Annotated in this window: 44 protein-coding genes and 1 pseudogene (2 of these 45 cut by a window edge); 26 read left to right on the top strand and 19 right to left on the bottom strand. The window is 50.0% G+C overall.

The window, feature by feature from the left end:
- From ppsA to B5M13_RS11575, 5 genes are all read left to right on the top strand, one after another.
- Positions 1-1,584, top strand: the 3' portion of a protein-coding gene (ppsA, locus tag B5M13_RS11595; protein ID WP_080055823.1) for a phosphoenolpyruvate synthase. It extends 1,044 nt beyond the left edge of the window; the window shows 1,584 of its 2,628 coding nt (coding positions 1,045-2,628); its start codon lies beyond the left edge, outside the window; it ends in the stop codon at positions 1,582-1,584.
- 276 nt (positions 1,585-1,860) lie between these two features.
- The gene (locus B5M13_RS11590) at positions 1,861-3,582 is read left to right on the top strand and encodes a CocE/NonD family hydrolase (RefSeq protein WP_245859956.1); all 1,722 of its coding nucleotides are present in this window, start codon (positions 1,861-1,863) and stop codon (positions 3,580-3,582) included.
- A 126-nt stretch (positions 3,583-3,708) separates the two neighbouring features.
- Positions 3,709-4,032 (top strand): ArsR/SmtB family transcription factor, encoded by a 324-nt coding sequence (locus B5M13_RS11585; protein ID WP_080055822.1) that lies wholly within the window; start codon positions 3,709-3,711, stop codon positions 4,030-4,032.
- A gap of 7 nt (positions 4,033-4,039) precedes the next feature.
- Entirely contained in the window at positions 4,040-4,519 is a 480-nt protein-coding gene (locus B5M13_RS11580; protein WP_080055821.1) for an SRPBCC domain-containing protein, read from the top strand.
- Between the two features lie 76 nt (positions 4,520-4,595).
- Positions 4,596-5,159: a DUF4256 domain-containing protein gene (locus tag B5M13_RS11575; RefSeq protein ID WP_080055820.1), complete on the top strand. Its 564-nt coding sequence runs from the start codon at positions 4,596-4,598 to the stop codon at positions 5,157-5,159.
- A 106-nt stretch (positions 5,160-5,265) separates the two neighbouring features.
- Here B5M13_RS11575 and B5M13_RS11570 read toward each other — a convergent pair whose 3' ends face one another.
- The gene (locus B5M13_RS11570) at positions 5,266-5,556 is read right to left on the bottom strand and encodes a hypothetical protein (RefSeq protein ID WP_080055819.1); all 291 of its coding nucleotides are present in this window, start codon (positions 5,554-5,556) and stop codon (positions 5,266-5,268) included.
- Between the two features lie 409 nt (positions 5,557-5,965).
- On the opposite strand from B5M13_RS11570, the gene B5M13_RS11565 reads away from it, so the two are divergent.
- Together B5M13_RS11565 and B5M13_RS11560 are read left to right on the top strand one after the other, a co-directional pair.
- Complete coding sequence (locus tag B5M13_RS11565) at positions 5,966-8,107, top strand: aceric acid hydrolase (protein ID WP_080055818.1); 2,142 nt, start codon at positions 5,966-5,968, stop codon at positions 8,105-8,107.
- A 77-nt stretch (positions 8,108-8,184) separates the two neighbouring features.
- On the top strand, positions 8,185-8,865 hold the full coding sequence (locus B5M13_RS11560; RefSeq protein ID WP_080055817.1) for a GNAT family N-acetyltransferase: 681 nt from the start codon (positions 8,185-8,187) through the stop codon (positions 8,863-8,865).
- 100 nt (positions 8,866-8,965) lie between these two features.
- Here B5M13_RS11560 and B5M13_RS11555 read toward each other — a convergent pair whose 3' ends face one another.
- Positions 8,966-10,048 carry an endonuclease/exonuclease/phosphatase family protein gene (locus B5M13_RS11555; protein ID WP_080055816.1) on the bottom strand — a complete coding sequence of 361 codons (1,083 nt, stop codon included), beginning with the start codon at positions 10,046-10,048 and terminating at the stop codon, positions 8,966-8,968.
- A 383-nt stretch (positions 10,049-10,431) separates the two neighbouring features.
- Between B5M13_RS11555 and B5M13_RS11550 the strand changes: the two genes are divergently transcribed.
- From B5M13_RS11550 to B5M13_RS11530, 5 genes are all read left to right on the top strand, one after another.
- Positions 10,432-13,503 (top strand): SusC/RagA family TonB-linked outer membrane protein, encoded by a 3,072-nt coding sequence (locus B5M13_RS11550; protein WP_080055815.1) that lies wholly within the window; start codon positions 10,432-10,434, stop codon positions 13,501-13,503.
- Between the two features lie 124 nt (positions 13,504-13,627).
- Positions 13,628-15,268 carry a RagB/SusD family nutrient uptake outer membrane protein gene (locus B5M13_RS11545; RefSeq protein WP_080055814.1) on the top strand — a complete coding sequence of 547 codons (1,641 nt, stop codon included), beginning with the start codon at positions 13,628-13,630 and terminating at the stop codon, positions 15,266-15,268.
- A gap of 695 nt (positions 15,269-15,963) precedes the next feature.
- Positions 15,964-18,708 (top strand): alpha-d-galacturonidase, encoded by a 2,745-nt coding sequence (locus tag B5M13_RS11540; protein WP_080055813.1) that lies wholly within the window; start codon positions 15,964-15,966, stop codon positions 18,706-18,708.
- Positions 18,709-18,923: 215 nt separating this feature from the next.
- Positions 18,924-19,106: a hypothetical protein gene (locus B5M13_RS11535; protein WP_080055812.1), complete on the top strand. Its 183-nt coding sequence runs from the start codon at positions 18,924-18,926 to the stop codon at positions 19,104-19,106.
- Between the two features lie 15 nt (positions 19,107-19,121).
- Positions 19,122-19,544 carry a hypothetical protein gene (locus B5M13_RS11530; RefSeq protein WP_080055811.1) on the top strand — a complete coding sequence of 141 codons (423 nt, stop codon included), beginning with the start codon at positions 19,122-19,124 and terminating at the stop codon, positions 19,542-19,544.
- Between the two features lie 170 nt (positions 19,545-19,714).
- Here B5M13_RS11530 and B5M13_RS11525 read toward each other — a convergent pair whose 3' ends face one another.
- On the bottom strand, positions 19,715-20,479 hold the full coding sequence (locus B5M13_RS11525; protein ID WP_080059888.1) for a DeoR/GlpR family DNA-binding transcription regulator: 765 nt from the start codon (positions 20,477-20,479) through the stop codon (positions 19,715-19,717).
- A gap of 310 nt (positions 20,480-20,789) precedes the next feature.
- On the opposite strand from B5M13_RS11525, the gene B5M13_RS11520 reads away from it, so the two are divergent.
- The 5 genes from B5M13_RS11520 to B5M13_RS11500 all read left to right on the top strand — a co-directional run bounded on the left by B5M13_RS11520 (position 20,790) and on the right by B5M13_RS11500 (position 31,528).
- Positions 20,790-22,202 carry a glycoside hydrolase family 140 protein gene (locus B5M13_RS11520; protein ID WP_218919491.1) on the top strand — a complete coding sequence of 471 codons (1,413 nt, stop codon included), beginning with the start codon at positions 20,790-20,792 and terminating at the stop codon, positions 22,200-22,202.
- Positions 22,199-23,101 carry a glycoside hydrolase family 43 protein gene (locus tag B5M13_RS11515; protein ID WP_080055810.1) on the top strand — a complete coding sequence of 301 codons (903 nt, stop codon included), beginning with the start codon at positions 22,199-22,201 and terminating at the stop codon, positions 23,099-23,101. The genes B5M13_RS11520 and B5M13_RS11515 overlap by 4 nt, the downstream gene beginning before the upstream one ends.
- Entirely contained in the window at positions 23,098-25,878 is a 2,781-nt protein-coding gene (locus tag B5M13_RS11510) for a glycoside hydrolase family 2 protein (RefSeq protein WP_155297236.1), read from the top strand. The genes B5M13_RS11515 and B5M13_RS11510 overlap by 4 nt, the downstream gene beginning before the upstream one ends.
- A 148-nt stretch (positions 25,879-26,026) precedes the next feature.
- Positions 26,027-28,528: an L-rhamnose mutarotase gene (locus B5M13_RS11505; protein ID WP_080055808.1), complete on the top strand. Its 2,502-nt coding sequence runs from the start codon at positions 26,027-26,029 to the stop codon at positions 28,526-28,528.
- A gap of 141 nt (positions 28,529-28,669) precedes the next feature.
- Entirely contained in the window at positions 28,670-31,528 is a 2,859-nt protein-coding gene (locus B5M13_RS11500; RefSeq protein ID WP_080055807.1) for a glycoside hydrolase family 95 protein, read from the top strand.
- Between the two features lie 175 nt (positions 31,529-31,703).
- Here B5M13_RS11500 and B5M13_RS11495 read toward each other — a convergent pair whose 3' ends face one another.
- Complete coding sequence (locus B5M13_RS11495; RefSeq protein WP_080055806.1) at positions 31,704-32,432, bottom strand: 3-keto-disaccharide hydrolase; 729 nt, start codon at positions 32,430-32,432, stop codon at positions 31,704-31,706.
- Between the two features lie 245 nt (positions 32,433-32,677).
- Here B5M13_RS11495 and B5M13_RS11490 point away from each other — a divergent pair, with 245 nt between their 5' ends.
- The gene (locus B5M13_RS11490) at positions 32,678-33,148 is read left to right on the top strand and encodes a DoxX family protein (RefSeq protein WP_080055805.1); all 471 of its coding nucleotides are present in this window, start codon (positions 32,678-32,680) and stop codon (positions 33,146-33,148) included.
- 166 nt (positions 33,149-33,314) lie between these two features.
- Here the strand turns inward: B5M13_RS11490 and B5M13_RS11485 are convergent, their stop codons facing one another.
- The 3 genes from B5M13_RS11485 to B5M13_RS11475 form a co-directional block, all read right to left on the bottom strand.
- The gene (locus B5M13_RS11485; RefSeq protein ID WP_080055804.1) at positions 33,315-35,090 is read right to left on the bottom strand and encodes a RagB/SusD family nutrient uptake outer membrane protein; all 1,776 of its coding nucleotides are present in this window, start codon (positions 35,088-35,090) and stop codon (positions 33,315-33,317) included.
- A 15-nt stretch (positions 35,091-35,105) separates the two neighbouring features.
- Complete coding sequence (locus B5M13_RS11480) at positions 35,106-38,330, bottom strand: SusC/RagA family TonB-linked outer membrane protein (protein ID WP_080055803.1); 3,225 nt, start codon at positions 38,328-38,330, stop codon at positions 35,106-35,108.
- A 199-nt stretch (positions 38,331-38,529) separates the two neighbouring features.
- The gene (locus B5M13_RS11475; protein WP_080055802.1) at positions 38,530-39,258 is read right to left on the bottom strand and encodes a DUF3826 domain-containing protein; all 729 of its coding nucleotides are present in this window, start codon (positions 39,256-39,258) and stop codon (positions 38,530-38,532) included.
- Positions 39,259-39,472: 214 nt separating this feature from the next.
- Between B5M13_RS11475 and B5M13_RS11470 the strand changes: the two genes are divergently transcribed.
- Both B5M13_RS11470 and B5M13_RS11465 read left to right on the top strand, forming a co-directional pair.
- On the top strand, positions 39,473-40,363 hold the full coding sequence (locus B5M13_RS11470; RefSeq protein ID WP_080055801.1) for an AraC family transcriptional regulator: 891 nt from the start codon (positions 39,473-39,475) through the stop codon (positions 40,361-40,363).
- Between the two features lie 26 nt (positions 40,364-40,389).
- Complete coding sequence (locus tag B5M13_RS11465) at positions 40,390-41,958, top strand: glycoside hydrolase family 43 protein (RefSeq protein ID WP_080055800.1); 1,569 nt, start codon at positions 40,390-40,392, stop codon at positions 41,956-41,958.
- 539 nt (positions 41,959-42,497) lie between these two features.
- On the opposite strand, the gene B5M13_RS11460 is transcribed toward B5M13_RS11465, so the two are convergent.
- The 5 genes from B5M13_RS11460 to B5M13_RS11440 all read right to left on the bottom strand — a co-directional run bounded on the left by B5M13_RS11460 (position 42,498) and on the right by B5M13_RS11440 (position 49,968).
- A complete protein-coding gene (locus B5M13_RS11460) occupies positions 42,498-43,433 on the bottom strand; it encodes a dihydrodipicolinate synthase family protein (RefSeq protein WP_080055799.1) in 936 nt (311 codons plus the stop codon).
- Positions 43,426-45,018: a sodium:solute symporter gene (locus B5M13_RS11455; RefSeq protein ID WP_080055798.1), complete on the bottom strand. Its 1,593-nt coding sequence runs from the start codon at positions 45,016-45,018 to the stop codon at positions 43,426-43,428. The genes B5M13_RS11460 and B5M13_RS11455 overlap by 8 nt, the downstream gene beginning before the upstream one ends.
- Before the next feature lie 79 nt (positions 45,019-45,097).
- Positions 45,098-46,666, bottom strand: coding sequence for an MGH1-like glycoside hydrolase domain-containing protein (locus B5M13_RS11450; RefSeq protein WP_080055797.1), 1,569 nt, complete (start codon positions 46,664-46,666; stop codon positions 45,098-45,100).
- A gap of 228 nt (positions 46,667-46,894) precedes the next feature.
- The gene (locus B5M13_RS11445; protein WP_155297235.1) at positions 46,895-48,361 is read right to left on the bottom strand and encodes a hypothetical protein; all 1,467 of its coding nucleotides are present in this window, start codon (positions 48,359-48,361) and stop codon (positions 46,895-46,897) included.
- Between the two features lie 482 nt (positions 48,362-48,843).
- Positions 48,844-49,968: a glycoside hydrolase family protein gene (locus B5M13_RS11440; RefSeq protein ID WP_080055796.1), complete on the bottom strand. Its 1,125-nt coding sequence runs from the start codon at positions 49,966-49,968 to the stop codon at positions 48,844-48,846.
- Positions 49,969-50,218: 250 nt separating this feature from the next.
- Here B5M13_RS11440 and B5M13_RS34725 point away from each other — a divergent pair.
- Positions 50,219-50,386, top strand: a pseudogene (locus B5M13_RS34725) (IS982 family transposase); the annotation flags it as partial.
- A 1-nt stretch (position 50,387) separates the two neighbouring features.
- Here B5M13_RS34725 and B5M13_RS11435 read toward each other — a convergent pair.
- Genes B5M13_RS11435 through B5M13_RS11405 form a run of 7 tightly spaced genes read right to left on the bottom strand, consistent with a single transcriptional unit; the run spans position 50,388 to position 54,308 of the window.
- Positions 50,388-50,840, bottom strand: a complete 453-nt coding sequence (locus B5M13_RS11435; RefSeq protein WP_080055795.1) for a YHS domain-containing (seleno)protein — start codon at positions 50,838-50,840, stop codon at positions 50,388-50,390.
- A complete protein-coding gene (locus B5M13_RS11430) occupies positions 50,837-51,745 on the bottom strand; it encodes an alpha/beta fold hydrolase (protein WP_080055794.1) in 909 nt (302 codons plus the stop codon). Before B5M13_RS11430 ends, B5M13_RS11435 begins: the two co-directional genes overlap by 4 nt.
- A 59-nt stretch (positions 51,746-51,804) precedes the next feature.
- A complete protein-coding gene (locus B5M13_RS11425; RefSeq protein ID WP_080055793.1) occupies positions 51,805-52,437 on the bottom strand; it encodes a LysE family translocator in 633 nt (210 codons plus the stop codon).
- A 35-nt stretch (positions 52,438-52,472) separates the two neighbouring features.
- On the bottom strand, positions 52,473-52,973 hold the full coding sequence (locus tag B5M13_RS11420; RefSeq protein ID WP_080055792.1) for a DinB family protein: 501 nt from the start codon (positions 52,971-52,973) through the stop codon (positions 52,473-52,475).
- A 29-nt stretch (positions 52,974-53,002) separates the two neighbouring features.
- Entirely contained in the window at positions 53,003-53,425 is a 423-nt protein-coding gene (locus tag B5M13_RS11415) for a DoxX family protein (protein ID WP_080055791.1), read from the bottom strand.
- A 31-nt stretch (positions 53,426-53,456) separates the two neighbouring features.
- The gene (locus B5M13_RS11410) at positions 53,457-53,933 is read right to left on the bottom strand and encodes a YHS domain-containing (seleno)protein (protein ID WP_080055790.1); all 477 of its coding nucleotides are present in this window, start codon (positions 53,931-53,933) and stop codon (positions 53,457-53,459) included.
- Between the two features lie 21 nt (positions 53,934-53,954).
- Positions 53,955-54,308, bottom strand: coding sequence for a hypothetical protein (locus B5M13_RS11405; protein WP_155297234.1), 354 nt, complete (start codon positions 54,306-54,308; stop codon positions 53,955-53,957).
- A gap of 121 nt (positions 54,309-54,429) precedes the next feature.
- Here B5M13_RS11405 and B5M13_RS11400 point away from each other — a divergent pair, with 121 nt between their 5' ends.
- The 5 genes from B5M13_RS11400 to B5M13_RS11380 all read left to right on the top strand — a co-directional run.
- The gene (locus tag B5M13_RS11400; RefSeq protein WP_080055788.1) at positions 54,430-55,167 is read left to right on the top strand and encodes a hypothetical protein; all 738 of its coding nucleotides are present in this window, start codon (positions 54,430-54,432) and stop codon (positions 55,165-55,167) included.
- Positions 55,154-56,299 carry an ATP-grasp domain-containing protein gene (locus tag B5M13_RS11395; protein WP_080055787.1) on the top strand — a complete coding sequence of 382 codons (1,146 nt, stop codon included), beginning with the start codon at positions 55,154-55,156 and terminating at the stop codon, positions 56,297-56,299. The genes B5M13_RS11400 and B5M13_RS11395 overlap by 14 nt, the downstream gene beginning before the upstream one ends.
- 48 nt (positions 56,300-56,347) lie before the next feature.
- Positions 56,348-56,854 carry a peptide-methionine (R)-S-oxide reductase MsrB gene (gene msrB / locus B5M13_RS11390; protein ID WP_080055786.1) on the top strand — a complete coding sequence of 169 codons (507 nt, stop codon included), beginning with the start codon at positions 56,348-56,350 and terminating at the stop codon, positions 56,852-56,854.
- Positions 56,855-56,870: 16 nt separating this feature from the next.
- The gene (gene msrA / locus B5M13_RS11385; protein ID WP_080055785.1) at positions 56,871-57,521 is read left to right on the top strand and encodes a peptide-methionine (S)-S-oxide reductase MsrA; all 651 of its coding nucleotides are present in this window, start codon (positions 56,871-56,873) and stop codon (positions 57,519-57,521) included.
- A gap of 90 nt (positions 57,522-57,611) precedes the next feature.
- On the top strand, positions 57,612-57,671 hold the 5' end (the start) of the coding sequence (locus B5M13_RS11380) for a hypothetical protein (protein WP_080055784.1). Its footprint extends 735 nt past the window's final position; 60 of the gene's 795 nt are visible here — the first part of the coding sequence; the start codon lies at positions 57,612-57,614; its stop codon lies beyond the right edge, outside the window.

The raw sequence follows: 57,671 nt of genomic DNA, 5'->3' as shown, positions 1-57,671 counted from the left end.
ATGTGGCAACTGACGGCGGGCCGACCGATGCCCACGGCGGGTGGACGGATTTTTGTGGATGTGGTCGATGATCTGGCATCGCCTGTCAAACGACACATGCTTGTCAATGTGCTGGGCAAATCGGACCCGCTCATCAGAGATGCATTTATGACCCTGCTGGAGCGTGGCGATTTCATCAAATCGGTGCCAGAGCAGCCGGAAGCGATTCTAGCCAAAAACCCTCCAGGCCCACCGCCAATCGATTACCAAACCCTGGCCGACTACGATCCGGCTATTGTTTCGGAATTGATCGGGCGCAGTGAATCAGCCATAGCGGAGCTAAAACAGGCTATTCAATCAAAGTCGGGCACAGACCTGCTCGATTTTATTCAGGAAACAACCCAACAGTCGAAACGAGGGGCGGCTGATTCGCAAAGTTTCGGCGTTATCATGACAGGCATGAACGCGGCCTCCTGGCTCAACGAACATATGGAGATGTGGTTGGGTGAAAAAGCCGTAGCCGACACTCTGACGCAATCAGTGCCGAACAACATTACGTCGGAAATGGGACTGGCCTTGCTGGATGTGGCCGATGCCATTCGCCCTTATCCTGACGTAATTGCCTATTTACAACGGGGTAACCTTGCGCAGGAACAAGACGATCATTTCCTGGATGAACTGGCTACGGTGGCCGGTGGACCAGAAGCCCGCAACGCCATCAACATTTTTCTGACCAGATACGGCATGCGCTGTGCCGGAGAAATCGACATTACGAGACCCCGATGGAGTGAGAAACCAGCCACGCTTATTCCGCTGATTCTAAGCAACATCAAAAACTTTGAACCGGGCGAAAGCAGTCGGCGGTTTGAGCGGGGGTTGCGGGAAGCGATGGCCAAAAAACAGGAGATTCTGGCCCGGCTGAAGGAATTACCGGATGGCGACGAGAAAGTGAACGAAACGAGCCGCATGATCGACCTGGTTCGTAACCTGGCCGGGTATCGGGAGTATCCTAAATACGGCATCGTCAGTCGGTATTTCATCTTTAAACAAGCACTGCTAAAGGAAGCCGGGCGACTCGTGCAGGCGGGCGTTCTTCACGAAAAAGAAGACTTGTTTTATCTCAAATTTGACGAACTCCGCGACGTCATCCGCACCCATACGCTGGACTATGACCTGATCAATCAGCGAAAAGACGACTACAAACGCTTTGAAAAACTAACACCTCCACGGGTGATGACATCCGACGGTGAAATCATTACGGGTCAGTACAAACGCGACAATCTCCCGGCTGACGCTATTGTGGGGCTACCCGTTTCGGCGGGCGTGATTGAGGGACGGGCGCGGGTCATTCTGAAGATGGAAGACACCGACCTGGAAGAAGGCGATATTCTCGTTACGCCCTTTACCGACCCGAGCTGGACCCCCCTGTTTGTCGCCATCAAAGGGCTGGTTACTGAAGTCGGTGGCCTGATGACCCACGGAGCCGTTATCGCCCGTGAGTATGGCTTACCCGCCGTTGTGGGCATCGATCAGGCGACGAAGCTGATCAAAGACGGGCAACGAATCCGGCTAAATGGAACCGATGGGTACATTGAAATCCTGTAAACCGGAGTATGCATGCGTTCTTTGTCATCCCGACGCAGGAGGGATCTTCGGATAATCCCATTGAATAACCAGCCCTGAAAATCCCTCCTGCCGCACCGGCGGACCGTTCGGGATGATAAAAAGACATTGATAAAACGTTTTTTTCATTTAATCTGCGCATGCAGCTTCTTATCCGAAAATATGTCCTTGTATCGTATCGTCGGCTGGTAACGGCTGATGATACGATACAACGAATCGTCAATCATGCGAATAATCCGTAAACGCCTTCTTTGCTTCTTGCTTCTATTTTTATCGTCCTTCATCAGTATTGCCCAACAAACAGTCAGTACAAAAGCCGATGATGCAACCAGCCCCTACGACATTCAGGATAGCGTATTGATTACTACCCAGGATGGAGCTAGTCTATCGGTAATGGTTGTCCGAAAGAAAGGCGTAACGCAGCCCCTGCCCGTCGTCCTGCAGTTTACGATTTATGTACGGGATAAAGGACGAGACATGAAGTCGTTGAAAGAGTCGGCCGACCGGGGGTATGTGGGTGTCATTGCCTATACACGCGGAAAACGGTTTAGTCCCAACGCCATTTATCCGTATGAACATGAAGCAACCGACACCTACGACGTGATCGACTGGATTAGCCGACAACCCTGGTGCAACGGCAGCGTCGGTATGTTTGGCGGCAGTTATAACGGTTTCTCCCAGTGGGCAGCCTGCAAAAAACTACACCCCGCCCTTAAAACCATCGTACCGTATGTAGCCAACCGGCCAGGCATGGGCCTACCGATGGAGAACAACGTATTCGTTAATCCTAACTACGAATGGTCGTTCTATGTAGGCAATAACAAATACCTCGATACCTTAGTCGGCAATGACCGGAAGCGGTTCCGAAAAATGATGTTCGACTGGTGGCAAAGTGGTGTGGCTTACAACAGGATGGATAGCCTCGACGGAACGCCCAACAAGTGGTTTCAGCGCTGGATCAGTCACCCCGACTTCGACCGCTATTGGCAGGCAATGGCCCCTTACGAACGCGATTTTGCCAGCATAAACATTCCCATTCTGGCTTTTGACGGCTACTATAACGACTCCCAGAATTCGAGTCTGTATTATCTGCGGGAGCTTCAGAAGTATGCCCCCCAAACCCCCTGTTACCTGATCATTGGCCCCTACGGCCATTTTGGAACACAGATTGGTGGCGAGCGCGTAATCAATGGCTATTCGGTCGATTCGGTTGCGTTGTTCGACATAAAAAAAATAACCTATCAGTGGTTCGACCACATCCTGAAACAAGGCCCCAAACCTGAAATGCTGGCCGATACAATCAATTACGAAGTGATGGGTGCCAATAGCTGGCGTAGTGCGCCTTCACTCGACAAGATGCACAATGGCTACTTAACCTTTTACCTGACCGACCAGAAAACGGGCGATTTTTATGCCTTACGCCCTACGAAGTCAGCTAAAACGGGCTATTTGTCGCAGCAGGTTGATTTCGCAGACCGGCAAACCAGCACTAACAACTACTACCCCGACCCCATTTCGCGGAAAGAGATCGACACCAGCAATGGGTTTGTTTTCGTCAGTGAACCCCTGTCGGAGTCGATGCTCATCAATGGCTCTTTTCTGGCCCAATTGACCATCAGCATCAACAAAAAGGATGTAGACCTTGGCGTTACCCTTTACGAACTGACCCCGGCTGGCGATTATTTTCATCTGTCGTATTACATCGGTCGGGCGAGTTATGCAAACGACATCACCAAACGAACCTTGCTGACACCCAATACCCAAACGACCATTGACGTATCAAACACGCACCTGATCAGTAAAAAACTAAGCAAAGGCAGTCGGCTGGTCGTGGCGATCAACGTCAACAAAAACCCCTTTTCGCAACTGAACTATGGCACCGGCAACGACGTAAGCACGGAGTCCATACGGGACGCCAAAGAGCCGCTGCGAATAAACTGGTACACCAACAGCTACATCCGCATACCAGTCTGGCGCTGATGCAACATAGTTTTCACGCATCTGCGATTGTATTACGGGCAAGTCAAGGAACAAACCCAAAATCGACTCAGAAACATTTGCGTAGTCAAATAGCTACACGTATATTTGTAGTCAAATAACTACATAATGAATCTACGACGAGACGTATTTCAGGCTATAGCCGACCCAACCCGGCGGGCAATCCTGCTGCTGGTAGCCTCGCAGGCGATGACAGCCGGTGCCATTGCCGCCAACTTCGACACGGCCCGGCCCACCGTTTCCAAACACCTGCACATTCTTACCGAATGTGAATTACTGCGACAGGAACAGGCCGGCCGGGAAATCTACTATCATTTAAACCCCAAAAAGATGAAAGAAATAGCAGATTTTATCGAGCCGTTCCGCCAGATGTGGGACGACCGATTCAACAAACTGGAAGCCATCCTGAAGAACTATCAAGCCAACCAATAGAAACCACATGGAGCCGAAAACCAAAGTCCATGCCGAAGCGGGCAAACAGGAATTAGTGATCACACGGGAGTTTGACCTGCCGCTCGAACTGCTCTTCAAAGCGCATGTAGAACCCGACCTGGTGGAGCAATGGATGGGGACGAAGGTGCTGAAACTGGAACCTAAAAAACACGGTAGCTGGCAATTCGAAACCACTGATCCCAAAGGCAATAAACACGGCTTCAACGGGGTTTTTCACGAGTTTGTCCCGAACCGGAAAATCACCCGAACCTTCGAAATGGAAAGTGCTCCCTTTGGCGCTCAGCTTGAGTTTCTGGAGTTTAACGAACGCACACCGACTACCAGTCAACTAACGATGCAGGTCCTCTACCGATCCGTCGCGATCAGAGATCAGGTATTACAACTGCCCTTTGCCAAAGGCATCAATATGGCCCATAATCGCTTACAGGACATCGTAAGCAAGTTCATACATCATGACGAAGCGTAATATACTTCCACCCCTGATGTTATGGTACTTCAGACCCGATACCCGAAAACTTAGTTTCGTTAATCACTAACTCCTTATGAACAATAAACAGCAATTATTGCCCGACCAGCAGACAGAACTACTCAACACCTTACACGTGCGTTTTGAGAAGAATCGTAATCGTCATACGGGCCTTGATTGGGCGGCTCTACAGGCAAAGCTGGAAGCAGCTCCCGAAAAACTTTGGTCACTGTATGAAATGGAGCGTACGGGTGGTGAGCCCGATGTGGTCGGTCAGGATGTGGGCACGGGTGAGTACATTTTTTTCGATTGTTCGCCCGAAACCCCTAAAGGTCGCCGGAGTGTTTGCTTTGATCGGGAAGCGTTGGAATCCAGAAAAGAAAACAAACCCGCCAACTCCGCTCTGGATATGGCAGCAGCCATGGGCGTTGGCCTGTTGACAGAAGAGCAATATCGAATGCTACAGACACTCGGAAAGTTCGACCTGAAAACATCGAGCTGGATCGTTACCCCTCTGGCCATCCGAAAGCTGGGCGGGGCACTCTTTTGCGACCGTCGCTACGATACGGTTTTTGTGTACCACAACGGTGCCGAATCCTATTATGGCGTTCGGGGTTTCCGGGGCTCACTTCGGGTTTAGGGCTTAATTAAACCGCAAGGACGCTAAAGACGCTAAGAAGTATCATAACTCTCTTTGCGTCTATAGCGTCCTCGCGGTTTTAGAAAACACGTTTATATTTCTTCCACTAACTCCCGGCAATCGGGCTTCCGAAGATACCGACAGCCAGTTCGATCCAGATCAGCACCAGCGCCAGTAGAATGGCACCGCAGAGTGCGAGCCGGTATTTGGGTTTGCGTACTGTTCGCAAAACCAGCTCACACATCAGCCCCGTAACGAGCAATAACGTACCCGCTACGATAAAATCAAAAAGGTTCCAGTTCACCTCATTCGTAAACTGCATCGCCAGGAAGGGAATCGATAATAGAATCGCCACGGTCAGCAAAATCCCGGTAAGTCTTGTGTTCTGAGTGATCATGTCTGTATTGTTTTAAAGTCTGGAAGCAAATTTACCAAAGAACTTTGTATTACAAAGTAATCGAATTAAAATTTTGAAGTTTCTTCATACCTTCCGATAAATCACTCTCTTTATACCTGTACTTAGTAAGAACATTGTTAATAGATGACCATTCTCGAACCTGTTATAGCCAGACAATAAATAACGTGGTTTTGTCCTGCTGAGGAACGAAGCATCTTCGGTAGTAATAAGGATCTCCCCCCTACCAAAGATGCTTCGTTCCTCAGCAGGACAAAAAACAATAAGTCAAAATATACATTCAACTATTTCAGACAGGCTTGATGCTAACATGCTATAACCAACGGAGAAAATCGCATAGTTGATAGTGGATTATTGCTATTAATTTTGTCTTTTATGCAATCCGTCTGTCATGAACCTTTACCGATTCCTGATTCGATTTACGTTACTGGCTGCTGCAGTGGCATCGCTCTCGCCCGTTTGGGGGCAAACGAATGCCCTGGTCAATACCTCTAAAAGCAAGTTTGCCCGGCTGGAAAGTACCGACCTCAACGCTGTAAAATGGACAACCGGCTTCTGGGCCGACCGTTTTGCGGTTTGCCGCGATTCGATGGTGCCGCATCTGTGGGATACGTATACCAATCCGAATGTAAGTCATGCCTTCCGCAATTTCGAAATAGCCGCCGGTCTGGAATCAGGGAACTTCAAAGGACCATCGTTTCACGACGGGGATTTCTACAAAACGCTGGAGTCGGTGGCGAGTATGTTCGCCCTTACGAACGATAAAAAGCTGGACGAGCAGATGGATAAGGCCATTGCCGTAATCGCCAAAGCGCAGGCCCCCGATGGCTACGTATATACCAAAGCGATCATACAACAGAAGAAAACAGGCGAATCCACGCCGGGCGAATCCACGCCGGGCGAATCCACGCCGGGCGAATCCACGCCGGGCGAATCCACGCCGGGCGAATCCACGCCGGGCGAGAAAAAGATGTCTGATGGGGCGGCCTTCCGCGATAAGCTCAGCTTTGAAGCCTACAACTTCGGCCATCTGATGACGGCTGCCTGTGTGCATTACCGGGCAACGGGCAAAACCTCTCTCCTGAACATTGCGAAAAAAGCCACCGATTTTCTGATCGGTTTTTATCAAACGGCCACACCTGAGCAGGCCCGCAACGCCATTTGTCCGTCACATTACATGGGCATTACCGAAATGTATCGGACCACCCACGACCCACGCTACCTGACACTCGCCAAAAAGCTGATCGACATTCGGGGTATGACCGAAGGCACCGACGATAACTCCGACCGGGTTCCGTTCCGGCAGATGAAAAAAGTAATCGGACATGCTGTTCGGGCCAATTACCTGTTTGCCGGAGCCGCTGATGTCTTTGCCGAAACCGGCGACAGTTCGCTACTAACCACGCTCGATCTGATGTGGAACGATGTCGTAAATCGGAAAATGTATGTAACGGGTGGCTGCGGGGCGCTGTACGATGGGGTTTCGCCCGAAGGAACGTCGTATAAGCCTGATACGGTACAAAAAATTCATCAGGCCTATGGCAAGGCGTATCAGTTACCCAACCATTCGGCCCATAACGAAACCTGCGCCAACATCGGTAACCTGCTCTGGAATTACCGAATGCTTCAGATTACGGGTCAGGCCAAATATGCCGATGTGATGGAACTGGAGTTATACAACGCCATTCTGTCGGGCGTGAACCTGGGTGGTACGACGTTTTTCTACACCAATCCGCTCAGTGCGTCAGATAATTACCCGTATCAGTTGCGCTGGATGGGCGGTCGGCAGCCGTATATCCGGCTCTCGAACTGTTGCCCACCAAACACCGTACGGACGATGGCCGAAGTGAGCAGTTATGCCTACAGCATTTCGGATAAAGGACTGTGGGTAAATCTGTTTGGCGGTAGCCAGTTGACTACCACGCTTAAAGACGGCGCCCCTATTCGCCTGACACAAACAACCAATTACCCCTGGGACGGAGCCATTAGCGTCCAACTGGAACAGGCCCCGGCAAAACCTTTCTCCGTTTTTATCCGGATTCCGGGCTGGTGTCAGGGTGCAACCATCAAGGTCAATGGCGTAACCGTCTCAACGCCTATCCGTTCGGGCGAATATGCCGAGATAAACCGTGTCTGGAAAGCCGGAGACAAAGTTGGTATTAACCTACCAATGCCTGTAAAACTGATCGAATCGAATCCGCTGGTTGAGGAAAACCGTAATCAGGTAGCCGTTAAGCGTGGCCCCCTCGTATACTGTCTGGAATCGGTCGACAATCCGAAAACGAAGCTGACGAGCGTGGCCCTATCGTTGAAAAACACCCTAAAACCTACACCCGTAACGATTGAGAACAGTCCGCTGATGGCACTGGAAGGCAATGCCAGCCTATTGACCGAAAGCAACTGGACTAACCATCTTTATCGGGAAGTCTCTGCCAAAACACCGGCCTCCACCCGTGTGCGACTGATTCCGTACTACGCCTGGGCCAACCGGGGGCATTCGGAAATGGAAGTCTGGATTCCGTTTATTCGATAATCTGAACGGATCAACACACACTCGGGAACATGTTTAGGCCTAAAATTGCTTCTCTTCGTAGACAGCCCTAGCAATTGATGGAGAATATATTGGACAATCCAGCCTGGAACGCCCTGGTATCGGGCAACAAACACTTAGGCGGTGGCACAGACAAGGTAAAATACTTTACACCTGAGGTATCTCCGTTCGTTGCCCTGCACCAAAACACAGCGCAGAACCTCCACCTGCTCGATGCGGCAATTCCCTTTGACAGTCCGATTGGGCTTATTACGACAACCCAATTACCCATTCCTGATTCATGGACGCTTTTGCAGCGGGTAGATGGCTTACAGATGGTTTACGATTCCGTTACCGAAAAGCCCCAAACTAGCCTGCCGATCAGACCCTTGACAAGTGCGGACGTTCCTGACATGATTGCCCTGACCCAGCTAACCCGACCCGGCCCTTTTTCAACCCGAACAATCGAATTCGGTCATTATGAAGGAATCGTTGACGAAGGGAAACTGATTGCCATGAGCGGGCAGCGGCTGAATCCGTTTAGTTATGCTGAAGTCAGTGCCGTTTGTACCCATCCCGACCATCTGGGCAAAGGCTACGCCCGACAACTCATCTCGAATCAGCTCTACCGAATCCAGCAGAGCGAGGGCATACCCTTTCTGCATGTGCGCTCCGACAACAAGCGGGCCATTCAGCTCTACGAAGCAATGAATTTTACGGTTAGGACCGAAATCTACTTCTATTTCATCAAAAGAAAGTAACTTCTCTATAGCCTACTCGGTTCATCGGCAATTGTCGTGCGGATGAACGTCGTTGGTATACTGGTTCACTGGCAGTTCAGAGAAACTGTGGTTGACACCTTCATTCCGATTCACTGATTTTTTCGGTAGCCTCTTCCAGATCATTACCCTCCGGCTGAGGTATTTCTACCCCGTTCTTTGTCTGATCGCCTACGTAGCTGAGTGTCGCCAGCATTGGAAAATGATCCGAACCACAGTTAGGTAAACGCCGGATCGTCTGTAACTGAAAATGATGAGAAACAAAGATGTGATCTAAAGGCCAGCGCAGGAAAAAATAGCGTGCGTGAAACGTATTATATAGCCCCCGGCCAATACGAGGATCTAACAAACCGCTGATTCGTTGAAATAGGCGTGTGGTATGTGACCAGGCTACATCGTTCAGATCGCCCGCAACAATGACAGGGGCCGATTTGGTTCGGGCCTCTTTCCCTACCAGAATCAGTTCGGCATCTCGTTCTGTTGATCGATAATGCTCGGTAGGGCTTGGCGGCATCGGATGTACGCCATAAAAATGAATCAATTGTCCGCTGGGCAGTTCAAGCTGTGCATAAATGGAGGGAATATCGTCCTGAATGAGAAACCGCAACTGATGAAAACGTATGGGAAAGCGGGAATAGAACAGCATGCCATAGGTATTTTCCAGTGGATACAAGATTCTATACGGATACACTTTCTCCAGGTCGACCAGCGCATCCTGCCATTTCTGATTGGCTTCCAGCACTAAAAGTAGGTCTGGTTTATGCTTCTCCGCCAATGCTTTTACCTCAGGCATACGTGTATTTTCCATGAAAACATTCGCAGTCAGTAGCCGTACCGAATCAACATGCTCCGAGACATTTGTCTCTTTATCAGACGCCGAAAAAGAAAGAACCTGCTTTTTATGTAAAGGGGTAAATGGATAAACCAGCCAGAACTGATAGGTTAACGTTGCCAGCAATCCAACAGGTACGATCAGCAGAATGCCATTCACAGGATGTCCCAGGAGCAGCCAGCCCAGCAAGCCAAGAGCCGCCAGCACGGTCAATTGCAAATGCGGGAAGTCCCATATGCGAATCCACCAGTAATCGAGTCGGATTAGATTAATAAACGAAGCGCATATGATACTAATGGAAGCGATAAGCAGCACTAAATCAAGTGTAGGCATGGTGCAAACATAAGGGAATGATTAGCTAACCGAAAAAACAGGATAAGGGTTATAACAGTCCACATTGGGTGTCGGCCGATGTTAATTCATGCTGAAAATGCGCAGCTAGATATAGGTGATGAATCGATACATCTTCTTTCAAAAGTTCAATAATTTCAAAAAGTTATACCATGATAATATTGTATAATTTTTAGAGAAAATGATGCAAATTCAGGCTATTTTAATGCACTAAGTTTGCCCATCGTTTCAATTTCTCAGACGCAATAGGCTTTAGTACATAGCTGAGAAAATCGGCTATGTATATTCCAACAAGCGCCATAACGACCTATTTGTCAAGGCATTAAAGACACTATTGCGCAGTCACTTTACTCACCTTTATCATTATGAAACACATCCGTACCTGGTCCTGGAGCCTGTTTGGCCTGATACAGGTAGGCTTTTCCAGTGTAGTTTTCTCGCAAAGTCTAGCCATTAACCAGACCAATCCTGATCGATTCGCATCGGCTATAATAGCATCTCTGCTAAACGTTACCGGATCAGGAAGTAATCCCCTCATTGCCGACAGAACCATTCGGGGTATTGTCAAGGATGAAACCGGGCAGGGGTTACCGGGCGTCAGTGTCGTTATTAAAAACACAGGTAAGGGGACCACGACCGACGCCAACGGGGCTTATCAACTCACCGTTCCCGACGGAGCCAGTACGCTGGTATTTAGTTTTGTCGGGTACTTAAACCAGGAGGTAGCGCTCAACAGCCAAACCGACGTAAACGTAACCATGCAGGTTGACAGCAAGCAACTGAATGAGGTTGTTGTGGTTGGTTATGGTACGCAGCGCAAACGTGATCTGACGGGGTCGGTCGTTGCCATCAAAGGCGACGAAGTCACCAAAGTTCCAGTCACCTCGCCCGTTGAAGCCTTACAGGGCAAGATTCCTGGAGCCGATATTACCCGAACAAATGGATATGCTGGGCAAGGCGCTTCGATCCGTATTCGGGGTAATCGTTCGATTGCCAACCCCAGCAACTCCAACAACGTGCTGTACATTGTCGATGGCGTACAGGGCGTTGCCGCATCGGACATCAACCCCAACGATATTGCCACGATTGACGTACTGAAAGATGCCTCATCGACAGCCATTTATGGATCACGAGGGGCCAATGGGGTTATCATTATCACGACCAAACGGGGTACTACCGGCAAAGCGAAACTGAGCCTTAACTCCTACGCCGGTATTTCTGAAGTGGCTGGCTATGGTAAGTTCATGACGGGGCCTGAGTACATCGATTTCCGGCGAGAAGCCTACCGGGCATCGGGCACCTGGAGCAGCCCAGCCGATGATCCGAAGATTTTCAACGCCCCGCAGCTAGATGCCATTCAGAAGCAGCAATTCCCGGTATGGCCTGATTTGCTGTTGCATAACGGCTTTCAGCAGAACCATCAGATTGGCATTACGGGCGGAACCGATAAAACCAAAATCTACTTCTCGGCCGAATATTTTAACGAAAAAGGCTTGATGAAACTGGATGAGTACAATCGCTATTCGGCCCGGATCAACGTCGATCAGACCATCAACGACTGGGTCAAAGTAGGTATCCAGACGCAACTGGCCTACATCGACAATGACATCCGCCGGGACCCGTTCAACCGGGCTTCGAGCATCCTGCCGCTGGGCACTCCATACGACGAAAACGGTAACTTTATTGCGTTTCCGCTGGGTGGGAGCATCATCAATCCACTGGCCGACGAACAACCCAATGCCTATAAACGCAATACCAAAACCAACCGGGGTACACTATCGACGTATCTGGAACTAACCCCCTTCAACGGGTTCACTTTCCGGTCGACACTGGGGGCTATTTTCGCGACTTCCGAAGCAGGCAGTTATTACGGCGTGAACACCATCGACGGTGCGGGCAGCCGTTCGCAGGCATCCATCACCAACAACCAGAGCCGGAACCTGAGCTGGGAAAACGTATTTACTTACAAACGGGCTATCCAGGACCACTCATTCACGGTTACGGCCGTCAACAGTTATCTGACATTTACCAACACATCGAGCTATGCGGGCGGTAACAACCAGTTGATTCCGGCTCAGTATTTCTACAACCTGACGGCCGCCAATCAGAACCCGTTCTACGGCAGTGGCTACACCCAGAATAAGCTCATTTCGTTTACCGGACGGATTAACTACAGTTTCAAAGATAAGTACTTGCTGACGGTTACAGGTCGTTCAGACGGTTCCTCTAAATTGGGCGAAGGGCACAAATGGGCCTTTTTTCCATCAGTTGGCCTGGGCTGGCGGATCAGTGACGAAGCGTTCATGAAGAACCAGAATCTGGTGACCGATCTTAAAATTCGGGCTAGCTACGGAAAATCGGGGAACGACGTGATCAACCCCTACGCTACGCAGAATTCGCTTTCGACCGTGTCCTTTTCATACAACGACGCCAATGCGGCCAATGCCTATTTGATCAACCAAACCATCGGCAATCAGGATTTACAATGGGAATTAACCACAACAGCCGATGTGGGTCTGGACGTGGGGTTATGGAATAATCGCATTACGGCAAACATCGACTACTACGATGCGCGGACCAACGACCTGATTTTCCCCTACACCCTGCCTCTGCTCACGGGCGTAACGACCGTCAATCGAAACATTGGCAAAACCCGAAACCGGGGACTTGAAATCGGTATCACCACGCAGAACATCAATAAGAAAGGTTTTAGCTGGTCGAGCAACGTGACGTTTGCCCGAAACAAAGAGATGATTGTGTCACTGCCCAACGGCAACGTCATTGCCGACGATTACCGGAACTCACTCATCGAAGGTCAGCCTTCGCAGATTTATTACGACTACAAAAAGCTGGGTATCTGGCAATTGGGGGAAGAATCCGAAGCGGCTAAATACAATGCGATTCCCGGTGATATCAAGATTGCCGACCTGAACAACGACGGTAAAATTGACGGCACCGACCGAACAATCATTGGGTCACGTGTACCCTCGTGGACGGGAGGTTTTAGTAACGACATCCGGTACAAAAATTTCGATCTGAACATCTTGCTGGTAGCCCGGGTAGGCCAGTGGATCAGCTCGGATTATTACGCCAAATACACCCGCAACGCCAGCAGCAACGGAGCCAGCATCGATTACTGGACCCCCGAAAACCCAACAAACGATTACCCACGTCCGAATGCGACCCGTAGCTCTACCTACGTCACCACACTGACGGAACGGCAGGCTTCGTTTGCTAAAATTCGGAACATCACACTGGGATACACCATTCCGAAGGCAATCACCAGCAAAATCAAAGTGGATAACCTGCGGGTGTATGTGTCGGGCAAAAATCTGCACACATTCAGCAATCTGAACGATTTCGACCCCGAAGGGGAGGGCGTCATCGACCGTCCGCTCAACCGCCTGTACGTGTTTGGACTAAATCTTGGGTTTTAGTTTTAAAAGAGCGAAAAAGTGAAAGAGCGGCTGACGCATGTTTTCGCTCTCCGCTCCGGTAGTCCAGCTATTCACTCTTTCGCTCATTCACTCTTTCGCTCATTCACTCTTTTGCTCTTTCACCATGAAATCATACCTAAAATATATTCCCGTAGTTGCGCTTGCCGCTTCGTTCTTCTCCTGCGAAAAGCAGTTGCAGGAATACAATCCGGCAGGGTCTACGGCGCAAAGTCTGTTTACTACTCCCGAAGGGATTGAAGCAGGGGTCAATGGATTATACACCTACAACCGCTATTTCTACGGCAAAGAAGAAGGCGAGGCACTCATGGAAATGGGCACCGACATCTGGACCAACGCAGCCAATGCCGGAAATTCGGGCAGCAACGGTGTGTTTCCGCAACCACCCCTGATGACTTATCAGGGCCTGACAACCGACAACGTCTGGGTCAAAACCCGAATGTGGCAGCAATGCTTTGCCGCCATCAATCTGGCCAACAACGTGCTGAAATACCTACCTACATCGGGGGCAACGGCTACCCGGCAGAAAGAACTGGAAGGACAGGCTCGTTTCATGCGGGCGTGGTACTACTATCATCTGGTTGAAAGTTTTGGGCCGGTGCCTCTGCTATTACAGCCTACCGAAACCATCGAAACTACCGCAACCCGTACGCCCGTCGATGCCGTGTATGAGCAGATTATGACCGATTTACAGCTTGCCGTGACGAGCATCCCAGTAACCACGACCGATTACGGACGCATTACGCGGCCAGCCGCCGAAGCCTTTCTGGCGAAAGTGTATCTGACGCGTGGTAAACACCAGGAAGCCAGCAATTATGCGAAGAAAGTAATTATGGGCTATACGTATAAACTGCTTCCCTCCTACGCCGATTTGTGGAAGATTACCAACCAGCAAAATTCAGAAATCCTGTGGGCGGTAAACTATTCGTCTAACCTGACCTTCAACGCGGGCAGCAATGTTAACCACACGCTATTTCTAATGGAATACAACACCCAGCCGGGCATGAAACGCGATGTGGCCAATGGATTTCCGAATGTTCGCTATATGCCGACGCTGTTTCTGTTGAATCTGTTCAACGAACAAAACGACGCACGTTACGATGCATCGTTCAAATCCGTTTGGTATGCCAATGAAACCGATGCCACCAAACGTCCGGCAGGTATGAATCTGGGCGACACAGCCGTCCTGACGACCAAATACCCAGTGACGACCGCTTTCCGGCAATCGAAAAAGTACCGGATTTATGATGTGAACGATGTGTACAAGGCCGATGGAACGCCTAACGACCGTTTTCACTACGTATCGCTCCGCAAATTCGACGACCCTACCCGCGCAACCGATGCCACGACCGAAAGTTCGCGCGATGCCTATATATTACGACTTGGCGAAGTCTATCTGCTAGCGGCTGAAGCCCAACTTAACCTCGGCAAAAAAGACTCAGCAGCGTATTATCTGAACGAAATTCGCACGCGGGCGGCCCAACCTGGTAAACAGGCGGCCATGCGTATAACTGCTGCCGACGTAACGCTCGACTTTATTCTGGACGAGCGGGCCCGCGAACTGGCTGGCGAACAGGTACGCTGGTTCGACCTGAAACGGACCAACAAACTGGTTGAACGGGTAAGAAAGTATAACCCCGATGCAGGCAAGTACATACAGGATTTCCACGTCGTACGACCGATTCCGCAAAGTGAAATCGATGCGGTTACGAGTAAAGGTGATTTTAAACAGAATCCGGGGTATTAGCAGCTAGTCAGATGCCATTCATGCACATCCTGAAAGTCGTGAACTTTCGGGATGTGCTGTTATTGGGAAACTCCAGTTAAGACTAATCTAGTGTGGTATGTCCAATACGCCCAGCAGCTCTAGAAGTGAATATGCGGGAAAACACGACACGGGGCCCGACCATTCGTTGTTTGCCTAGCTAGTTCAACCAATCATTGCTCCTGATGATGACATTTGGAGATAGTAAAGCCCACGCCCATTTCTTATACGGCTCTCAAGCTTTTCACCGGGTTTCTAATGGCTGATTTGTTCAGTTTTGAGAAACCTCACAGTGTCACATTGGAGAATCTGACGCCACAGCTATTTCTGCTTTATTAAACGCAGCTAAACGGATAAACAGATGCTAAATTTTTAACGCAAAACGCGACCAGGGTTTTTTGTATAAATCGCTTCTACCTGGATAAATAGTGCTGAGTTCAATATGATAAACGCGATAGAATACCAAAATCCATAATGGGGCGTAAGTAAATGAGCGGAACTAGTTTAGGGTATACCGCAAGGACGTTCCTGCAGGTTCTATTCCGCTAATATGCTACAACTTCCAGAAAAAAAGATGGAGGTTGACGGATGGATGAGTCAGTACATTTGTCCTGGTTCTGCTTACTGTTCGACAGGTCGATGTCTCGAAATTTTTGTACGCAGGAACAGCTAACGCCATGATTCGTACAGCTTTCTTTTTGATTCTTCTCCTGCTAACCTTGCCAGCAACGGCCCAAAAAGCGGTTCAACATAGTCCGTCAATAACGCTTGTTATTCCACAATCCGCACATGCCCGTATCGCGTTCGGGGTCGAAAAGCTGAAGCAGGCGCTAACAAAAGCAGGCTATCAGGTTTCCGTTGCATCGAGAATGCCAACCAAAGGCGGTCAGCAAATTATTATTGGGCAATGGTCGGATAGTGGGGTTAACCAAGTGGCGGCTGCCTATTCGCTTTCCGAAGCAAAAGAAACGGGGAAAGAAAGTTTTACTATTCGGAAAGAGGCTCAGAAGCCCTTGCTTATCGCGGGTGCCGATGCATCGGGCACGTTGTACGGTTGTCTGGAATTAGCGGACCGAGTAGCCGAAACAGGTAAACTACCCGAAACGATCAACATTAGCGACAAACCCGAAATGGTATTGCGCGGTACGTGCGTGGGCGTTCAGAAACCAACCTACCTGCCCGGACGTACTGTATACGAATATCCCTATACGCCCGAAACCTTTCCGTGGCTGTATGATAAGGCGCTATGGATTCGCTATCTGGATATGCTGGTTGAGAACCGCTACAACTCGCTGTATTTGTGGAATGGTCACCCGTTTGCGTCGCTGGTGCGGCTGAACGAATACCCGTATGCCGTAGAGGTTGATGATGCGACCTTCAAAAAGAACGAAGACATGTTCCGGTTTCTGACCGAAGAAGCCGATAAACGCGGTATCTGGGTTATTCAGATGTTCTACAATATTATCGTCTCGAAACCCTTCGCCGAACATCACCACATCAAAACGCAGGATCGCAATCGCCCAATTACCCCACTTATTGCCGACTATACGCAGAAATCCATTGCGGCCTTCGTCCAGAAATACCCGAACGCTGGTTTGCTCATTACGCTTGGCGAAGCGATGGAAGGAGTCGGCCAGGATGATGTCGACTGGTTTACCAAAACGATTATACCCGGTGTCAAAGACGGCTTGAAAGCGCTGGGGCAGACCACCGAACCGCCCATTGTGCTACGTGCCCACGATACCGACGCGCCCCGCGTCATGAAAGCGGCTCTGCCCCTGTATAAAAACCTGTACACGATGGCGAAATACAATGGTGAAGCGCTTACCACCTACACCCCACGCGGCAAATGGGCCGACCTGCACCGCACTCTAAGCAACATCGGTACTGTTCACGTTGAGAATGTACATATTCTGGCTAATCTGGAACCCTTCCGATACGGTTCGGCCGATTTTATTCAGAAGTCGGTTCAGGCGATGCACACTGTATACGGTGCCAACGGTCTGCACCTCTATCCCGAAGCCTCGTACTGGGATTGGCCCTATACTGCCGATAAAACCAGCCCTCGCCAACTCCAGCTCGACCGAGACTGGCTATGGTACAAAACCTGGGCGCGTTACGCCTGGAAAGCGAATCGAAATCGGTCGGACGAAATCACCTACTGGGGTAATCAACTGGCGGCCCAATACGGTCTCTCGCCGGAAAAAGGGAAAGATGTATTGGAAGCTTACGAACAGGCGGGTGAGATTGAGCCAAAACTTCTGCGTCGCTATGGCATCACCGACGGTAACCGCCAGACATTGACCCTTGGGATGCTCATGACCCAGTTGATCAATCCGTTCCGTTATGGGCTGTTCACGCTTATGTACGAATCCGAAGCGCCCGAAGGCGAAATGATTATCGATTACGCCGAAAAAGACTGGAAGCACGAAAAGCACATTGGCGAAACGCCCGTTCAAATTGCTGATGAAGTGATTGAGCACGGTAAAAAAGCAGTAGCGGCCATCGACAAAGCGTCTGATGCCGTAACAAAAGGCAAGGTCGAGTTCAACCGGCTGAAAAACGATATGTATTGCCAGAATGCGCTGGCCAATTTCTACGCCCAGAAAGCCCGTGCCGCCATTGCCGTACTACGTTACAAATATTCGAACGACATCCACGATCTGGAAAAGGCCGTACCGTTGCTCGAAAGCAGTGTGAAGCATTTTACCGATCTGACGAATCTCACCAGAGACACGTATCTGTACGCCAATAGCATGCAGACACAACAGCGAAAAATTCCCATGCGTGGTGTCGATGGAACCTACAAAACGTGGGAGGAAATGCTACCGGTTTATCAGAAAGAACTCAGCCGATTCAAACACGTAATTGACTCCCTGAAATCAACCCCCGCTACGGCCGCCAGGAAACCGGTCATACTAAAACCAGCCACCGTCACCATTCAAAGGCCAACGGCTGACCTGTACGCCATCAAAAAAGGCCAACGGGCTTTTGCCGATACGTCTCTCACGATCAGCGACGTAACGCCCGAATTGACGCAGTTGAAGGGGCTGAAACTGGCAAAATCCAAACAGCAGTCGGAGCGCACCAGCCTGACCTTCACGGCGTCGCAACCCGTGAAGTTGCTCGTCGGTTTTTTCAACGAAAAGAACCCGAACTACCTACCCGTTCCTGAACTTGAAACCGACGCCAGCGCCAACGACTACGGCCAGTCGGACATCAAGATCTCGAATGCGATTCTGATTGACGGATTACCGCCCGTCAATGTGCATACCTACTCGTTCAAAGCGGGTCAGCATACACTGAATTTAGGTAAGGGAGCCTGCCTGCTCCTTGGCTTTATGGACGGTGATCAGGAAATACCCGTTTTCGACGCCGGTCTGGCCGGAAATAAAAAGAACATCGACTGGCTGTTTGAGTAAGCTATATCTTGTGAAGTAATTACACAAACTATATCTTTGATGCACTAATGCCCTTCAGTGCACTGTAAACTAAATTTTCTGGCATTTTTCTGTCCTTCCGAGGAACGACCGGGCCGCCGGAGCGGGAACCTTCGGATGAGTATCGTCTTTTTTTCTATCCCGAAGATTCCTCCTGCGTCGGAATGACAGAAAATTTAGTTTACAATGTATTCAGTATGACTGAAAAAGAAGTATTGCTTGACTTAAAACGCAATATGGAAGAGCAATTGGAGCAACTAGAAGAGATGATATGGTGGGGCGTAGATGAAGATGATGATCAATTTCAATTTCTTGTCAGGAAAGCTGCCAATTATCGAGATACCCTTAAAAAGATCAATGAACGTTTAAGCGAACTTTAAATCCTTAGTTGATCTATGGAAGAAGCAAAAAATTATTTAGAGCGTTATACGAAAGCCACCTCGCGCGAGGAGCGCAAGATAGTCCTTGCTGACTATCAGCAATTTCTAGGGTCATTGCCAATTGACCAACGAAACGAAATTCGTCAGTTTATGAAACCCTATTTTGAGTCTAAACTGGCAGAACGAGTCAACACGCTCGATGCATTAACCGAAAAAGCCAATCTGATTCTCAGCCAAAAAGGGAAAATTACTTACGAGGGGAAAGAATATATTCTGGGTGAGTGGGTTACCATCGCCGATTACTGTCGACTCTATAATTTTAAGCCATCACGCGTACAAAACTGGATTGACCGGGAAATAGTCCCCCGGCAAAATGTAATTGTCATCCAGGAATTGAACAATTTGAAATTGGTAAAAAACGTCCCCTACCGGATGTAGTTACAGCGTAATTTAAGTTTTCTATCATTCCGAGGAACGACAGAAAGCAGAATGACAAAAAAAACCAGAGAAATTAACCAACAAGGCATTTAGACAGCCAGTAGCCTCTTGTAGATACAGGATTATCTACCGGGAAGAATCCTGTAAATCCTGTCAGAAAAACGTACTCCCTAGGTAGCAATTATCAGCTCGATTTCGTTGTCGTGAAACACCTGCTTGTGTTTCTCTTCGATACCCGCATCCGTAATGATGTAATCAATCAGCGACAACGCGCCCAGACTGGCGAAAGCGCTTTTACCGATCTTGGTCGAATCAGCGACCAGATAGGTCGTGTCGGCCGCGTCGATCATCGCTTTTTTGACGACCAGATCACTGATACTCGGATAGGTCAGTCCCGATTTGAGCGAGATACCCGCCGTAGCCAGAAACAACTTCTGCACGTTGATTCCCTTGAAAAAATCGGCGGCTTTCTGCCCGGTCAGCGACAAGGTAGGCGGTTTGAATTCACCCCCGGTCATAATCACCTCAATACCGGGTTCGGCTCCCAGAATTAGCGCGATATTCAGGGCGTTGGTGATGACTGTCAGGTTTTTGTAGCCCAGCAGCTTTTTAGCGATCTCGGTCGTTGTCGAACCGGAGTCCAGAATGATGCTGTCGCCACTTTCGATAAACTCCAGGCATTTGTTGGCAATGGCTTCTTTCTTATCAATATTCTCCTGATTGCCGAGCGAAAACGTACGCACCTGATCTTCGACGTTTTTCAGATAAGCGCCCCCATGTTCTTTAATGACCAGACCGTCTTTTTCCAGTTTCTCCAGGTCCTGACGAATCGTCACTTCGGTCACTTTGAAGATCCGGGCCAGGTCGACCACCTTGGCAGATCCGTCTTCCTTTAACAGTTCGAGTATTTTATCCCGGCGTTGGTTCGGCAGCATACTGACTTCTTTCATATCGAAAACAATCAAAAGTAAAGAAAAGAATCATTTCCTTCGGCAATCTGGTGAGGCCATCGACACAAGCTCAGCGCATTAGTCCTGTTCCTTCGTCTATCAACGAACCATAGCAACTGCTACGCTGCAAAAACGGCAAAAGCTCAAGGCTGTTCCTTCGTCTATCAACGAACCATAGCCCCCCACTCTAAACCGAAAACGGCTAATCGGAACGCATTAGGCACGTTGCTAAAATCATACAAACCGCCGAAAAAATCATACAAGTTACCGGACAGGAAAATCTCATTCTTTGTACATGCTAAACCCACTGGTTAAAACCCTGTTTCCTGTATACCTTATGTTGGTCCTCTTTCTGGCCTGTGGTTGCCCAGGGGAAGCCCAAAAAATCGATTCGCCTAAACTTTCTATCTCCCAAAATGGCCGATTTCTGGCCATTGGTACTAACAAACCCTTTTTCTGGTTGGGCGATACGGGCTGGCTGTTGTTTACCCGACTGACGCGCGACGAAACCGAACAATATCTCGAAAACCGAAAGCAGAAAGGCTTCAATGTGGTGCAGGTCATGGTTTTGCATACGCTGGCAGCCGCTAATGTATATGGTGATTCGGCCCTCATCAATAAAAACATCGCAACCCCGAAACTCACTGATGGGGCCTCTTTCAGTGACGCGACCCAATACGATTTCTGGGACCATGTTGATTTTGTAGTCAACAAAGCTGCTGAAAAGGGCATCTATATAGCGATGGTGCCGCTTTGGGGCAACAATGTTAAGAGCAAACTGGTCGATCAGCAACGGGCGAAAACCTACGCCGAGTTCCTCGCAAACCGCTACAAAAACCGTCCGAACATCATCTGGCTGGATGGGGGTGACATCAAAGGCAGCGACTCACTGGATGTCTGGAAAACCATCGGCCAAACCCTCAATCGGATCGACACAACTCACCTGATCACCTTTCATCCACGCGGTCGTTCGTCGTCGTCGGAGTGGTTTCATAATGAACCCTGGCTGGATTTCAACATGATACAGTCGGGTCATAAGTCGTATGCCCAGGATACATCCGCGAAAGATAAACAGCATTATGGCGAAGACAACTGGCGGTATATGCAGGCCGATCTGGCGCTAAAACCAACCAAGCCCGTGATAGATGGCGAACCGTCGTATGAGCAGATTCCGCATGGTTTACACGACCTACAAGGCCCCCGATGGACAGCCGATGATGTGCGTCGCTATGGCTACTGGTCGGTACTGGCGGGCGCGTTTGGCTATACCTATGGGCACAATTCGGTCCTTCAATTCTATAAAAAAGGCGACAGCAAGAGTTCGTTCGGCGCTATCGACGACTGGAAAAAAGCCCTTGATGCACCCGGAGCCTCTCAGATGATTCACCTGAAAAGCCTGCTGCTCAGGTACTCCTTTTTCGACCGCATTCCCGATCAGTCGCTCATCGCCAATCAGGGCAATCGATACGACTATCTGGTCGCCAGTCGCGGCCCTGATTACGCATTGGTTTATACGTACACGGGTCGGAACATCAGGCTGAATATGGGCAAACTGCCCGGCAATACGGTAGCGGCTTCGTGGTACAGCCCCCGCGATGGCAAAACAACCGCCATTGGCGACATAACCAACACAGGTATTTATGAATTTAACCCACCAGCCGAGCCTAAAAATGGCAACGATTGGGTATTAGTCATTCAGAAGAAATGAAGCGTTTAGTTTTCCTGCTTGGCCTCGTCGCCAGTTTAAGCTCCTGCACGAAAGAGGTGTATCTGTTCAGTTCGTTTCATGAACCGGCCAGCGAGGGGTTACGCTTTCTATACAGCTACGACGGCTATAAATGGACGGACCTGAACCGCACATTTCTCAAACCCGAAATTGGCACTCAGAAAGTCATGCGCGACCCGTCGATTGCGCAGGGGAAAGATGGCACCTTCCATCTGGTCTGGACGAGTAGCTGGCGCGATGATAAAGGGTTTGGCTATGCCTATTCGAAAGACCTGATTCACTGGTCGCCGGAGCGGTTTATTCCGGTGATGGAATACGAACCGACCACCGTGAACGTCTGGGCACCCGAACTGTTTTACGACGATGTAGCCGACCAGTTCGTAATTAGCTGGGCTTCTACTATTCCCGGCCGATTCGAACGCGGTCAGGAAGAGGAGAACAATAACCACCGGATGTATTACACCACCACGAAGGACTTTCAGACGTTTGCCCCAACCCATCTCTTTATGGACCCAAAATTCAGTGTCATCGATGCAGTGATTGTCAAGCGCAAACCCTCAGACTATGTACTAGTCCTGAAAGACAACACCCGCCCGGAGCGCAACCTCAAAGTGGCGTTTGGCTCGCAGGCAACCGGGCCATACACCAATGTATCAGCTCCCTTCACCAAAAAATTCACCGAAGGCCCGTCCGTTGCCAAAGTTGGCAACGATTGGCTGATCTACTTCGATTCGTATCAGGACAAAACCTACGACGCCGTCCGAACGCGCGATTTCAAAACCTTTACGGATATAAAGTCAGAAATTTCCGTTCCTGAAGGCCATAAACACGGTACGATTTTTAAAGCGAAACGAAAGATTTTGAAACGATTAGTAAAGTGAAAATAAGCGTATTCTTTGTTATAGCACTTCTCACACTCGCTCGGCTTGCTACGGCGCAGCAGACCGAACGGCGCTACCTATCGGGAACGGGGAATGATCATACTGTAAACTGGCATTTCTACTGCACTGCCGGACAGAATTCGGGCCGATGGACAACTATTCCGGTACCATCGAACTGGGAGTTGCAGGGGTTCGGGAAATACAACTACGGGTTCAACAAAGACAGTGCGAAAGGCAAGGAACAGGGGCTTTACAAATACGAATTTCAGGCACCGGCAGCCTGGAAAGGGAAACACGTGAATCTGGTGTTTGAGGGCGTAATGACCGACGCCGACATAAAAATTAACGGCAAATCGGCCGGAGCCATTCACCAGGGTTCGTACTACGCCTTCGACTACGAGGTATCCTCGCTACTGAACTACGGCACCAGCAATTTACTCGAAGCTACCGTCTCGAAACATTCGGCCAACCCGTCGGTAAACGACGCCGAACGTAAAGGGGACTTCTGGATTTTCGGGGGTATTTTCCGGCCTGTTTATCTGGAAATTCTCCCAACCGAACACATCGCTCACGTAGCCATCGACGCCAAAGCCAATGGAACATTTACGGCTCAGTTACAGATTCAGGGCAACAACAAACCCGCCGACCTAACTGCCCAAATCTACACGATGGCCGGTCAAAAAGTGGGCACGCCCTTCACGACCAAGATTGGCGCAGGTGTTCAACAGATCACGCTGACCAAAACCATCGCCAATCCGCTTTTGTGGACCTCCGAAACGCCGAACCGCTATAAAGTTGAATGTCGCTTGCAACAGGGCGGAAAGACCGTCCACGTCGTTACGCAAACCTTTGGCTTCCGCACAGTAGAAGTTCGGCAGCGGGATGGCATCTACGTCAATGGCACCAAAATCAAACTGAAGGGCGTAAACCGACACTCGTTCTGGCCAACATCGGGACGAACGCTGAGTAAATCGATCAGTGTTCTGGATGTCAACCTGATGAAAGACATGAACATGAACGCCGTCCGAATGTCGCACTACCCACCCGACGATCATTTTCTGGATGTCTGCGATTCGCTGGGGTTGTTTGTATTCGATGAACTGGCGGGCTGGCACGGGCATTACGACACGCCCACCGGCACCAAACTCCTGCACGAACTCATTCGTCACGATGTTAATCACCCATCGGTCATACTCTGGATCAACGGCAACGAAGGTGGACACAATCGAGAGCTAGATCCGCTTTTCGCCCAGAAAGACATTCAGAAACGCCACTTGCTACACGCCTGGGAAGATTTCAACGGCTTCGATACGCAGCATTACCGCGAATACAACTACGGCATTGGCAATTATAACCTCGGCCATTCGATTACCTTACCCACCGAGTTTCTGCACGGTTTGTACGATGGCGGGCACGGCGCTGGTCTGGACGATTATTGGGAAGCGATGTGGCACGAACCGCTCGCAGCCGGTGGTTTCCTGTGGGATTTTGCCGATCAGGGCATTGTCCGTACCGACCGGAATAGAGGAAAAGGCCTGCTCGATACCGACGGCAATCGTGGGGCCGATGGCATTGTGGGGCCATACCGCGAAAAGGAAGGGAGCTTTTTTACGGTCAAAGAAGTCTGGTCGCCCATCCGGCTGGAACGTCGGGAAATTACCCCCACCTTCGATGGTACGTTCCCGGTCGAAAACCGCTACCATTTTACTAATCTCAATCAGTGCTCGTTTACCGGGAAATTAGTCAAAGTCGGAGGTTCATACAGCGCGGGCAAACCGTTTTCGGTGGCTGCCCCCAACCTGAAACCGCTGGAAAAAGGCGTATTGAAAGCAACTCTCCCCACCGACTGGACGACCTACGATCTGTTGTACATTACAGCAACGGACCCGTTCCATCGCGAACTGTTTACCTGGAGCTTCCCGATTACGTTACCCGATAAGTTTGCGGCCACAATGGTCAACACCGAAGGTTCGGGTAGTGTAACGCTCAGCGAAACCGATTCACTCTATACCGTAACAGCGAATGGTATTCGCCTGTCAATCAGCCGGAAGAACGGCATACTACGTCAGGTTTCGAATGCCAACGGAAACATTCTACTAACCAACGGGCCTATTTTGCAGGAAGCCGTTACGAACTTCAGCCACTTCACCCAGCGAAGCGACGGCAAAAATATCATCATCGAATCGACCTTCGACCGAAAAACGGCTTTCAATACCCTGCAATGGACCATCTATCCATCGGGTTGGGTAAAGATGCGGGTGCGCTATTTCCCGAATGCCTATTTCACCTTTATGAATGGGGTCAATTTCTCGTTCCCGGAAGACAAAATGAAGGCGGTTAAGTGGATGGGGAAAGGTCCCTACCGCGTCTGGAAAAACCGACTGAAGGGTGGTACGCTGGGCGTCTGGAGCAAAGCCTACAACAACACCGAAACGGGTGAACAACCCTTGGTTTATCCCGAATTCAAAGGCTATCACGCCAATATGTACTGGTGCCGGTTCGAAGCCGATAATCCGTTTATTGTCGCAACCGAGAACGAAGATGTGTTTTTCCGGCTTTTCACCCCGGCCTGGAAAACCGACCAGTGGCACAATTACGAACCTCTTTTTCCATCGGGCGATCTTTCGTTTATGCAGGGCATTCCAAGTATTGGCACCAAAACCCAGCGTAACGAAACCACCGGCCCGATGGGGCAGAAATACGCATTTTACGACTATGAAAAAGAACCCGCCCGCGCCAAAGAATTAGTCTTATACTTTGACTTTTCAGTGCAGTGATTCCGTTTTGTTTGTCATTCCGACCGCAGAGAGGAATCTCACGCTTGACTTATGAAGAACTTTGAGATTCCTCTCTGCGGTCGGAATGACAAACAAATTTCATCCGCGACTATATCGTGGACGAGCGTGAGTCTGACATTCTCAATCTATGAACCGAACCATAACCATTTTATACCTCACACTTTTCCCCTCGCTTCTCTTTGCGCAGGCTGAATTCTGGGTATCACCGGACGGGTCAGATACCAATGCAGGGACGAAAGAGAAACCGTTGGCGAGTGTGCAGCTAGCGATTCGAAAGGTTCGGGAATTGCGCCGACTGAACGATACAGGTCTTTCACGGGGATCGCACATTTATGTACGGAACGGTCTGTATGCCCTCAACGAGCCAATTTTTATCCGACCAGAAGATGCCGGTACAGCCACCAGTCCGACAATTATTGAAGCCGCCCCAAACGAAAAGCCTGTTCTGAGTGGGGGTGTACCCATCAAAAACTGGCAAAAACTGAAAGGAACTGTGGCGGGTCTACCGAAGGAAGCCAAGGGCAACGTCTGGGTGGCTGATGCACCGAAAGTAGGCGGACGGCTGCTCGAATTTCGTCAGGTATGGGTCAACGGATGGAAAGCCACCCGCGCCAAAGACACGCCCTATCCGCTCATGAACAGGATTCTGTCGTGGAATAAACAGGAACAAACCTGCTGGATTCCGGCCCCCAAATTCGGCGATCTGTCGAGAGCGGAGGGACTGGAAATGCTGATTCATCAGTGGTGGGCCATTGCCAATCTGCGCATCAGACGCATTGAAGTGCAGGGCGACAGTGCCAAACTCTGGTTTCATCAGCCCGAAAGCCGGATCCAATCGGAACACCCGTGGCCTGCGCCCTGGATTTCGAAAGAAACAGGCAACTCGGCCTTTTACCTGACCAATGCGATTCAATTCCTGAATCAGCCCGGCGAATGGTTTCTGGATACGAAAGCCGAAAAAATCTACTACCTCCCCCGCCCAAACGAAAACCTGTCCACCGCAGAGGTGATTGCTCCTGCCCTCGAAACACTGGTACGCATCGCCGGAACGATAGACCATCCGGTATCGAACGTTCTGTTCAAAGGAATTTCGTTTCAGCATACGGCCTGGCTCCGGCCTTCGCAGCAGGGGCACGTTCCGCATCAGGCAGGTTTGTATATGCTCGATGCCTACAAACTAAAAACCCCCGGTACACCCGACAAAAAATCGCTTGAAAATCAGGCTTGGGTAGGTCGTCCGGCTGCAGCTGTGGACGTAAACTTTGCCCATCACACAGGTTTCGAAAACTGTCGGTTTGAGCATTTGGCAGCTACAGGCCTGGATTACCACAAAGGTGTTCAGGACAATCTGATTCGCGGCAACCTGTTCAATGATATTGGCGGAACAGGCATTATGGCGGGCGTTTTCGCCGACGAAGCGACGGAGATTCACCGACCCTACACCCCTACCGACGAGCGCGAAGTATGCACAAACCTAATCATCAGCAACAACCTGATTACCAACGTAACGAACGAAGACTGGGGAGCAGTGGGAATCGGAGCAGGCTACGTTCGGGACATTCGTATCGACCATAACGACATCAGCGAAGTGGGTTACAGCGGTATCAGTCTGGGCTGGGGCTGGACACGAACCATCAACGCCATGCGTAACAACCGGGTGTGCGCCAACCGGATTCATCGCTACGCCAAACACATGTATGATGCGGCTGCCATCTACACCCTATCCGCGCAACCCGGCTCAATCATTGCCGAAAACGACATCGACAGCGTATACAAAGCTCCTTATGCACACCTGCCCGCTCACTGGTTTTACCTCTACACCGACGAAGGTTCGTCGTATTTCACGATAAAAGACAACTGGACGCCTTCCGGGAAATACCTGCAAAATGCCAACGGTCCGAACAATGTCTGGGAACACAATGGCCCACAGGTAGCCGACAGCATCAAAACGAAAGCGGGTCTTGAAGCGCCGTATCGCACTCTACTCCGCGAAAAAGCCCCTGCCGACCCACAATGGCGCATCAACAAAGAGAATCCGGTCATTATCGAAATAACCGTACCCGGAGGACAAACTATTGATCGTGAGCAGCTAACGAACGTGATGGCGCGTAATAAGGTCAGGCCGGAAGCGCTGTATCAGTGGCGAAATCACTACGTTATTTTCGATAAGGTGCCGGACGTTTACGTACTGAGCGAACGACTGAAAACAGCCTTCCCAACCGCAACGGTCAAAACCTATTACGATTTGTTCTACGAATTCAACCGGAGTCGATGTTCAACAGGGGCCGTAGCAGGCGAGTGGACTCATACCATTCTGACGGCCAATCTGGTTGCTGACCCCAAGCTCCAAAATGAATACCTGGATTACCACGCTACACAGTTTGAGAAATGGCCGGAGGTGTCGAAGGGGTTCTGCAATGCACAGTTTCAGCAACTGCTGTTATACCGAAACGGTCGGCAACTGATGCTGGTCATCAGCATTCCGAAGGGAGAAAGTCTGGATAAGCTCAACCCCAAAACCACCGAAAACAATCCGCGTGTCGATGACTGGAACGCCCGCATGAAGAACTACCAGGAAGGTATTTCCGGTACGAGTCCAGGAGAAGTTTGGACAGAATTAAAAAAATAGCGGTCATTTCCTGCCCGTTGGTCCGCAGTTCGCTCCCGAATGAGCAATAAAGCCTCTCAAGAACTAATTCAAGATTGTAGAATGATTAGCTAAGAACCTACAAGGTCTTTGAGAGCTTGTAGGTTTATTTTTGTTCTACTTATGAAACGTACCCGTCTCCTGCTCCCTGCACTTTTCTTATCACTAACCATACAGGCCCAGCCACCCGCCAAACAACCCCTTACACTCTGGTATAAGAAACCAGCTACGCAATGGGTTGAAGCGTTACCGATTGGCAACGGTCGGCTGGGGGGAATGGTATTCGGGGGCATCACCACCGACCATATCCAGTTCAACGAAGCCACACTCTGGACCGGCGAGCCCCGCGACTATCAGCGCGAAGGGGCCGCTCAATACCTGCCCCAGATTCGTCAGTTGCTGGCCGATGGAAAACAGGCCGAAGCCGAAAAACTGGCACAGGAGCATTTTATGGGCCGTCAAAGCAACGAAGCCGATTACCCGCAGAAAAAGGCGGCCTGGTTCAATCGCGTTCGGGCCCTGGCCGACACTAAAGGGAGTCCGGCAGCCGTTGCATTCGATGACCGTTCCTGGAAAACGATGGACGTTCCCACACCCGATGGCTGGGAGAAAATGGGCAACGAAGGGCTGGACGGAGCCGTATGGTTCCGCACCACAGTCACCATACCCGAAGCCTGGATAGGCAAGGATATGTTGCTCGACATGGGACGTATCCGCGATCAGGATTTTACGTATCTGAATGGTGAACTAATCGGTTCGGACGAAGGCATTGCCAAAAATCGACGGTATACGATTCCGGCGACTAAGCTGCACGCGGGTAAAAACCAACTGGCCATTCAGGTCATCAATCTATACGATAAAGGCGGATTTATTGGCATTAAAACCAGTCAGCCAACGTTTGTCGTCTATCCTGTTGGGCAGCAACCAACCGATGGCGTACCACTCAGCCGTCCGTTCCGTTACTGGATTCAGGATAACAATCCGCCCGCATCTCCCCGCTATCAGGCCGACTACCAACCTTTCGGTGATTTATGGCTCACGGTTAAACGCCAGGAGCAGGCCACGAACTACCGCCGGGAGTTGGACCTAACAACGGCCCTGTCCCGCGTCACGTATCAGGTTAATGGTGTCCGGTTCACCCGCGAGTATCTGACCAGCGCACCCGACCAGGTTATGGCCATTCATCTTACAGCCAGCAAGTCGGGACAACTTAGTTTTGACGCCACGCTGAACAGCCCACATCAGGGCGCGTCGGTCCGAAAAATTGATAATCAGACAATTGCTCTATCAGTTCAGGTCAAAAATGGGGCGTTACGGGGTGAAAGTCTGCTACGGATTCAGACGCAGAAAGGCCAGATCAGCGTGTCGGGGACAAAACTTGTTGTGTCGGGAGCCGACGAAGCTACGCTGTATTTGACGGCGGGTACTAATTTCAAAAACTTTAAAGACGTTTCCGGCGATCCGGCTTTATTGAGTCAACAGCCTTTACAGACACTGCGAAACAAACCATTTGCGGCTATTCGAACGACGCATGTGCAGGAGTACCAATCGTATTTCAACAGTCTGTCGCTGGATTTGGGCCATTCGCCCAACGAACAACTGCCCACCGACGAACGACTACAGCGGTTCGACCAATCGTCAGACCCCGCGCTGATTGCCCTTTATGTACAGTATGGCCGGTATCTACTGATTTCCAGTTCACGACCCGGCCGTAATGGTGTGCCAGCGGGTCCCGCCAACTTACAGGGTATCTGGAATGATCTGCTCACGCCACCCTGGGGCAGTAAGTACACCACGAACATCAACCTCGAAATGAACTACTGGCCCGCCGAAATGCTGAATCTGTCGGCCTGCCACGAACCGATGTTCAACGCCATTGACGAGCTGGCAAAAGAAGGCCGAAAAACAGCGAGAGCGCACTATAACGCTCGGGGCTGGGTGTTGCACCACAACACCGATCTCTGGCGCGGGACGGCCCCCATCAACGCATCAAACCACGGCATCTGGGTAAGCGGAGGAGCCTGGGTTTCGCACCATTTGTGGGAGCATTATCGCTACACGCAGGACCAGGCCTTTCTGCAAAACCGGGCCTACCCCATCATGAGAGAAGCCGCTCGTTTTTTTGTCGATTTTCTGGTGAAAGACCCGAAGACCGGCTGGCTGATTAGTACCCCATCGAACTCGCCCGAACACGGTGGACTAGTGGCAGGCCCAACGATGGATCACCAGATCATTCGTGATCTGTTCAAAAACTGCATAGCGGCCAGCGAACGTTTGAAGACGGATGCTGCCTTTCGCGATACCCTCAAAACGATGTACAGCCAGATAGCGCCCAACCAGATTGGTAAACACGGGCAGTTGCAGGAGTGGTTGCAGGATGTCGATGACCCCAAAGACACGCATCGGCACGTATCGCACCTGTGGGGCGTTCACCCCGGCACCGACATCACCTGGGACGAAACGCCCGACCTGATGAAAGCAGCCCGGCAGTCGCTCCTGGAACGGGGCGACGAAGGAACAGGCTGGAGTCTGGCCTGGAAGATAAATTTCTGGGCCCGGTTCCGCGATGGCAATCATGCCTACACCATGCTCAAACTGCTGTTCCGGCCAGCCATCTCGCCCGAAGGCATGACAGGTGGCGGCTCCTACCCCAACCTGTTCGATGCCCATCCGCCGTTTCAGATTGACGGCAATTTTGGTGGTGCCAGTGGTATTGCCGAGATGATTCTGCAAAGTCAGGGTGAAACGATTGACCTGCTTCCGGCGCTGCCTGCCGAACTGCCAACGGGCAACATCAACGGAATCTGTGCGCAGGGCGGCTTCGTCCTGAATATCCGCTGGCAGGCTGGGCATCTGAGCGGTGTCGATATCACATCCAAAGCCGGTCAGCCCTGCGTACTTCGTTATGGAGACAAACAGCTAAGCCTGACCACCGAAAAAGGAAAAACCTACCGTCTGAATGGCGATTTGAAGGTCTTGTAACTTTATCAGAATTAGAACCTGTTTAAATTTTCTAAACGTAATCTATAGTAAGCGTATTTTTTGTCATTACGACGCAGGAGCAATCTTCGGAGCATTACCTTTTTAGGAGTACCCGAAGATTACTTCTGCGTCGCAATGACAAAAATGCATATCCCACAAAAAGTTAGACAGGCTCTTAAAGAGTTCTCAGCTTAATATTTCGGAACCAGACACTCGTATTCCAGTCCTGTAGTCCAATGCGTCCGCTGTATTTGCCTTTGCCAACAGGAGCATCTTTCAGCTTACTGGCGGCCATCCGCTTTTTCCAGTCGGCGCTGGTCAGGTCGTGTTCCTGCACCGTATACCCATTGATCGTGACGGTCAATTTGTTCTTTTTCAGCATCACCTCCACTTTATTCCAGCTCCCTAGTGGTTGAGGCTCCTGAATACGGACGTCAGCGATGCCAAAGAGGTCGCCGGAGTTGTGCGGATGCTCTACCGCTTTCTGATACAGTACATCGTCGCCCACCTGCACCTCCAGACCCGTGTTATAGATTTTCTCGTTCTTAGGCGCTTCCTCGACGAAGAAAAAGAAACCACTATTGGTATACTTCTCAATTTTATACTCCGCCTTAAAGGCAAAATCGCCGGAGAAGATAGCGTCGGTCACCAAATCGCCACCGTCGCGAACCGTACCAGTTGCCGTTTTGGGCACATTCAGATGCAAAACGCCCTGTTCCACTTTCCAGGAAGACGGTACACCTTTACCATTGTATTTATGCCAGCCTTTGAGATCCTGGCCGTCAAAAAGCAGCTTCCATCCCTCTTTTTTCTCCTGTGCCGACAAGGTATTGAGCGGCTGGGCCTGTACACCAGCAACAGCCAGCATCAAAAGCAAACTGCAAACAGATCGTTTCAAAAACATAGTGATTAGGATTGAATCTATATAAGCCAACCGCCCGGCGAAACTCCTCATACCACACTCGTTTTTACCTCGTCCATCACCCTACTATCCGGGCTGAAACAGGCCATTGGATTATCATTTTGCGGCTAAACTATGCGAACTAAACTATGCCGCAAACAACCCATTTATTGCCGTTTTCACCCCCTATTGACCAACCCGAAAAGCGGTAAATTTGAGCTATCAAATCAATTAAACAACAACGACCAATGACACACATCCAGGTTAACACTGCCAATCGTAAAGCCCTGAAAAAGACGAATATCCTGTACTGGATACTAACTGGTTTATTTGCGTTTGTAATGGCAGGATCGGCCATCCCCAACATTATGGTCAATCCCATGTCGGTGCAGGGGTTTCATGAAATGGGGTATCCAACCTACATCATTCCGTTTCTGGGTTGGGCTAAGTTGCTGGGTGTGGTGGCGATTCTGGTTCCGGGCTTTCCCAGGCTTAAAGAATGGGCCTATGCCGGACTCATCTTTGATTTGCTGGGGGCTACGTATTCCGTCGCAAATAGTGGTAAAGAGCTCGTCCAGTGGGCGCCGATTTTTATTTTTGTGGCGCTGGGCTTTGGTTCGTACTATGCCTATCACAAAAAACGGAAAGCTATGGCGCTCCAGAATCTGACGACAACTCAGCACGATTTTCAACAAAACGGTCCTGCTCAGGTAGCCTAATTTTTCATTTTTTTTTCAAGCAGAAATGCCCATAGCCAATCAGGTTATGGGCATTTCTGTTGTGTACGAATTGTTGCTCTACCGATTAAAATCAACCCTGCCTACACGGATCGTAACGACACAAGGTAGGCAGGGTGAATGCACCACTAATTAACTCTCGGAGTACTTATTTTAACGGATCGAACGCGCCCCCCCAGGTATTATTCTGAATCAGTTTAGGGTTGTTGTCGATGGCCGTTTGCGGAATGGCGAAGAAGTAATACTCTGGCTTCCAGGCAATATCATATTTCGTATCCAACTGTTTGAACGCAAGGGTAAAGTAATTGGTATACACCTGGTCCAGATTCAGATTGTCGCGGGTGGTAGCAAAATCAGTTGGAACACCTGTCGTTTTCAGGTTGATCGTGACGCCCGTTCTCCGTTTGCCATTCAACGTTTTCTCGATCAGTTTCCAGCGACGCAGATCCCAGAACCGCTTGCCTTCGAACGCAAATTCAATCTGCCGTTCGTACAGGATAGCGTCGAATAGTTCGGCACGGGTCATGTTCGGCTTCAGGCCATACAAATTGTCGGTACCGGCTTCGATGCCCGCCCGTTTACGAATGGCAATCAGTTGGGTATAGGCTTCGTCCAGTTTGTTGATACCCGTCGCACTTTCGGCCAGGTTCAGCAGCACTTCGGCGAAGCGAATTTCGATCCAGTCGGTGCCGGAGTATTGCACATCGCCAGCCGCTACCGATGGATTAATGGCCTTGCGCGTGTAAAAACCCGTGTTCGTCGCTTTTGCTTCTACCGTTTTTCCGCCTACGTAATACGTCCACAATTTGTTGGCTGTGTTGCCATTCAGTGGCCAGGTTGCTCCATTATAGGCAATCGTTTTGTCGAAACGGGGGTCGCGGTTTTTGTAGAACAACTGGTCCGTGTAGGTGTATTTGGTCGATTCGCCGGGCTTTTTACCATCCAGCATCGGAAACGCTTTGACCATTTCCCACGAAGGCTGGTTCGACCCGCCACCCGTTCCGGCATACGATGGGCGGGTGCTGTTGTCGTAACCGTTGTTCTTCTTCGTCTGGTCACCTGTTGCGGTGTTGTAACCCGTTATAAAAACGGCTTCGGGGTTGTTGACTTCCTGAAACCAGAGCTGATCGAACGAAGCGTGCAACCCAAATCCATTGGCAGTCAGCAGATCATACGCCTGTTTGTTGGCATCGTAAGACGCCTGCCATTTGGTAGCATCGTCGGATGGGTTGAACTGTGGGCTGGCCGCGTAGAGCAACACCCGCCCTTTAAACGCAGCAGCTGCCCCTTTGGTAATCCGCCCCCAATCGCCCGACGACGACCAGCGACCCGGCACCGACGCAATCGTCGAATCGAGATCTTTTACGATCTGGGCAAAACTCTCGGCGGTGCTATTCCGGGGCAGGTAATCGGCCTGTTTCGCTTCGACACCCACAGCAGCCAACGGACTCAATACCAGCGGTATACCACCATACAAGCGCACCAGATCAAAATAGCGCCAGGCTCGAAAAAACTGTGCCTGCGCCCGCAACTTGTTTTTGGTATACTGCGGCAGACTTCCCGCCTTCACATCACTTAGGAACGTATTGATGACCCGGATTTTACCGTAATTGTTAGTAGCACTTAGGGCCGTTCCAAAATCGCCAACTTCATTGACGAGCAAAGACCCCTGGAGCAGTTTACTGTCGGCATACGACTCGTCCGACAGTCCACTGAGGCCGGTCGGTTCAGGGCCGAGCGATCCAATCGGCGTGGGTAGATTCTGGTCGTAGATGTAATCGAGGTTCATCTGGGTGAGCACCGAATCTTTAAAGATCAGATCCCCGCTTGTCGAACTCAGGTCCGTTTTGTCAAGCACTTTCACGCAACCCGACAGCGCCAGGGTTGAACAGAAAGCCACAAGGAGTTTATAGGAACGTTTCATGGTATCGAAGGAGGTTTACAAGCCAAGGTTTAAGCCCAGTGAGAAGGAACGAAGTACGGGGTAGGCATCGTAATTGCCCGAATACGATTTGTAATCGTAGGGATTGTATAGGTTAAGCGGGTTTGTAGCCACCAGATAAACCCGCACAGTGCTCAATCCAGCTTTCCCGGCTAACCGCGACGGTAATCCATAGGATATGTTCAGGTTACGAACCGATGCCTGGGTTGAACTCCGGTACCAGAATTCGGAATCGACGGTGTAGGTATCCTTGTAATACGGGTTTGGATACGCGGCATTTGGGTTGTCCGGAGTCCAGTGGTCAGCCCAGAATACCGGGCGGTTTGCCGTGGCGGTACCCTGTGTGCGAGCCGTACCTTCGACCATCGCCTGTCCACCAAACGATCCGCCAATGGTAGCGCCAATCGACAGGTTGCGGTATGAAGCGCTGAAGTTGAAACCGAATCCGTAGTGATTGCTGGCTTTTCTGTTGAGGTAATCCAGGTCGTCGGTCGTGATCTTGCCATCAGGAGCCGTGTAATTTCCTGACGCATCTTTCGGCCCACGCACGTCCTGATAATACAACATACCTGGTTTGGGAGCCGCGCCGAAGAGCGTATAGCCCGGATTTTTCTCCAGATAGCTATCCACATCCTGCTGCGTTCGGAACATGCCCAGGTAATGATACCCCAGCACCCCTACGTCGGTCGAACGACCGGTCGGGTCCAGGTACGTACCGATTTTACCCTTGTCGACGTCCACCAGAATTTGTCTGTTATCGCTCCAGGTCAGGAACGTATTGACTTTGTACGACCAGTCGCTGCCAATTTTGTCGTTCCAGCCAAACGAAAGTTCTGTTCCGAATCCATCGACACTGGCATAGTTTTCAGAAGGCAGTGTAGCACCAACCAGCAACGGCACCGACGAGGTTAACGACGTCAGCATATTGTAGCGATGGTCATAGAATCCATCCAGCGTAACCGAAAGGCGATTTTTCAGGAACTGGGCATCAATACCGATGTTATATTTGGTGTCGTTATCCCAGCGGGCCTGCCGATTGGCCATGGCGTTGTTGGGCGATACGATGAGCGGACGATCCGAATTGCCGCCAAACACCGCTCCCTTACCCGTCTGAATCGAATAGTTAGATAACCAGTTATATGGCTTGGTCGCATCACCACCCATAAACCCAATCGAGCCACGCAATTTCAGGTAATCAATCCCGCGAATATTGTTTTTAAAGAACGGTTCTTCCGACATCACCCAGCCTGCCGAGAAGGATGGGAAGAAACCCCAGCGATACTCCGGCGCAAAGTTGGTCGAGGCATCGTAGCGGATGGCGCTTTCAAACAGGTACTTACCGGCATAGTTATAGTTGACCCGTGCCGCATACGACAGAAAACCCGCTTCGGTTTCGGTTTCCGACGTGGTTTGCGTACCGATAGCGTACCGCATGTTGTCGAGGCCACCAATGATTACCCCTTCGGCCATGGCGGCTACGTTGTCGGTATGCGTTTCGGCCTGTTCGAAAAAGGCAATCGCCGAAATCGAATGCTTGCCAAACTGACGGTCGTAATTCAGGTATCCGTTGAACTGGTAGGTATCGATATAACTCGGGTTCATCCGTACGCGGTCACCGTTATTCAGCGTTGTCGTTTTGATTACATCACCGCCATAAATGTGCTTATGATCGCCGAGCATCGAGAAACTGTACACATTGTATTTGGTACCATATTGCTTGCCGAAGCTGTTATCGAACGTCCGGCTATAGAGTACTCGGGCTTTTAATCCTTTTACGCCCGGAATCTCGTAATCCAGATTAGCCGTCACATTAAACCCAGTTGTTTTGGTCTGCGTGTAGTTGTCCGAATTCTGAACGGCAAAGAAGTTAAAGGCATCGATGGTATTGGTGTTGCTCGAATTCGACAACAGGACGGGCAAGCCATTGAGATAGGGCGGGTTGAACTGGGGCGTATACAGCAGACTTTTCATATCGTTCTCTGCGTTCTCCCCCCCCTGCTTCAGGTAATACATGCGCTTATTACCGAGATAACTACTCAGCGACAGAGCTGCTTTCAGCCCTCTGGTCACCTGCATATCAGCACTGGCCCGAAAGGTCCATTTATCTGTATTGATATTGTCGAAGTTGGCATTCTGCGCATTGTACGAAGCCCCTGCGAAATAGGTAGCCTTTTCGTTTCCACCGCTGACGTTCAGGGCATGGCGCTGAACCGTCGAAGGTTGCCAGGCCATTTTTAGCCAATTGTAGTTGTTGTCTTTAAAGTAGGCCAGTTCGTCGGGGGTGTAGATCGTCGGATCGGTAGCCAGTTTACCCGACGCATAGTTCAGGTCATTCAGGTAGGTAGCCTGCTGAAACCCATTCATCATGGTCGGCAGAGTTGCATCCGAAATACCCGTCGAGCCGCTATAGCTGAATTTAGGTGCCCCCGATTTACCCCGTTTCGTTTGCACGACCACAACGCCCTGATTGGAGCGGGCACCGTAAATAGCGGCAGCTGCATCTTTCAGTACCGATATCTGATCCACTTCCGATACGTCGAGCGCGTTAAAATCATCAGCCGAACGAACTACATTGTCGATGACATACAAGGGTTGCAGCGTGCCGCCATCTTTCGACAGAATGATCGGGTTACGTACCGTAATGACGGCATTATCGCCCGGACGGCTGGTTCCTCCCGAAACACCGACGCCCGGCAGTTGGCCTGTCAGTACAGCCGACAGGTTGTTAACTGGCAGATCCTGAACGGCTTTCATATCGACCGTAGCAATGGCTCCGGTCAGGGTAGCTTTCTTTTGCACCCCATACCCCACCACGACCACTTCACCCAGAGCGGCTGCATCCTCATCCATCTGAATCGCCAGAGTCGTTTTGCCGCCTACAGTCACCTCCTGGGTTTTGAAGCCGATATAGCTGAAGATAAGTATCTCTTTCCCGGTAGGCAGATTTAGCCGAAATGTACCCTGAATATCGGTCACGGTTCCGGTCTTAGTACCTTTTATCAGCACATTCACTCCCGGTAGCGGCTGGCCTTTATTATCTTTAACGGTTCCGGTAATATTTTCCAGGGGAGATCCGAAACGATGCGCTGAAGGCCGGCTATTTGCTCCACCTGTTTCGGCATAGCACAAATCGTCGGAGAAGCCACACAGAATGAGCGCGCAAACCAGCTTTACGGCACTGGTCAGAAGCGTTTGTTTTCGAGGTCGTAAAGCCAGTGCCATGCCTGTCTGTTTAAGTAAAGATGAGGTAAAAGATGTCAACGTATATGATCGGGTAAAGTACTTAAGGCGATTCAGCCGATTGATTCCATAGGTTCTATAGATTCTACGAGCCACAACATGGTGTAGAACCGAGGCTGCGGAACAAAAGCCAGGCAGTCCTCTATCTCTGTCCGATTACATCAGTGAATCGTCGGATGGATTAATTTTTACGGGCCTGGTTCGCAATGCGTTCCTCCCATTCTTTGCTGGCTTTTTTCATATCGATACCAGCCGCCGACAGGTAATTATTGATCCGGCCTTTGTACTTACCGAACATGGCATGCTTTTTCTCCGAAGACCCCTCATCCATTGCCTTCTCGCGTGCTTCGGTCAGGTAGGCTAAAATCTGTTTCTTTTGCTCATCCGTTAAATCAGGCAGCATCGACTGATACCCATTGACTGTAATGGGCAATACGCCATACGTCATACCATCTTTCACCTTATCGACCTGAATCGGCGACAAATCACGATTGAGGTTTACCAGATATTGGCTATGCAGCGTCATAAGTTTCGTACTCGCTTCGGCGTCGATGGCGTCTTTTTGTGCTCTGTCGGTAACACCGTTCAGCGCTGCCTTACGGCTGTCGTGAATGGCGTTCAGGTCGCGATATTGCTGCACGATGGTTTGCTGAACATGGGCCGTTTTGTTCGCATCGGTCAGGCCCAGCGAAGCCACTATTTTAGCAGCCCGTTCATTCAATACACGTGTGTAGGCAGCTTCTTTTTCCTCGCTCGTCTGCTCCTGACCTACGGCCAGCCCCACGCTTAAGCAGGCAATCAGGGTGCCTAATACGGCATTTTGCAGGCCAAAACGTAGCGTCAAAAACAGACGTTTCGACGCTGGCTGACCTAAACTACGACGACGACCTGGCTGAGCAAAATCCTTCATGGGAGGAGTTGTAGAAACTGGCAAAACCACGATTAAACAATACTTTTCTATAACACGATACAAAAATAGGCTACGATTAGGGGTAACAACTGCATTTTTTTGCCAATTTATTGTAGGAAATTATCATAGAGAAAATAGGAATAATTTGGATTATTTCGTTTAGGTTTGTAATCAGGTTCCTGTCAACCTATATACCGAAGCGACTTCTTTTGCCATGAAACCTCTATTTCGAAAAGTAACGGCTAATCTCGAAACGTCGTACACGGTTCGGCACGACGTTTTACCGCATTTCAAGAACATCTGGCATTACCACCCTGAACTCGAACTACACTATATTATCAAGGGTGAAGGGGTACGATTTATCGGGGATAAGATCAGCAACTTTTCACCGGGTGAGATTGTGCTGGTCGGCGAAAACTTACCGCATACCTGGCGGAGCAGTGACGAGTATTTTCAAAACGATCCCGATCGGCATATTGAAATCATCGTCATTCACTTTTTGCCCAACTGCCTGGGTGAGCATCTACTGAAACTGCCCGAGGCCTACCTGCTGCCCCGGCTTTTTGAAAAGGCAAAAAGTGGCATGGTGATCAATGGAAAAGCGAATACCAAACTGGCCGAACTGATGCAACGGGCCGTCGACGCTACGAATCTGGATAAAATTCTGATTTTGTTTTCGATCCTGAAAACGTTGGCCGAAACCGAAGAATACGAACCGATTGTAAATGGTCAGGCTGCCTTTTACCAATCGAACGAAACCGATACGCTCCGGCTAAATAAAGTGTGCAACTACACACTCACCAACTACCGGAAAGACATTACCCTGGATGAAATTTCGGCCATCAGCAATTTAAGTGTCACTTCGTTTTGCCGCTATTTTAAGCTGATGACCAATAAAACGTACTATGATTTTCTGATTGAAATACGTATCAGTCATGCCTGCCGGGCACTGATTGAAGATAAAGTACCGACCGAAGTAATCTGCTTTGACTGCGGCTTCAACAACGTGTCGAATTTTTACCGTCATTTCAAGAAAGTTACCGGCCTGACGCCCCTGGAATATAAACGCCAGTATTTGAAAAAAGGCCGTATGGCGGTTGCCTAACAAAGCTGCATTTCTTAAACCCATCTATGCCTTCCCTTTTCGTACGAATCTTGCTGTGTTTGCTGATTACGGTCCATAGCCTGGCTCAGTCCACAAAACCATCGGCAATAACGACTACGTACCGGAATCCGGTTATTCCGGGCGATTTTGCCGACCCATCCATCATTCGCGTTGGAGATACGTATTATGCCGTTGGCACCTCGTCGGAGTGGGGGCCCGCTTTTCCAATCTATACGTCAAAAGACCTGGTCAACTGGACGTACGTTGGCCCTGTTTTCCAGAAACTCCCGGCCTGGACCATGGGCAGTTTCTGGGCGCCCGAACTGATTTACCGACAGGGCACCTATTATGTATATTATACGGCCCGCCGGAAGTCGGACAAGCATTCGTTCATAGGCGTAGCTACTTCCCATGACCTGCGCAGTGGCTTTACCGATCATGGCCTGCTGCTGGAATGGACAAGCGAAGCTATTGACCCATTTATAATTGAAGAAGCGGGTAAACCCTATATTACCTGGAAAGCCTACGGCCTCGATAAGGGCAAATCCATCGAATTGTTGGGCGCGGAATTATCGACCGATGGCTTAAAGGTAATCGGCCAGCACTTTTCCTTATTAACGGCCGACCGTTCGGGTTGGGAAGCGGGCGGCATGGAAGGCCAGGCTATTTTCAAACGGGGTACGTATTACTACATGACCTATTCAGGGAATGCATGCTGTGGTACAGGTTGTAACTATCAGGTTGGTCTGGCCCGTGCCCAGAACCTACGTGGCCCCTGGGAGAAGTTTTCCGGCAATCCGGTTCTGGTCAGTGACGATACCTGGAAATGCCCTGGTCATGGGACGGTAGTGACCACGCCCGATAATCGGTATGTCTATCTGCACCATGCGTATAACGGAACAGACTTTACGTTTACCGGCCGTCAGGGTGTGTTGAGCGAACTGGTCTGGAACGACAAAACGCAGTGGCCCACCTTTCGGTATGGTACTGCCGTTCCGGCACAGGCCGAAGCCTTTGGTGGCGCTTCCCAGAAACCTATTTCTCCGCAAACCGTTCACTTTACCAACCCAAGCGCTGCTCTTCCCTGGGTTTGGGATGTCAGCCAGTCCGAACCACCGACTACGATTCAGGCTGGCCAACTACAGCTTTCTACCGTATCGACCAGCCCGACGGGAAGTTTTCTGGGGCTGGTCATTCAAAAAGGCACGTATACGTTTTCGGCCGACATAGCCCCGCAACCCCATATCCTCCAAAGCATTTGTGTGTATGGCGATGCGAATAATTCGCTGGGTTTTGGCATTCGCAACGATTCGCTCGAATTGTGGCAGGTGAAAGACGGCGTTCGACAGGTACTGAAAAACCATCGGTTAACCGAAAACGTATCGGACATTACCTTGCAGGTACACAGCCATGTTGGGCAATACTATACCTGTAGCTTTCAAACCTCAGGCGGAAAGTCGCAACAGATAACAACCGAACCCGTCAACGGCTCCTTTCTGCCCCGTTGGGACCGTGCCCCCCGTATCGGCATCAGCGTGTCAGGGCCTCCGCATACGCACAGCCTGATTCGGTCTGTAGCGCTGACCTATCCCTGACATGGCTTTCAGACAAATCACCTTTTCTGTTTGTAACGAGACTACTAATCTGTTATCTTAACGTGAACCATACAGTTATCTCACTGATTATACTGATGCCTGTATAGACTTTACTTTCTTCTCTACGACTTACATCATCACCATTGAAACCCGAAGTGAAACCGATTTCGCCCTATTTAAAGGGTTGGCGGATCGGTTAGGCCTTCATACTGAAGAAGCACATGTCAATAAAGACTTGAGCGAAGCCGAAGCTCTACAGTTATTAGAACGGGTAGTCGGAGGTTGGTCAGGAGAAGAAACGGGATAATTTAGCTAATCTTCAAGACCTTTTCCAGGGGCGCATTTTGCCGATCCGTGAAGTGCAGCCCGAATACGCCATACAAAAAGCAGCCTTAAGACGCATCGGGCGCACAGTTAATATTTCGACCTGTTAATTGGCTCCACAGCCCTTGTGAACGGCTTAATTTTAATTTCCCGTAATACAAGGCATTTTGCCAATATGAATGGTCTGAATCTAGAAAACTGAATTGCCTGAATACCTACAAAACCTCCAGCGCCAGTTTATCCTGCAAGTGGGTATAATCGGCCAATAAGCCTTCCACCTGTTTAGCGATTTCGGGCGTAAACGTGCCTACCTCACGACGGGTATAGGTCGACATGTTGAAGCCGCGCAGTTGCAGGAAATATTTCGACACGGTTGGGTACACGTTGTGAATCACATCCATACTGTCAATCAGGAACTGCTGCACCTCCCCTACTTCCTGCTGTAAATCCGTGTGATTATAATGCTGGCACAACCAGACAATCAGTTCAGGGAAGAAGTTGCCCTGAATGCAGGAAAGTCCTGCCGAACCGGCCTTGAGCGACTCCACGGCATGAACCATATAGGCATCGTACAACCCGAAACCAGGTCGGTTGGCCAGTCGTATCTTCTCCCGGATCTGATCGATGTCCAGGCAGGTATCTTTATGGTAAATCACCCTGCCTGTATCGACAAACAGCTTCAACTGCTCAGGCGAAATCAGGCGCTTATACGGTACCGGACACTCGTAAAAGCCAACCGGCACCGTAGCCGTTTGCTCCAGCAATTGAAAAACACGCTCATTGAACACATCATCTGATTCCGTTTGTTCGGCCAGCAGGCCCGTAATCAGGATAACGGCATCCGTACCTTTATCGGCTACCTGCTTCACAAAATCAGCTTGCTGAGCAATAGGTCCACCAAATGTACCCGTAGCTACGACAGGAACCCTCCCATTGGTTACCTTGATGACGTGTTCGATAATCTGAAGCCGCTCGGCCTCAGTTAGTTCAAACATTTCGCTCGACAGGCAATTGGCAAACAATCCGGCAGCACCGGCTTGTAAATAGAGTTCCGTCAGTCGGGTAAGCGTGTCGAAATCAATGGCGCCACTGTCTGTGAATGGCGTGAGCATTACAGGGATAAAGCCCTTTTGCGAAGTTTTGTTAGTCATTGGAAAATACACTGGCCTCTTGGGTTTGCTCCGAAGGTCGGCCTTTAAGTTTAGTCAGTACAATTCCCACCAGGAAAATAGTGAGCGTACCGACAACAATAATCATGTTGCTGTGTAATGGATTGCGGAGGTATCCGTACTCGTCGGGTAGTTTGGGCGAAAAGGTCAGCCAGACAATGACGAGTACACCGATAACGACGGCAATCAAGGCCTCCGGGCTCTTCGTTTGTCGACTAATTAGCCCCAGCAGAAAGAGTCCCAGCATACCAGCCGCAAAAATACCCGATAGCGTCCACCAGGTATCCAGAATGCTTTTCACACCGATCATAGCCAGTCCGGCGGTCAAGCCAAAGACACCCACCACAACCGTAGAAATGTGTAACAACCGCAGCTGTTTCTGGCTCGATGGATTCGGATTGATGTACCGCTTATAAATATCTTCGGTAAAGACGGTGGCCGATGCATTCATACCTGAACTAATGGTACTCATAGCTGCCGACAGTATGGCCGAAATAATGAGTCCCATCAGGCCAACGGGCACATTGGTAACCATGAAATTAGGCATCACCTTATCGCCATAGTCGGCAGGTTGCAGCGTCGATGCCAACTGGTTCACTTCAGCAGCCGATGCGCCAGCCGGTAATCGTTCGAGTGCAACATTATGCCGGATGACGTCAAGGAGCTGAGGATACTGCTGATAATAGCCAAACAGGCAGGCACCAATGATAAAAAACAGCAGCGAGGCCGGTACATACAACCAAACGCAGAGCCAAAGCGATTTCGACGCTTCTTTCTCCGATGCAGTTGTATGGTAGCGCTGGATGTAATTCTGGTCCATGCCAAAATTGTTCAGGTTAATGAAGAAACCATAGAACAGGACGACCCAGAATGTCGATTGCGTAAAATCGGGCGAGAGACTACCCAGACTGAATTTATCGTGCGCTTTACCGATCTCGATAATGGAAGAAACGCCCCCCGGCATAGCCCGCACAATGAGGTACATAATCAGCAAAGCCCCAAACGTTTTGATTACCCCCTGCACAACTTCGGTCCAGATCACGGCTTCCATTCCACCCATCACGGTATAAATGATGATACAAACGCCCATCACCACCATAATGGTCTGCATCGAATACCCCGTCAGCGCCTGTAAACTCAGCGCAATACCCAGAAAGATAGATCCCATACGTGCCAGTTGGGTCAGCAGGAAACAGACGACGGCATAGGTTCGCGCCCATGAACCAAACCGATGCTCGAAATGCGTATAGGCCGACACTTCGCCCGAACGACGATAAAACGGAATAAAATACCGGGAGGCCACAAAAGCCGCCAATGGCATGGACAAACTGAATACAAACGAATTCCAGTTACCCCCAAAGGCTTTGCCCGGCACACCCAGAAACGTATTGCTACTCAAAAACGTCGCGTAGATCGACAAGCCCGTTGCCCAGCCGGGAATCAATCCAGACGCCGTAGTAAACTGGTCAGCATTCTTGTTTTTTCGGGAGAAATACACGCCCACCAGCACCATGGCTACGAGGTACGCAGCAATAACACCAAGGTCGATCAGGGGTAAGTTTTTCATAGTTTTTTCTGGCATCCCAACGCAATCGGAATGCCAAAGTAAGGGTGTCTAGCGATATATTCTTTCTCATGTAGGGCTTTCAAAATGTTCGGACCGCCACAGGAGCCAGCGTATTGCTTTTAAATACTTGTTTTCCGTTCGAAAGGACTATGAACCCCTTACCTTTTCCGTAATGTCTCCCGGTTTTGTCGTACAAAATAGTCAGTATCTTTCCATGATAGAGTACGTTATCCAAACAAAACCAGTCCCATTTGCCCTCAGGAATCAGGGGGTGAATTTCCAGGACGTTATCGGCGCGGGGCTTTAGACCGATCAAATCGTTGATGATCAGATCAGCAAAGCCCGAATGGTTATAGAATTTACTTCGGGGGTTATCGCCTTTCAGCCACTCTCCTGTCTTTTCATCCTGATACTCACCCAGATAAACCATCCCGTTCATGGTATGTGAATGGGCATATTTCACCAGTTCGTTGTAAAACACAGCCTTGTTCATGCGGCCCTGATTTTTATAATCCGTCAGCAGGTTCGACAGTCCTTTCAGCGTTTGCGTAGTTGCAAATGGCCAGACCGCCCCATCCCATTCGCATCCATGCCCCGACCCATGCGTACGAAATCCTGGATGCCTGCGTTCGGCAGTCGTGATTCCCCAGGGGGCATCGAAGCCGGTTGTATCCGTTAACTGGTCCCATTGTTGGGCATACTCAGGTGTATCGTCGGGCAAATTAAAATACCAGGGAATAAAGCCGATAGCCTCACGCGCGTTGGCAAAAGCTCCGTTCGGATGCCTGACCTCGAAAAAATGAGCCGCTTTATTCCACAGGCTATCGAGCGTCAGCTTTTTCAGTTCAACGGCCTGTTGCTCGTAACGACGCTGAAGCGTATCGTTTTTAACCAGCGCAGCCATAGCTGCCAGGGCTTTGGCATTGCCATACATATAGCTATTGATGGTTGGGCGACGATTTTTGTCTTTCCGCGAACCACTGATGGATTCTTCCATCGCATCGCGTACATCGAACTGCCAGAACAGGCCGCTGGGCAACTGTTTTTCCTGCTGCCATTTCCGATAATCGGCATCGAGTGTCAGCAGGTTTTTCTGAATAAAGGATTTGTCGAGGTTGACCAGATACCGATTATACACAGCATCATCGACCCAACTGCTGAATGCGTGGAACCGCTGCACCGTATGTTTAGGATCGACGTACAACCAGAACGAAATATAGCCGTCGATGTACGTTGGCGTATGTAGCCAGCGCCCTTCGTAAATATGATGGCCAAGGGCACTGCTGATGGCGTTATACTTTCCCGCATGGTTCATTTTGGTGATGAACTCCGTAAAAATGAACCCTTCCGGCGTTTCTTTCAGGTGTTTCCGAAACGCCCACCAACGATAATAATAGATCGTATTCAGGGTTGAATCCGGGCAGTCGAACAGGGGAATATTTTTTGCCAGCCAATCGAATGACTGATCGTTAGGCACGTAATTTTTGACCGCTTCCTCCTGATCGACTATATTGAAATAGCTGACGTATTGCTTCAGTCTATCGGTTGTCAGCACTTTAGCGGACTGAGCCTCCGCCCAATAGGCAGTCAGACAGGTCAGTAGCCATAAACAGATTAGGATGAAACAACGTTTATGAAGTGAGTTCATGCACTATAAAACATATCGAAACGGGCCGTATCGAGGGAAAATTCAAAATTAATTGAAATAAACCGCTACGGAATATGCTATTTTCACAAGCCATTATAGGATGTTAGCGTGTTTGAGAAGGCTATAAAGGGGGAGTCTGTCCGCGCTACAATCGCGGACAAGCAGAAGAGCAGTTTACAGTTTATAGCTGCGGGTCCTGCTCGTAGATGGTCCATAACCAACGACTCTTTAGTTTTCAGGAATGTACCAGAACGGAATCTGGTAATACGGCTGGGGTTTATTGACCGAATCGGGTACGGTAATGCGAAGCAGATTGCGGCCAGCCTTCAACCCACTAGTCACTAAAACAGTAGTCAGTCCGCGTTGCCCGTTGTCGGCGCGTTGGGTGAACAGGAAACCCGGAGCCCGGTAAAGCGAGTCATTCACATAGACCCCAAAATACGACTCCAGTGATTTCAGATACCAGGCTGCCCGCTTCTCGCGTTTTTCTTTCTTTGACAGACTATCCGGCCATTGGGGTTCTTTGAATCGCTTCGTCAGCTCGCTATCCAGCAGTTTGGGGTAGCTGAGAAACAAGCGAAGATAGGGCTCACGAATTACGTCGGACTGGATACTGGCCTGATCGATCAGTTGATCCGCTGTTCGTAAATTATCGAATGCATTTGCATCAACCAGTTGGTTTGGATCGCGCGTCGACATAAACGACCGACTATCGAACACGTCGGTTGCATTCCTGACCTGAACAAGTTGGCCTGTCATAAATAGTATCTCTATCAGTAAACCCAGCCCGATTATCCATACATATCGTTTTTGCAGGATATTCTGCGGAATCTGGCTGGTAAACGTAAGGCTGATGTATTGCGCTGGTCGGTATAGGCCCAGGAATACAATGGAAAATCCTTCACTCATTCGAAAGGCAATCGGCGCGAATCGGTCATCATTACGAAACCGGGGTAAATTAAGGATCGTATAGCTAATGAAGAATACTGACACAAAAGACGCCAGTGACCAGCCTACTACTGTACGAACGGTTTCATACAAGTAATCAGGTACCAGCAGTTGCAGACTAGCCTCAACCAGGACAAAAATGGCGTAAAAGCCGGCAATGCCAAATAAGAAAAATACCAAACTGAAGGCTAGCGCAAAAACAACGTTGCATCGCTTATCTAGCCGGATGATGTAATCGGATAACGTACCCATTTCGCCAGCCAATCGTTGTTGGGCATACCGACTCAGCTTATAAATGCGATCATACCGAATACCATCTGGATAAACAGCCAGCAAACCCACTAGTCCGATCCAGAAAGCCCGCATAACAAAGTTGGCCAGAAACGCCCCAAATAATACATAACAAGCCCCTTTCATGATCCCAAACATTTCGGCGGGCATCATCTCATGAATTAAATCGGCATCGGTCATCAGGTTATACCGATAATAGGTCAGCGCACTTTCCAATAGATCGGGCAGGCTGAGCGTGGCAAACATAGCGGCCCCTGAAACAATCAGTTCCAGGTTCCAGCTCTGGGCTGTTAATTCGCGAAGTTTATCCTGAATCTCCGGTTCAGTAGATAGGTTGGGTTCTACAGGAGTCTGTTCGGGAAGGGTCATGTTCTGTACACGGGGTTCATCGGCAAAATAGCGCTTTTTGCCAATTCTTCGCACCGTTGGTTCGCAATTGTATCGCAGTCGAACCATGAAAAAACATAATCCCCTGATTTGTAACTCTTCAGAATACCTAATTAATTAGCAGTATCCAGACAACGATCATCTGTTGCCCATGAACGATGCGTATCCTAAGCGTGCGTAAGGGCTAGCCTTCATGAATCTTCGGAAAAAAATTCACGGTAACTGGTATTTTCAGGGGCAGCGTTATTTACAGTATTTTGGGGGGCTTATTTAAGGCCCGCTTAGAAGACTATCATGATGGGGAGGCAGTCCTCGGCCGCACATCACTTAGCAATCAATCTATTGACAATAAGGGCTTTATCCATAAATAACGATGGATAGTAGAAGGGACTTTAGCTGGATCGGGAAATTACCCAAACAGCATCTTATGGCAAAACTATTCAAGTACTGTTGGTTACTACTAATCAACAAATGCAGTTTTTCAGAACCCTCTGCCAATCGGTTTTGTGGTGTCAGATGAAAGAAGATGACACCACAAAACCGATTGCGCATCATAGCTTCTTCTTCGGAGGGGCCGCGACAAACTGTTTGTTACTTTTCCCCAAATCGACAGACGTAGCCACGGCAATACCACGCTGATCAGCTTTGTTGACAGCACAATAGAAGTGATAGACAGTGCCTTTATGTTTGACCACGAATGACTTGTGGGCGTATAGGTCATCATACGGCTCTGACGGCTCAATCAAATTAGCCCCTGTCCAGTCGGTCCAGTTGACGAGATCAGTCGATACGGCAAAGCGGTTGAACGCTCCCTTTCGATCCTCCCAGAACGCTCCGAAATAGAACATAACGTACAGGTCACCCATTTTTTGGATTACCGCATCACCCGTAATTCCCGCCGAATGCATCAGCACCGGTTCTTTATAGAATCGTTGCCAGTTCAGCATATCGTCGGAAACGGCCATACCGATGCGTTCATACCAGCGTGTTTTCGGCACTCCAGTCGTATCGCCGTTGGCGTTGTAGTACATCACAAATCGGTGGCCCGTTTTCCTCTGCTTATCGTCTATGATCGTGCTTTTGTACAGCTTCCGATTCTCCCACCAGCGCGTATCCGGGTCTTTAGCGGTCAATACGGGTTTAGGCTTCCGTTGCCATTCATGCGCTTTTGTGGGATCATCCGATGTATAGGCAATGCCAATCGACAGGTCGCCTGCTTCGTACCCTTTGCCGTTGCCGCCAATGTACGACATCCAGTAATTGCCGTTGTATCGGTCCAGCGCATAACTCCCCCCCCATTGCAGGTCCTGCAACGCGTTATAGCCTGCCTTCTGGTTAGCGTCCCAACGAGTGGTTTTGGTTGTATCCGAAAACGACATAAGCCGACCGAGGGTATCCCAATGCAGCAGGTCTTTGCTTTTGGCCAGCCAGGTCTCGTAGCCGCGACCGTCATAGATCAGGTAGGTCATGTACCACTGGTTGGCTTTCTGAAAGATTGTCGGGCAGTCCATTTTATGCTCATTGTCGGCGGGGGTCATCACCAGCCCATATTTGAACGGGGTTTTAACCTCATCGTAGACGCGCTGCATCTGCGTATCGGGAACGTGGCTGGTCTGCGCAAATAGCGATGCAGAGAGAAGGCAAAAAAGTACAATTCGGATGTTTATGAACGTCATGACAGTTTACAAATAAATCACTCAGCCACTTCATTCGGCCGAATAGTTATCCAAGAGTACAAAACTATTCGTGATAAAGACGATAGGCATCTATGATTTTACTTATCAATAACTCAAGTTGCGAGATCATTTGCCCCCCAGTCTGGGGAGAGTTTTTAGCGTCTCTGAGGTTCTAAAACGATCATCCCCATGCCTGACAAAGCCATAGCAATTTACTGTTTTTTCGATGACTGCCCCGGCGGCCCCGGTCTATGGTTTCAAAATCACCCTAATTGTTGATGCAGACGGCTTACCCGTTGACTACTATGGCCGTGCGGGCAGCTTTCATGACGCGACAAGCTTGCAAGCCATGCCAATTGATCTACCACCTGGCAGTTTACTGTATGGTGATAGTGGCTATACCGACTACGAACAAGAAGCTAGTGGCTATCCTTGTCTTTTAGTAAAGGCCAGTTCGTATCCGCTTTCTGAATATGGCCCGCTCGATCTTTATTCCATAGAGTCTGTACCTTTTTATTATAGTTGAAGTATAGCTTTCCGTTGTCGATTGTCCAGGCGTCGGGTTCTGTCGGGGCTTTATGGCCCTGCGATGTACCATAGGCGCAATAGCCGCCGTATTGAGGAGCGTACTTTTCGGGATCAGCTTTAAACATATCCCGATTCTTGGCGCTAGCAAAATACCAGGTTGCTCCCTGATAGGCATATGAAATAGTGGAATCACCCGGTACAGGTTTCCCGTCGATAAAGTAAGCTACTGGATCATACCCTCTTAACGCTTGTCCACCGGGGGCAAAAACGGGTGATTGCTGCGCCCAGGCAGTAGTAATCGATGCGAAAATGACAATGGCCAAATAAAAAATGAGTCGTTTCATGGCTGTTTATTGGTTGAAAAATTGGATTGATTCGTTGAGAGTTGCTGGCGAATAGCGGTCCGAATCAAATCGGGCCGACGCCAGGGAATAAAATGATTCATGCCGGGAATCATCTGAATAGTTACCGTAGCCTGTTGCAACATGCTTCGGGCAAAGGCGGCATTGTCGGGAGATACCAGCTCATCCTCCGTTCCCTGGATGACGGTTACGGGAACACGAATGGTAGACCAAAGCGGACGCATCGCCTGAAGCTCCGCTTTTAGGGCCATAATCTCCCGGTTACTAACGTCCAGTTCGGTGGGTAGTAAGTACCGAACCGGAAAAGCCGCTCCAATTGGGCGATACCATTCTCCCCGCTCCAGATCGGGGTCGATAGAAGGGGCAACCAGAACCAGCCCCCCTACCTGCTCCGGGTAATCCATCGCCAGTCGAACGGCTACCGGCCCGCCCAGCGAATGCCCAACGACAATGGGTTTAGGCGTTGCCGGTTTCTGACGGAGTAACGGGGCTATTGCAGCCGCCTGGGCTTGCAGAGACTTTTCCGGCCGACCCAATTCCGACTTGCCAAAGCCCGGTCGGTCCACCGAAATCAATTGGGCATGATTGTAGAGCGACGAATCCGTAAAAAAACCGATGAAGGCATCCCAGGACCCCGGCGAGCCATGAATGAACAATACAGTCGGTAAGGAGTCGGCCCCGATACGTGCATAATGAACCGTGTGCCCGTTGTTGCTGACGGTTCCAAACGTGGGCTTTACGCTGCGATTCGCAAAGTATTGGGCGATGGCTTTATCCGACATTCGAATCGACATGCACTGCGGCAGCAGAACAATAATCAACACCAGCAGCACCAATCCGATGCGCCAGCGGAAAGCGGTAGTCCATCCACGCAGAAACCGTATCATTCGAGAGAGATTGTTGACCAGAGTATTGGCCGACGATATGAGTTAGCTAGTCTCAACCGTCAGGCCAATACCTGTATACTTTGCCAAAGGGCCATACCAATAAATAAAATGCCGGTTAGCCGATTGACCCACCGACCATTCATATACTGTACAATTCGCTGGCGCAAGCGGTCCGTTAGCCAAACAACCAGAATCAGCAAGCCAAACGCCCCTGTTGCAGTGCCCAGCGCAAACACCCACGGACTGGCGGGCTGATTGATCGGAACCAGTGTATGAGAGCCCATAGGAACCCGACTCAGATAAAGCCATACAGCCGACCAGAATGGTAGCAACTGTGGATTCGTACTGCCTAATAAAAATCCTTTCCAGAAGGGTAATGTGGGCTTTGGGTCGGCTACCTCAGTAAGTTCAACCGGTTTTTGCCGAAAGGCCACGAGTCCAGCCCCCAGTAATACCGGAATGGGCGCAATCGTCAGCAGATCCATCCAGTGCGAATTGGCGGGTATGAGCATTAGCCCACCGGCCGCCAGACTACTGTACACAATTTCGGGCAGGCTACCGCCCAAAGCCAGCCAGATTCCGGCCTGCTTATTATGGCTAAGGGTCGTTTGCATAACAGCCAGATTAACAGTACCCGGATGGACAGACCCTAGAAAGCTGATGACGCAGACAATACAGAAAAGCAGAAGCATACGATGCGCTGGTAGGAAGTTATGAAATCCAGTCTTTACTTCGACTGGTGCTGAACCGTTGAATACGCCACGCCAAAATGCATCGGTAAGTCCACAGCCGGAAAGTCGTTCTGAATAGCAATCTGGATAAGTGCCATGTGATGAATGGCATGCTCAATGTTGTACAGCAGTTCCCTCGCTATGGAGGATGGAATCTGGACGACTTCGTTTCCTTTAACCGATAGGTCGGCCGTCAGTATTAGCGGCTGATTCAGATCAATCCGGTGAATCGTTCGGTCAACGGCTCCGATCCGGCGAAGGGCTTCATCGGTGTCGACTTCCAGGCGAAGGTCGCGTTGGCGCCGGTCGTAATTGAGTTGCCCCATTTGGATACTAGCGACGAGCAATTCATAAAATTCGAGAATGTGCCGGACATGTTTGCCGATGGTATTGCCCGAAAGAACCGACAGTGGTCGAGCGTAATCATCGTCGGCTAACTGACCGACCACTTCGGCAAGTTGCATGAGTATATCGGTACTGGCAGATTTAAGTGACATCGTGTTAATAAGCGTTAATGGGTGAAGAATCAGGCATTCGTATGGACTTTCTTCTGGCCCAGCATCCCCCATAGAACCGGCATCCATTGCGTGCGGGTAAGCGCCAGAATGACTGTGCAACTTACCGCAACTACCAGAGCCAGAAAGAACAAATAGCCGCCATCGTCCTGCACCGAAATACCCAGGATGGTCAGGTGCGATACGATAGCCCCAGCCATTACACCCAATCCCAGAGCAGCCCCCATCCAGCTTGTTCGTGGCATCAGGATGAGTACGGAGGCTATGAGTTCAACAATGCCTGAACCGATCCGGCCCCAGGGTTCCACCCCCAGCGTCGAGAAAATATAAACCGACTCAGGCTGGGCCAGAAACTTGAAATACAAGGTCTGAAGCAGAATAATGGCAGCCAGTAAGCGAGCGGCCCAAAGAACGTAGGTCGTTGTTTTGTTCATGATTGCGGTAGGGTTTAAAGGAATGACTTACTTACGATTGGATGAATTTGCCCCAGTTCGCGTCGGCTTTCTTATGCAGATTCACCTCATCTTTATTCCACTTGGGCAGTGTGTTATTAATAAAGGAGTGGTAGAACAGGTACAGCTTGCCGTCTTTGACCTTAAACGTTTCGGGGTCTATCTCTACCTTTTCGCCCGTGGCACCCATCGCATAGGCACACCAACCGCCGTACTGCGGTTCGTAACGATCCGGGTTTTCCTGAAAGGCTTTCAGGTTGGCAGGTGTAGCAAATCGGTAGGTAACATTTTTGTACGTGTAGCTATTGGCGGCCGAGCCTTTTACGGCTTTGTTTTGGGTGAAATAGGCTACAGCATCGTAGCCCTGTATGGCCAGGCCATTTTCGAGGTTGAACTGCTGTTTGCGGGCTGCAACGGAATTCGTTTGGGCTGAAGCCGGTGTCCAGTAGGTAAAAAACAAGGTAATAAACAGGAGCGAAAGCGTTTTCATCGGATAGTTTGTCTGAATGGGTTACTTGCCATTGTGTTGTCTGATTGGTGTAAACTCGGCCAACGCAGCCGTACCAACGTTCTTCTGATACAGTTGCCAAATACCATTCCAGATCCATTGAAAAAAGAAAAAACGGCTATTACACACTGGAAACGGCCAAAACGCACGTAAAAGCCGGAGAGAAGTCAGCTCTGGCCACAGGCTGAATTCCCGATATTTCGTAAGCGTCCCGAAATACCCATAGAAAATTGTAAACTGGTTTTTCGCAGGAGCCTGCCTGATTGACTGGCCACCAAAATTATTTTGCCGACGTTGGCCTTGTTGTGGCTGGCAGCCATCGATCCACAAACTGTCACGATTTACCAAGACACTCACGCTATTTCGTGAATTTCTTCACCGTCAGCCATTCGAAACCTCAAACAATCAACTGATAATCAACATATTATTAAAATGGTATAAACTTTGGATAATCTTGTGTCGATCAAGTGGATTGCTCATGTGTACTGTCACTTACTTGCCAACTGAACCAACCGGCTACATCCTGACCCATAGCCGCGACGAAAAAGCAATACGTCCCGTTGCGAAGCTGCCCCGAACCGTAGACATCGGCGGGGTTGCAATCACCTTTCCGCAGGATCCGCAGGGACAAGGCACCTGGATGGCGTCAGGCTTCCGGGACGCTGAATCCCCGGTAACCGTGTGTTTACTCAATGGTGCTTTCACGGCCCATCGGTCAGCACCACCCTATCGGCATAGTCGTGGTCTGGTACCTTTACATGTGTTTACGTATCCATCTGTTGAAGCATTTATTGGCACCTACGATTTCACAGGGCTGGAACCCTTGACACTCCTAATCGCTGAAGAAGGCCGATTGATAGAGCTTCGCTGGAATGGCAATCGGCTTTTTGTGGCTGAAAAAGATCCAGGCCAGCCTTACATCTGGTCGTCGGCTACGCTGTATACACCCGAGGTTATCCGGCAACGCGAAGGCTGGTTTCGGGAATGGTGCCAACAACACCCCGACTATTCGGTAGAAGCTATCCGGCGTTTTCATCAGGTTGGTGGTACTGGCGATGCCGAGAATAACCTCCGCATGAATCGCCGGAATGAGATGCTCACCGTCAGCCTGACTAGTGTCGTTTATGGCGCAGATGAACTAAACATGATTTACGAGGATTTCACTCAACCGACTGTTTACCAGACTCCTATTGACCCTATCTATGCAACCCGTTAGCACCACCCGTTCGGCGCCCCTCTCCGAAAGCTCATTCGTTCAGACAATTCGTTCGCTCCCGGCAACGGTATGGGCACTCCTTACGCGTTTTGGCCAGACGTCTCCTTTTATGATCCGTTTGCGCCACTGGGAATACTGGCCGTTTGAGGTGGTATATTTCCCCATTTTTATGTTCCATTTGTGGCAATCGATCAAGGCGAGGTCGCTGTTTTATTTTTCTGCGTCCAATCCGTCCATCGAAACAGGAGGGTTGTTTGGTGAATCCAAAGCGGGTATACTGGCCGGGATCAGCGATGTATATATGCCCATTACGCAGTTTGTACCAGCGTCAACCGACCCCGAAACGGTGTTTTATCTGATGCAGGAGCGTGGTTTTTCGTTTCCGGTTATTGCCAAACCGAATGTAGGTGAGCGGGGCTGGCGGGTCGAAAAAATTGAGAGCCGTGAAGCCCTGACGAACTACATCGCCAACACACCGATTGATTTTCTGATTCAGGAATATGTCGATGAACCGCTCGAACTGGGCGTGTTTTACTACCGAATGCCGGGGCAGGCTAAAGGCGTTGTGTCGTCGGTGGTGCAGAAGGAATTTCTGACCATACGAGGCAATGGCTATGACTGCATCGAAAACCTGATTCGGCAAAACGAACGGGCCATTCTTCAACTGCCGGTTCTCATCAGGAAGTATGGCCATCGGTTCCACGACATACCGGCCGCTGGCGAAACCATTACGCTGGAGTCGATAGGCAACCACTGTCGGGGCACTAAATTCCTGAATGCCAATCACCTGATCACCCCTGAGCTGACGCAGGTGTTTGACCGAATCAGTCAGCCAATTGACGGGTTCTATTTTGGCCGGTACGATCTACGGTGCCGGAGCGTAGCCGATTTGTATGCTGGTAACCACATTCGGATTCTGGAATTGAACGGTGCCGGTGCCGAACCTGCCCATATTTACCAGCCGGGTTTTTCGCTCCGCGAAGGCTACCGGGTGCTGTTTCACCATTGGCGGGTACTCTACCAGATTAGCCGCGAAAACCACCGCCGGGGCATACCGTACATGACCTTCCGGCAGGCTTTTCGGCTATGGAAACACACGCAGCAAGGCCGAAACGGGAGTGGGCAACCCTAATTTTCTGTTCATCCAATAGTTTCACACATTCTTAACAAGCATAAAACCATGAATCGATCCACTGTTTTGGCTAGCCTGACTAGCCTTTTACTCATCATGTCGCCTGCCTTTGCCGTGCTGCTCACAGGCCCATCCGGTAAGGACACCAATCCCGAAAAGCCTCCGCGCCGACTCGAAAAGACGGAAGCCGAGTGGAAACTGGCACTTACCCCTGAGCAGTTTATTGTAACCCGCAAACAAGGCACCGAACGCCCATTTAGTAGTCCACTGGCCAGCAACCACGAGCATGGCATTTATCGATGCGTTTGCTGCCACGAGCCGTTGTTTAGCTCCGATACCAAGTTTGAATCGGGAACGGGCTGGCCCAGTTTCTACACCCCATTGCGTAAAAATGTTATCAAAGACATTCGCGATACCAGCCACGGCATGGTTCGGACCGAAGTGCAATGCGCCATTTGCGATGCTCATCTGGGTCACGTTTTTGACGATGGCCCTGCGCCTACCGGCCTCCGCTACTGTATGAATGGGTTGGCGCTGGAATTTGTCAAAAAATAGTAAACGAAAGGAACCCATGCGATTTATTCAGATTTTCATACTTGGATTCTGGCTGTTGACGAGCTGTACACAGGCCCAGAACTTAGACACGACACCCGCCCGCTTACCGAAGCTGAAACCCGGCGAAGCAGTTGCTACCTTTGCAGGCGGCTGCTTCTGGGCGCAGGAAGAAGGCTTCGACCAGCTTAAAGGTGTTCGGGAGGTTATTTCCGGATATTCGGGAGGCAATGTTCCCAACCCAACGTATCAGGAGGTGGGTACCGACGAAACGGGGCATGCCGAGTCGGTGCAGGTGTATTACGATCCGAACGTGATTAGCTATCGGGAACTGCTCGATGCGTTCTTCGCCGGACACGATCCGACCACGTTGAACCGGCAGGGCCCCGACGTTGGGCGCGATTATCGGTCGGTAGCGTTTTACCGGACTCCGTCCGAAAAGCAGGAGATCATGGCCGCCATTCAGCGGGTCAATACGTCGAAGCATTACGCCAATCCGGTCGTCACGGAGATGTTGCCGTTCAGCGTATTCTATCCGGCCGAAAACTACCATCAGAACTACTGCAAGCTGCACCCAAACCAGCCTTATATTCAGCACGTTTCGCTGCCGAAGATCGAAAAGCTACGCCATGCCATGAAAGGCAAATTGAAACAGGAAGACAATCAGTAAATGGATAATGGACAATGGATAATGAACAATAAGTAAGGGCTATTTCACTATCCGTTGTCCATTACCAATTTATTAACTCCTCATTTTCAGATGGATGACCTAAATCAAACCGATAAGACGCTGCATAGTTTGGCACAATTGATCGCCCTG

The organism is Spirosoma aerolatum (assembly GCF_002056795.1).
GTDB lineage: Bacteria > Bacteroidota > Bacteroidia > Cytophagales > Spirosomataceae > Spirosoma > Spirosoma aerolatum.
This window is presented reverse-complemented; position numbering and strand designations above follow the sequence as displayed.

Coding starts and splice junctions, on each gene's coding strand:
- B5M13_RS11570 (WP_080055819.1), bottom strand. CDS start 5,556: ATGATCACTCAGAACACAAGACTTACCGGGATTTTGCTGACCGTGGCG.
- B5M13_RS11575 (WP_080055820.1), top strand. CDS start 4,596: ATGAACAATAAACAGCAATTATTGCCCGACCAGCAGACAGAACTACTC.
- B5M13_RS11430 (WP_080055794.1), bottom strand. CDS start 51,745: ATGATACGGTTTCTGCGTGGATGGACTACCGCTTTCCGCTGGCGCATC.
- B5M13_RS11455 (WP_080055798.1), bottom strand. CDS start 45,018: ATGAAAAACTTACCCCTGATCGACCTTGGTGTTATTGCTGCGTACCTC.
- B5M13_RS11450 (WP_080055797.1), bottom strand. CDS start 46,666: ATGAACTCACTTCATAAACGTTGTTTCATCCTAATCTGTTTATGGCTA.
- B5M13_RS11460 (WP_080055799.1), bottom strand. CDS start 43,433: ATGACTAACAAAACTTCGCAAAAGGGCTTTATCCCTGTAATGCTCACG.
- B5M13_RS11545 (WP_080055814.1), top strand. CDS start 13,628: ATGAAATCATACCTAAAATATATTCCCGTAGTTGCGCTTGCCGCTTCG.
- B5M13_RS11470 (WP_080055801.1), top strand. CDS start 39,473: ATGAAACCTCTATTTCGAAAAGTAACGGCTAATCTCGAAACGTCGTAC.
- B5M13_RS11435 (WP_080055795.1), bottom strand. CDS start 50,840: ATGAAACGACTCATTTTTTATTTGGCCATTGTCATTTTCGCATCGATT.
- B5M13_RS11475 (WP_080055802.1), bottom strand. CDS start 39,258: ATGAAGGATTTTGCTCAGCCAGGTCGTCGTCGTAGTTTAGGTCAGCCA.
- B5M13_RS11425 (WP_080055793.1), bottom strand. CDS start 52,437: ATGCTTCTGCTTTTCTGTATTGTCTGCGTCATCAGCTTTCTAGGGTCT.
- B5M13_RS11515 (WP_080055810.1), top strand. CDS start 22,199: ATGAAGCGTTTAGTTTTCCTGCTTGGCCTCGTCGCCAGTTTAAGCTCC.
- B5M13_RS11480 (WP_080055803.1), bottom strand. CDS start 38,330: ATGGCACTGGCTTTACGACCTCGAAAACAAACGCTTCTGACCAGTGCC.
- B5M13_RS11400 (WP_080055788.1), top strand. CDS start 54,430: ATGTGTACTGTCACTTACTTGCCAACTGAACCAACCGGCTACATCCTG.
- B5M13_RS11560 (WP_080055817.1), top strand. CDS start 8,185: ATGGAGAATATATTGGACAATCCAGCCTGGAACGCCCTGGTATCGGGC.
- msrB (WP_080055786.1), top strand. CDS start 56,348: ATGAATCGATCCACTGTTTTGGCTAGCCTGACTAGCCTTTTACTCATC.
- B5M13_RS11440 (WP_080055796.1), bottom strand. CDS start 49,968: ATGACGTTCATAAACATCCGAATTGTACTTTTTTGCCTTCTCTCTGCA.
- B5M13_RS11490 (WP_080055805.1), top strand. CDS start 32,678: ATGACACACATCCAGGTTAACACTGCCAATCGTAAAGCCCTGAAAAAG.
- B5M13_RS11535 (WP_080055812.1), top strand. CDS start 18,924: ATGACTGAAAAAGAAGTATTGCTTGACTTAAAACGCAATATGGAAGAG.
- B5M13_RS11525 (WP_080059888.1), bottom strand. CDS start 20,479: ATGCTGCCGAACCAACGCCGGGATAAAATACTCGAACTGTTAAAGGAA.
- B5M13_RS11415 (WP_080055791.1), bottom strand. CDS start 53,425: ATGAACAAAACAACGACCTACGTTCTTTGGGCCGCTCGCTTACTGGCT.
- B5M13_RS11410 (WP_080055790.1), bottom strand. CDS start 53,933: ATGAAAACGCTTTCGCTCCTGTTTATTACCTTGTTTTTTACCTACTGG.
- B5M13_RS11530 (WP_080055811.1), top strand. CDS start 19,122: ATGGAAGAAGCAAAAAATTATTTAGAGCGTTATACGAAAGCCACCTCG.
- B5M13_RS11420 (WP_080055792.1), bottom strand. CDS start 52,973: ATGTCACTTAAATCTGCCAGTACCGATATACTCATGCAACTTGCCGAA.
- B5M13_RS11565 (WP_080055818.1), top strand. CDS start 5,966: ATGAACCTTTACCGATTCCTGATTCGATTTACGTTACTGGCTGCTGCA.
- B5M13_RS11485 (WP_080055804.1), bottom strand. CDS start 35,090: ATGAAACGTTCCTATAAACTCCTTGTGGCTTTCTGTTCAACCCTGGCG.
- B5M13_RS11505 (WP_080055808.1), top strand. CDS start 26,027: ATGAACCGAACCATAACCATTTTATACCTCACACTTTTCCCCTCGCTT.
- B5M13_RS11540 (WP_080055813.1), top strand. CDS start 15,964: ATGATTCGTACAGCTTTCTTTTTGATTCTTCTCCTGCTAACCTTGCCA.
- B5M13_RS11495 (WP_080055806.1), bottom strand. CDS start 32,432: ATGTTTTTGAAACGATCTGTTTGCAGTTTGCTTTTGATGCTGGCTGTT.
- B5M13_RS11445 (WP_155297235.1), bottom strand. CDS start 48,361: ATGGTTCGACTGCGATACAATTGCGAACCAACGGTGCGAAGAATTGGC.
- B5M13_RS11580 (WP_080055821.1), top strand. CDS start 4,040: ATGGAGCCGAAAACCAAAGTCCATGCCGAAGCGGGCAAACAGGAATTA.
- B5M13_RS11500 (WP_080055807.1), top strand. CDS start 28,670: ATGAAACGTACCCGTCTCCTGCTCCCTGCACTTTTCTTATCACTAACC.
- B5M13_RS11550 (WP_080055815.1), top strand. CDS start 10,432: ATGAAACACATCCGTACCTGGTCCTGGAGCCTGTTTGGCCTGATACAG.
- B5M13_RS11465 (WP_080055800.1), top strand. CDS start 40,390: ATGCCTTCCCTTTTCGTACGAATCTTGCTGTGTTTGCTGATTACGGTC.
- B5M13_RS11395 (WP_080055787.1), top strand. CDS start 55,154: ATGCAACCCGTTAGCACCACCCGTTCGGCGCCCCTCTCCGAAAGCTCA.
- B5M13_RS11585 (WP_080055822.1), top strand. CDS start 3,709: ATGAATCTACGACGAGACGTATTTCAGGCTATAGCCGACCCAACCCGG.
- B5M13_RS11555 (WP_080055816.1), bottom strand. CDS start 10,048: ATGCCTACACTTGATTTAGTGCTGCTTATCGCTTCCATTAGTATCATA.
- B5M13_RS11520 (WP_218919491.1), top strand. CDS start 20,790: ATGCTAAACCCACTGGTTAAAACCCTGTTTCCTGTATACCTTATGTTG.
- msrA (WP_080055785.1), top strand. CDS start 56,871: ATGCGATTTATTCAGATTTTCATACTTGGATTCTGGCTGTTGACGAGC.